This window comes from Arcobacter thermotolerans, from assembly GCF_983172305.1.
In genome coordinates, this window is sequence record NZ_CFAFZJ010000001.1 from 57,672 (window position 1) to 113,331 (window position 55,660).

The 55,660-nt window shown below is 27.3% G+C and carries 71 protein-coding genes (2 of these 71 only partly in view); 25 read left to right on the forward strand and 46 right to left on the reverse strand.

The window, feature by feature from the left end; translation table 11 throughout:
• The 6 genes from AC5LG6_RS00335 to AC5LG6_RS00360 form a co-directional block, all read left to right on the forward strand.
• Positions 1-315 carry the 3' portion of a paraquat-inducible protein A gene (locus AC5LG6_RS00335; protein ID WP_066221872.1) on the forward strand. 279 nt of this gene lie to the left of the window's left edge, so only the last 315 of its 594 coding nucleotides appear in the window; the start codon falls outside the window, past its left edge; its stop codon occupies positions 313-315.
• Complete coding sequence (locus AC5LG6_RS00340) at positions 316-906, forward strand: paraquat-inducible protein A (protein WP_066221870.1); 591 nt, start codon at positions 316-318, stop codon at positions 904-906. It begins immediately after the preceding gene.
• Positions 890-3,541: an MlaD family protein gene (locus tag AC5LG6_RS00345; protein WP_498585407.1), complete on the forward strand. Its 2,652-nt coding sequence runs from the start codon at positions 890-892 to the stop codon at positions 3,539-3,541. The genes AC5LG6_RS00340 and AC5LG6_RS00345 overlap by 17 nt, the downstream gene beginning before the upstream one ends.
• Before the next feature lie 83 nt (positions 3,542-3,624).
• A complete protein-coding gene (locus AC5LG6_RS00350) occupies positions 3,625-5,052 on the forward strand; it encodes a catalase (RefSeq protein WP_498585408.1) in 1,428 nt (475 codons plus the stop codon).
• A gap of 9 nt (positions 5,053-5,061) precedes the next feature.
• The gene (locus AC5LG6_RS00355) at positions 5,062-5,544 is read left to right on the forward strand and encodes an ankyrin repeat domain-containing protein (protein ID WP_498585409.1); all 483 of its coding nucleotides are present in this window, start codon (positions 5,062-5,064) and stop codon (positions 5,542-5,544) included.
• An 88-nt stretch (positions 5,545-5,632) separates the two neighbouring features.
• Entirely contained in the window at positions 5,633-6,073 is a 441-nt protein-coding gene (locus tag AC5LG6_RS00360; RefSeq protein WP_066157591.1) for a DoxX family protein, read from the forward strand.
• A 55-nt stretch (positions 6,074-6,128) separates the two neighbouring features.
• Here the strand turns inward: AC5LG6_RS00360 and AC5LG6_RS00365 are convergent, their stop codons facing one another.
• The 5 genes from AC5LG6_RS00365 to AC5LG6_RS00385 form a co-directional block, all read right to left on the reverse strand.
• Positions 6,129-6,695: a superoxide dismutase gene (locus AC5LG6_RS00365; RefSeq protein WP_066404626.1), complete on the reverse strand. Its 567-nt coding sequence runs from the start codon at positions 6,693-6,695 to the stop codon at positions 6,129-6,131.
• A gap of 92 nt (positions 6,696-6,787) precedes the next feature.
• Positions 6,788-8,092: a 2-isopropylmalate synthase gene (locus AC5LG6_RS00370; RefSeq protein ID WP_498585410.1), complete on the reverse strand. Its 1,305-nt coding sequence runs from the start codon at positions 8,090-8,092 to the stop codon at positions 6,788-6,790.
• 180 nt (positions 8,093-8,272) lie between these two features.
• Positions 8,273-9,058: a helix-turn-helix domain-containing protein gene (locus AC5LG6_RS00375; protein ID WP_498585411.1), complete on the reverse strand. Its 786-nt coding sequence runs from the start codon at positions 9,056-9,058 to the stop codon at positions 8,273-8,275.
• 47 nt (positions 9,059-9,105) lie between these two features.
• Positions 9,106-10,311 (reverse strand): mechanosensitive ion channel family protein, encoded by a 1,206-nt coding sequence (locus tag AC5LG6_RS00380; protein ID WP_187471591.1) that lies wholly within the window; start codon positions 10,309-10,311, stop codon positions 9,106-9,108.
• Between the two features lie 49 nt (positions 10,312-10,360).
• Positions 10,361-11,281 carry a manganese-dependent inorganic pyrophosphatase gene (locus AC5LG6_RS00385; protein WP_498585412.1) on the reverse strand — a complete coding sequence of 307 codons (921 nt, stop codon included), beginning with the start codon at positions 11,279-11,281 and terminating at the stop codon, positions 10,361-10,363.
• Positions 11,282-11,427: 146 nt separating this feature from the next.
• Here AC5LG6_RS00385 and AC5LG6_RS00390 point away from each other — a divergent pair, with 146 nt between their 5' ends.
• Positions 11,428-11,847, forward strand: coding sequence for a YchJ family protein (locus tag AC5LG6_RS00390; protein WP_498585413.1), 420 nt, complete (start codon positions 11,428-11,430; stop codon positions 11,845-11,847).
• A gap of 23 nt (positions 11,848-11,870) precedes the next feature.
• Here AC5LG6_RS00390 and AC5LG6_RS00395 read toward each other — a convergent pair whose 3' ends face one another.
• From AC5LG6_RS00395 to AC5LG6_RS00495, 21 genes are all read right to left on the reverse strand, one after another.
• Positions 11,871-12,371, reverse strand: coding sequence for an asparaginase domain-containing protein (locus tag AC5LG6_RS00395; RefSeq protein ID WP_498585414.1), 501 nt, complete (start codon positions 12,369-12,371; stop codon positions 11,871-11,873).
• The gene (gene aspA / locus AC5LG6_RS00400; RefSeq protein ID WP_066221843.1) at positions 12,358-13,764 is read right to left on the reverse strand and encodes an aspartate ammonia-lyase; all 1,407 of its coding nucleotides are present in this window, start codon (positions 13,762-13,764) and stop codon (positions 12,358-12,360) included. Before aspA ends, AC5LG6_RS00395 begins: the two co-directional genes overlap by 14 nt.
• 61 nt (positions 13,765-13,825) lie before the next feature.
• The gene (locus tag AC5LG6_RS00405; RefSeq protein WP_066221840.1) at positions 13,826-14,524 is read right to left on the reverse strand and encodes a 5'-methylthioadenosine/adenosylhomocysteine nucleosidase; all 699 of its coding nucleotides are present in this window, start codon (positions 14,522-14,524) and stop codon (positions 13,826-13,828) included.
• A complete protein-coding gene (gene fabD, locus AC5LG6_RS00410; protein ID WP_498585415.1) occupies positions 14,517-15,446 on the reverse strand; it encodes an ACP S-malonyltransferase in 930 nt (309 codons plus the stop codon). The genes AC5LG6_RS00405 and fabD overlap by 8 nt, the downstream gene beginning before the upstream one ends.
• 85 nt (positions 15,447-15,531) lie before the next feature.
• Positions 15,532-16,125 (reverse strand): FKBP-type peptidyl-prolyl cis-trans isomerase, encoded by a 594-nt coding sequence (locus AC5LG6_RS00415; RefSeq protein WP_141053569.1) that lies wholly within the window; start codon positions 16,123-16,125, stop codon positions 15,532-15,534.
• Positions 16,126-16,136: 11 nt separating this feature from the next.
• Entirely contained in the window at positions 16,137-17,075 is a 939-nt protein-coding gene (locus AC5LG6_RS00420; protein ID WP_498585416.1) for a tetratricopeptide repeat protein, read from the reverse strand.
• 5 nt (positions 17,076-17,080) lie between these two features.
• Entirely contained in the window at positions 17,081-17,602 is a 522-nt protein-coding gene (locus tag AC5LG6_RS00425) for an OmpA family protein (RefSeq protein ID WP_066157633.1), read from the reverse strand.
• A gap of 179 nt (positions 17,603-17,781) precedes the next feature.
• Positions 17,782-19,047 carry a Tol-Pal system protein TolB gene (gene tolB / locus AC5LG6_RS00430; RefSeq protein ID WP_066404656.1) on the reverse strand — a complete coding sequence of 422 codons (1,266 nt, stop codon included), beginning with the start codon at positions 19,045-19,047 and terminating at the stop codon, positions 17,782-17,784.
• Between the two features lie 3 nt (positions 19,048-19,050).
• The gene (locus tag AC5LG6_RS00435) at positions 19,051-19,704 is read right to left on the reverse strand and encodes an energy transducer TonB (protein WP_181404067.1); all 654 of its coding nucleotides are present in this window, start codon (positions 19,702-19,704) and stop codon (positions 19,051-19,053) included.
• A gap of 77 nt (positions 19,705-19,781) precedes the next feature.
• Positions 19,782-20,171, reverse strand: coding sequence for a biopolymer transporter ExbD (locus tag AC5LG6_RS00440; RefSeq protein WP_066167713.1), 390 nt, complete (start codon positions 20,169-20,171; stop codon positions 19,782-19,784).
• 3 nt (positions 20,172-20,174) lie between these two features.
• The gene (locus AC5LG6_RS00445) at positions 20,175-20,735 is read right to left on the reverse strand and encodes a MotA/TolQ/ExbB proton channel family protein (protein ID WP_066167717.1); all 561 of its coding nucleotides are present in this window, start codon (positions 20,733-20,735) and stop codon (positions 20,175-20,177) included.
• 6 nt (positions 20,736-20,741) lie between these two features.
• Positions 20,742-21,119: an ATP synthase F1 subunit epsilon gene (gene atpC / locus AC5LG6_RS00450; RefSeq protein WP_434252576.1), complete on the reverse strand. Its 378-nt coding sequence runs from the start codon at positions 21,117-21,119 to the stop codon at positions 20,742-20,744.
• 18 nt (positions 21,120-21,137) lie between these two features.
• Positions 21,138-22,532, reverse strand: a complete 1,395-nt coding sequence (atpD, locus tag AC5LG6_RS00455) for a F0F1 ATP synthase subunit beta (RefSeq protein WP_066167720.1) — start codon at positions 22,530-22,532, stop codon at positions 21,138-21,140.
• A 21-nt stretch (positions 22,533-22,553) separates the two neighbouring features.
• Positions 22,554-23,438 carry an ATP synthase F1 subunit gamma gene (gene atpG, locus AC5LG6_RS00460; RefSeq protein WP_066167723.1) on the reverse strand — a complete coding sequence of 295 codons (885 nt, stop codon included), beginning with the start codon at positions 23,436-23,438 and terminating at the stop codon, positions 22,554-22,556.
• Between the two features lie 10 nt (positions 23,439-23,448).
• Positions 23,449-24,966 (reverse strand): F0F1 ATP synthase subunit alpha, encoded by a 1,518-nt coding sequence (atpA, locus tag AC5LG6_RS00465; RefSeq protein ID WP_498585417.1) that lies wholly within the window; start codon positions 24,964-24,966, stop codon positions 23,449-23,451.
• Positions 24,967-24,987: 21 nt separating this feature from the next.
• Positions 24,988-25,518, reverse strand: coding sequence for a F0F1 ATP synthase subunit delta (locus AC5LG6_RS00470; RefSeq protein ID WP_498585418.1), 531 nt, complete (start codon positions 25,516-25,518; stop codon positions 24,988-24,990).
• Complete coding sequence (locus tag AC5LG6_RS00475; RefSeq protein WP_434253970.1) at positions 25,518-26,036, reverse strand: F0F1 ATP synthase subunit B; 519 nt, start codon at positions 26,034-26,036, stop codon at positions 25,518-25,520. The genes AC5LG6_RS00470 and AC5LG6_RS00475 overlap by 1 nt, the downstream gene beginning before the upstream one ends.
• Before the next feature lie 9 nt (positions 26,037-26,045).
• On the reverse strand, positions 26,046-26,468 hold the full coding sequence (locus AC5LG6_RS00480) for a F0F1 ATP synthase subunit B family protein (RefSeq protein ID WP_066157666.1): 423 nt from the start codon (positions 26,466-26,468) through the stop codon (positions 26,046-26,048).
• Positions 26,469-26,574: 106 nt separating this feature from the next.
• Positions 26,575-27,429 (reverse strand): ParB/RepB/Spo0J family partition protein, encoded by an 855-nt coding sequence (locus tag AC5LG6_RS00485; protein WP_066221822.1) that lies wholly within the window; start codon positions 27,427-27,429, stop codon positions 26,575-26,577.
• Between the two features lie 22 nt (positions 27,430-27,451).
• Positions 27,452-28,228, reverse strand: coding sequence for a ParA family protein (locus tag AC5LG6_RS00490; RefSeq protein ID WP_066167734.1), 777 nt, complete (start codon positions 28,226-28,228; stop codon positions 27,452-27,454).
• Positions 28,225-28,860 carry a biotin--[acetyl-CoA-carboxylase] ligase gene (locus AC5LG6_RS00495; RefSeq protein ID WP_081560321.1) on the reverse strand — a complete coding sequence of 212 codons (636 nt, stop codon included), beginning with the start codon at positions 28,858-28,860 and terminating at the stop codon, positions 28,225-28,227. Before AC5LG6_RS00495 ends, AC5LG6_RS00490 begins: the two co-directional genes overlap by 4 nt.
• Before the next feature lie 74 nt (positions 28,861-28,934).
• On the opposite strand from AC5LG6_RS00495, the gene AC5LG6_RS00500 reads away from it, so the two are divergent.
• Entirely contained in the window at positions 28,935-29,828 is an 894-nt protein-coding gene (locus AC5LG6_RS00500) for an AEC family transporter (protein WP_498585419.1), read from the forward strand.
• A 17-nt stretch (positions 29,829-29,845) separates the two neighbouring features.
• Here AC5LG6_RS00500 and AC5LG6_RS00505 read toward each other — a convergent pair whose 3' ends face one another.
• From AC5LG6_RS00505 to rplU, 6 genes are all read right to left on the reverse strand, one after another.
• Positions 29,846-30,247 (reverse strand): PAS domain-containing protein, encoded by a 402-nt coding sequence (locus AC5LG6_RS00505; RefSeq protein WP_066221813.1) that lies wholly within the window; start codon positions 30,245-30,247, stop codon positions 29,846-29,848.
• Between the two features lie 131 nt (positions 30,248-30,378).
• Positions 30,379-31,281 (reverse strand): methionyl-tRNA formyltransferase, encoded by a 903-nt coding sequence (gene fmt, locus AC5LG6_RS00510; protein WP_498585521.1) that lies wholly within the window; start codon positions 31,279-31,281, stop codon positions 30,379-30,381.
• Positions 31,282-31,312: 31 nt separating this feature from the next.
• Positions 31,313-32,074 (reverse strand): glutamate 5-kinase, encoded by a 762-nt coding sequence (gene proB, locus AC5LG6_RS00515; RefSeq protein ID WP_066157685.1) that lies wholly within the window; start codon positions 32,072-32,074, stop codon positions 31,313-31,315.
• The gene (gene obgE, locus AC5LG6_RS00520) at positions 32,075-33,160 is read right to left on the reverse strand and encodes a GTPase ObgE (RefSeq protein WP_498585420.1); all 1,086 of its coding nucleotides are present in this window, start codon (positions 33,158-33,160) and stop codon (positions 32,075-32,077) included.
• A gap of 74 nt (positions 33,161-33,234) precedes the next feature.
• The gene (gene rpmA, locus AC5LG6_RS00525; RefSeq protein ID WP_066157690.1) at positions 33,235-33,489 is read right to left on the reverse strand and encodes a 50S ribosomal protein L27; all 255 of its coding nucleotides are present in this window, start codon (positions 33,487-33,489) and stop codon (positions 33,235-33,237) included.
• Positions 33,490-33,517: 28 nt separating this feature from the next.
• Positions 33,518-33,835: a 50S ribosomal protein L21 gene (rplU, locus tag AC5LG6_RS00530; RefSeq protein WP_066158066.1), complete on the reverse strand. Its 318-nt coding sequence runs from the start codon at positions 33,833-33,835 to the stop codon at positions 33,518-33,520.
• 311 nt (positions 33,836-34,146) lie between these two features.
• Here rplU and AC5LG6_RS00535 point away from each other — a divergent pair, with 311 nt between their 5' ends.
• The 4 genes from AC5LG6_RS00535 (at position 34,147) to AC5LG6_RS00550 (ending at position 37,640) form a co-directional block, all read left to right on the forward strand.
• Positions 34,147-34,686 (forward strand): hypothetical protein, encoded by a 540-nt coding sequence (locus tag AC5LG6_RS00535; protein WP_498585421.1) that lies wholly within the window; start codon positions 34,147-34,149, stop codon positions 34,684-34,686.
• A gap of 9 nt (positions 34,687-34,695) precedes the next feature.
• Positions 34,696-34,995 (forward strand): hypothetical protein, encoded by a 300-nt coding sequence (locus AC5LG6_RS00540; protein ID WP_260946420.1) that lies wholly within the window; start codon positions 34,696-34,698, stop codon positions 34,993-34,995.
• 61 nt (positions 34,996-35,056) lie between these two features.
• Positions 35,057-36,256 carry a MobP1 family relaxase gene (gene mobP1 / locus AC5LG6_RS00545; protein ID WP_498585422.1) on the forward strand — a complete coding sequence of 400 codons (1,200 nt, stop codon included), beginning with the start codon at positions 35,057-35,059 and terminating at the stop codon, positions 36,254-36,256.
• Positions 36,257-36,509: 253 nt separating this feature from the next.
• Entirely contained in the window at positions 36,510-37,640 is a 1,131-nt protein-coding gene (locus AC5LG6_RS00550; protein WP_498585423.1) for a DNA cytosine methyltransferase, read from the forward strand.
• Here AC5LG6_RS00550 and AC5LG6_RS00555 read toward each other — a convergent pair.
• Genes AC5LG6_RS00555 through AC5LG6_RS00565 form a run of 3 tightly spaced genes read right to left on the reverse strand, consistent with a single transcriptional unit; the run spans position 37,637 to position 38,894 of the window.
• The gene (locus AC5LG6_RS00555; RefSeq protein ID WP_498585424.1) at positions 37,637-37,846 is read right to left on the reverse strand and encodes a hypothetical protein; all 210 of its coding nucleotides are present in this window, start codon (positions 37,844-37,846) and stop codon (positions 37,637-37,639) included. The genes AC5LG6_RS00550 and AC5LG6_RS00555 overlap by 4 nt on opposite strands.
• A gap of 9 nt (positions 37,847-37,855) precedes the next feature.
• On the reverse strand, positions 37,856-38,671 hold the full coding sequence (locus AC5LG6_RS00560; RefSeq protein WP_498585425.1) for a hypothetical protein: 816 nt from the start codon (positions 38,669-38,671) through the stop codon (positions 37,856-37,858).
• Position 38,672: 1 nt separating this feature from the next.
• Positions 38,673-38,894, reverse strand: coding sequence for a helix-turn-helix domain-containing protein (locus AC5LG6_RS00565; protein ID WP_498585426.1), 222 nt, complete (start codon positions 38,892-38,894; stop codon positions 38,673-38,675).
• A gap of 364 nt (positions 38,895-39,258) precedes the next feature.
• On the opposite strand from AC5LG6_RS00565, the gene AC5LG6_RS00570 reads away from it, so the two are divergent.
• On the forward strand, positions 39,259-39,579 hold the full coding sequence (locus tag AC5LG6_RS00570) for a hypothetical protein (RefSeq protein ID WP_498585427.1): 321 nt from the start codon (positions 39,259-39,261) through the stop codon (positions 39,577-39,579).
• Positions 39,572-39,901, forward strand: coding sequence for a hypothetical protein (locus AC5LG6_RS00575; RefSeq protein WP_498585428.1), 330 nt, complete (start codon positions 39,572-39,574; stop codon positions 39,899-39,901). Before AC5LG6_RS00570 ends, AC5LG6_RS00575 begins: the two co-directional genes overlap by 8 nt.
• A gap of 16 nt (positions 39,902-39,917) precedes the next feature.
• Here AC5LG6_RS00575 and AC5LG6_RS00580 read toward each other — a convergent pair whose 3' ends face one another.
• The gene (locus AC5LG6_RS00580; protein ID WP_014469095.1) at positions 39,918-40,046 is read right to left on the reverse strand and encodes a hypothetical protein; all 129 of its coding nucleotides are present in this window, start codon (positions 40,044-40,046) and stop codon (positions 39,918-39,920) included.
• A 1-nt stretch (position 40,047) separates the two neighbouring features.
• Positions 40,048-40,197 carry a hypothetical protein gene (locus AC5LG6_RS00585; protein WP_260959703.1) on the reverse strand — a complete coding sequence of 50 codons (150 nt, stop codon included), beginning with the start codon at positions 40,195-40,197 and terminating at the stop codon, positions 40,048-40,050.
• Between the two features lie 79 nt (positions 40,198-40,276).
• Between AC5LG6_RS00585 and AC5LG6_RS00590 the strand changes: the two genes are divergently transcribed.
• The gene (locus AC5LG6_RS00590) at positions 40,277-40,627 is read left to right on the forward strand and encodes a hypothetical protein (protein ID WP_260959702.1); all 351 of its coding nucleotides are present in this window, start codon (positions 40,277-40,279) and stop codon (positions 40,625-40,627) included.
• Here AC5LG6_RS00590 and AC5LG6_RS00595 read toward each other — a convergent pair whose 3' ends face one another.
• From AC5LG6_RS00595 to AC5LG6_RS00605, 3 genes are all read right to left on the reverse strand, one after another.
• Entirely contained in the window at positions 40,628-40,768 is a 141-nt protein-coding gene (locus tag AC5LG6_RS00595) for a hypothetical protein (RefSeq protein ID WP_313956599.1), read from the reverse strand. It abuts the gene before it with no gap.
• Between the two features lie 333 nt (positions 40,769-41,101).
• A complete protein-coding gene (locus AC5LG6_RS00600; protein WP_498585429.1) occupies positions 41,102-42,697 on the reverse strand; it encodes a hypothetical protein in 1,596 nt (531 codons plus the stop codon).
• 1 nt (position 42,698) lies between these two features.
• Positions 42,699-43,265, reverse strand: coding sequence for a helix-turn-helix domain-containing protein (locus tag AC5LG6_RS00605; protein ID WP_498585430.1), 567 nt, complete (start codon positions 43,263-43,265; stop codon positions 42,699-42,701).
• Between the two features lie 170 nt (positions 43,266-43,435).
• Between AC5LG6_RS00605 and AC5LG6_RS00610 the strand changes: the two genes are divergently transcribed.
• From AC5LG6_RS00610 to AC5LG6_RS00625, 4 genes are all read left to right on the forward strand, one after another.
• The gene (locus AC5LG6_RS00610) at positions 43,436-43,603 is read left to right on the forward strand and encodes a hypothetical protein (protein WP_498585431.1); all 168 of its coding nucleotides are present in this window, start codon (positions 43,436-43,438) and stop codon (positions 43,601-43,603) included.
• 35 nt (positions 43,604-43,638) lie between these two features.
• Positions 43,639-44,322 carry a phage replisome organizer N-terminal domain-containing protein gene (locus AC5LG6_RS00615; RefSeq protein ID WP_498585432.1) on the forward strand — a complete coding sequence of 228 codons (684 nt, stop codon included), beginning with the start codon at positions 43,639-43,641 and terminating at the stop codon, positions 44,320-44,322.
• Positions 44,323-44,611: 289 nt separating this feature from the next.
• Positions 44,612-44,923, forward strand: a complete 312-nt coding sequence (locus tag AC5LG6_RS00620) for a hypothetical protein (RefSeq protein WP_498585433.1) — start codon at positions 44,612-44,614, stop codon at positions 44,921-44,923.
• Entirely contained in the window at positions 44,920-45,969 is a 1,050-nt protein-coding gene (locus AC5LG6_RS00625) for a tyrosine-type recombinase/integrase (RefSeq protein ID WP_498585434.1), read from the forward strand. Before AC5LG6_RS00620 ends, AC5LG6_RS00625 begins: the two co-directional genes overlap by 4 nt.
• 44 nt (positions 45,970-46,013) lie before the next feature.
• On the opposite strand, the gene dnaG is transcribed toward AC5LG6_RS00625, so the two are convergent.
• Positions 46,014-47,648: a DNA primase gene (gene dnaG, locus AC5LG6_RS00630; protein ID WP_498585435.1), complete on the reverse strand. Its 1,635-nt coding sequence runs from the start codon at positions 47,646-47,648 to the stop codon at positions 46,014-46,016.
• An 80-nt stretch (positions 47,649-47,728) separates the two neighbouring features.
• Here dnaG and AC5LG6_RS00635 point away from each other — a divergent pair, with 80 nt between their 5' ends.
• From AC5LG6_RS00635 to AC5LG6_RS00650, 4 genes are read left to right on the forward strand one after another with little or no spacing between them, the layout of a single operon-like run.
• The gene (locus tag AC5LG6_RS00635) at positions 47,729-48,778 is read left to right on the forward strand and encodes a tetratricopeptide repeat protein (RefSeq protein WP_498585436.1); all 1,050 of its coding nucleotides are present in this window, start codon (positions 47,729-47,731) and stop codon (positions 48,776-48,778) included.
• Between the two features lie 51 nt (positions 48,779-48,829).
• The gene (gene rnc / locus AC5LG6_RS00640) at positions 48,830-49,510 is read left to right on the forward strand and encodes a ribonuclease III (protein ID WP_066157698.1); all 681 of its coding nucleotides are present in this window, start codon (positions 48,830-48,832) and stop codon (positions 49,508-49,510) included.
• Positions 49,507-50,583, forward strand: a complete 1,077-nt coding sequence (gene aroC, locus AC5LG6_RS00645; protein ID WP_498585437.1) for a chorismate synthase — start codon at positions 49,507-49,509, stop codon at positions 50,581-50,583. The genes rnc and aroC overlap by 4 nt, the downstream gene beginning before the upstream one ends.
• On the forward strand, positions 50,573-51,325 hold the full coding sequence (locus AC5LG6_RS00650; RefSeq protein WP_434280028.1) for a M15 family metallopeptidase: 753 nt from the start codon (positions 50,573-50,575) through the stop codon (positions 51,323-51,325). Before aroC ends, AC5LG6_RS00650 begins: the two co-directional genes overlap by 11 nt.
• On the opposite strand, the gene ppk2 is transcribed toward AC5LG6_RS00650, so the two are convergent.
• Positions 51,317-52,222, reverse strand: coding sequence for a polyphosphate kinase 2 (gene ppk2, locus AC5LG6_RS00655; RefSeq protein ID WP_498585438.1), 906 nt, complete (start codon positions 52,220-52,222; stop codon positions 51,317-51,319). The genes AC5LG6_RS00650 and ppk2 overlap by 9 nt on opposite strands.
• Before the next feature lie 38 nt (positions 52,223-52,260).
• Positions 52,261-52,575 (reverse strand): MTH1187 family thiamine-binding protein, encoded by a 315-nt coding sequence (locus AC5LG6_RS00660; protein ID WP_498585439.1) that lies wholly within the window; start codon positions 52,573-52,575, stop codon positions 52,261-52,263.
• Positions 52,576-52,647: 72 nt separating this feature from the next.
• Here AC5LG6_RS00660 and AC5LG6_RS00665 point away from each other — a divergent pair, with 72 nt between their 5' ends.
• Positions 52,648-52,989: a hypothetical protein gene (locus tag AC5LG6_RS00665; RefSeq protein WP_066157710.1), complete on the forward strand. Its 342-nt coding sequence runs from the start codon at positions 52,648-52,650 to the stop codon at positions 52,987-52,989.
• Positions 52,990-53,038: 49 nt separating this feature from the next.
• On the opposite strand, the gene AC5LG6_RS00670 is transcribed toward AC5LG6_RS00665, so the two are convergent.
• Positions 53,039-53,884 (reverse strand): bifunctional methionine sulfoxide reductase B/A protein, encoded by an 846-nt coding sequence (locus AC5LG6_RS00670; RefSeq protein ID WP_498585440.1) that lies wholly within the window; start codon positions 53,882-53,884, stop codon positions 53,039-53,041.
• Positions 53,885-53,946: 62 nt separating this feature from the next.
• Between AC5LG6_RS00670 and AC5LG6_RS00675 the strand changes: the two genes are divergently transcribed.
• Positions 53,947-54,285 carry a DsrE family protein gene (locus AC5LG6_RS00675; protein WP_066157717.1) on the forward strand — a complete coding sequence of 113 codons (339 nt, stop codon included), beginning with the start codon at positions 53,947-53,949 and terminating at the stop codon, positions 54,283-54,285.
• Here AC5LG6_RS00675 and bioA read toward each other — a convergent pair.
• Both bioA and AC5LG6_RS00685 read right to left on the reverse strand, forming a co-directional pair.
• Positions 54,282-55,553 (reverse strand): adenosylmethionine--8-amino-7-oxononanoate transaminase, encoded by a 1,272-nt coding sequence (gene bioA / locus AC5LG6_RS00680; protein WP_498585441.1) that lies wholly within the window; start codon positions 55,551-55,553, stop codon positions 54,282-54,284. The genes AC5LG6_RS00675 and bioA overlap by 4 nt on opposite strands.
• Positions 55,550-55,660 carry the 3' portion of an ABC transporter substrate-binding protein gene (locus AC5LG6_RS00685; protein WP_498585442.1) on the reverse strand. Its footprint extends 1,830 nt past the window's final position, so the window shows 111 of its 1,941 coding nt (coding positions 1,831-1,941); the start codon falls outside the window, past its right edge; the stop codon is at positions 55,550-55,552. Before AC5LG6_RS00685 ends, bioA begins: the two co-directional genes overlap by 4 nt.

A 55,660-nucleotide genomic window follows, 5' to 3' on the forward strand; every position in this document is an offset into this window, starting at 1 on the left:
GTCTCTTTTTTAGTTCTATTTACAATTATTTTAGCTCCCGTTTTAAACTCAATTATAATAATTTTAGTATTTTTTCAAGTAAAATTTAAAAAAGAGATTTTTAAAAAATCACTTCTATATGACTCTTACTATTTTTTTAAAAATTGGGGGTTTATGGAAGTTTTTATTGTAAGCCTAATTGTTACTTATATAAAACTTATTGGAATGGTTAGCAATACAAAATTTGATATAGGTTTTTATGTTTTACTTGGGTATATTTTTTGTTTTATTATGTCTCATTTAAGATTTGATGCATCTGTTATTTTGGATGATTAAATGGTTTTGATTTCTTGCAAAAACTGTAAAAAAGTATATAAAAAAGAGAATTATGACTCTTTTTTATGTAATAGATGCAACCATATGGTAAAAAAAAGAGTTGAAAACTCTTTACAAATATCACTAGCTTTGACAATCTGTGCAATGCTTTTGTATATTCCAGCAATGGTTTATCCAATGATGGTAGTAACACAATTTGGTGTAAATTTAGAAAGTACAATTATTGAAGGAATTATTAGCTTTTTAGAGCATGGAAGTTATTTTATAGCATTTGTAATATTTATAGCAAGTGTTGCTATTCCAATAGTAAAACTATTTGCCCTATTTTTTATATTTTTATCTTTAAAAATAAATGTAAAAATGACAAATAAAACAAAGATTCTGATATATAAATACATTGAAGCAATTGGAAAATGGTCGATGATAGATATTTATGTAGTGGCTTTAATGGCTTCAATAGTTCAATTAGATGAGTTATTTAATATAAAAGGTGGAGTTGCTGCAACATCTTTTTCTTTAATGGTAATAATTACAATATTTGCAGCACATAGATTTGATACAAGGATAATTTGGGATGAAAAAAGAGATTAGTGAAAATATAAATGAGCCAGTTGTGTATTTAGCAAAAGAGAAAAAAAGTAATAGAATATCTCCTGTTTGGATACTTCCACTTATAATTTTGGGAATTCTTGCATTTATTGCTTATGATACATACTCTAAAAAAGGGACAAATATTGTTGTATATTTCAAAAGTGCTGAAGGTTTAAAAGAGAATGTTACAACTTTGGAGTACAAAGGTTTAGCCTTAGGAAAAGTTACAAAAATATCTATGCATGATGATTTAAAAAATGTTGCTGTTAATATTTTAGTAAATAGCGATGTTGCAGAGTATGTTGCAAATGAAGGTTCAAAATTTTGGATAAAAAAACCAACTGTATCTTTGACAAAAATTTCAGGACTTAGTACTCTAATAAGCGGTTATAAAATAGAGTTATCTCCAAATTTTAAAATAGAAAATGCAAAACCACAATGGTATTTTACAGGTCTTGATTCTGCTCCAGATGATGAATTTGAAGAGAATGGTTATTATATATCTTTATTAATGAATGACAAAGATAATGTAGATGTTGGGACTCCAATTTTTTATAATAAATACCAAATAGGTGAAATTGTTTCAAAAGAGTTTAAAAATGAACAACTTTATGCAAGTGCATATATTTATGATAAGTATAATTACTTAGTAAATAAAAGTTCAAAATTTATAATGAATGAGGCATTAAAAGTAAATTATGGTGCTAGTGGTTTAAATATTGAAGTTAGCTCACTATATTCAGCCTTAGTTGGTGGAATTACAGTTGTAACAAGTATAAAAGATGATTCGAAAATTGAAAAAAATGAGATTTATACTCTTTTTTCTTCAAAAGATGATTTAAGAAAAAAAGTTCATTTTACTATTGATTTTAATGAAGGAAAAATAGATGAAAATACTTCAATACTATACAAAGGTATTGAAATAGGTAAAGTATCAAATGTAAAAATAGAAGATGATATATTAGCTACAAAAGCTTATATTTATGAAGAGTATAAATATCTTCTTACAAAAAATAGTCGTTTTGTTATTGAAGAACCAACTATATCATTTGATGGTATAAAAAATTTAGGAAATATAATAAAAGGAAATTACCTATCTTTAGATTATCAAGAAGGAGAATTTTCTGATAAATTTTTTGGTATTTCTAAAAAAGATTTAAAAAAGAGTTTAAATGCTATAAAAATTGATTTAATTTCAGATAATTTAAACTCTATAAATGAAAGATCAAAAATATATTACAAAAATATAGAAATAGGAAGAGTTGAATCTTATAGATTAAGTGATGATTATAAAAATGTAAAAATTTCTATATTAATAGATGATAAATATAAAGATTTAATAAATAATAGTAGTAAATTTTATGATATGAGTTCAAAAATTTTAGAGATAAAAAATTTTGATATGAATATAAATTATAGTGGCATAGAGAAAACTTTAAATGGAGGAATAGCTCTTGTATCAAATTTAGACAATACAAAACTTACAAAAAAAGAGTTTGAACTATTTTCTAGTTATAAAGATATTCAAAAAGAAAAAAGAGATAAAAGTAATGGTTTTATAGTTTATTCGCAGTTTGATAATAGTTTTGTTTTAAAAGAAGATATGGCAATAGTTTATAAAAACCAAGAGATAGGGTTTGTGAAAAATATAAAATTTAATGATAAGGTTTCAAAAGTTGAACTTTTTGTTTATGAAGATTTTAGAAAATTTATCACAAATACAAGTAGATTTTATAAAAAACCAAAGCTTGAATTAAATGCTAGTTTAAGTGGCATAATTTTTGAATTAGATAGTTTTTCATCACTAATAGAAGGTTCAATAGAACTTGATAATAGCTCGAACACTCCACTTGGAAATAGAGTTTTATATTCAAGCTTTGAGGAGATGCAACTAGCAACAAATATGGTAACTATTATTTTTGATGATGTTGAGGGACTTCAAGAGAATTTTTCAAAAATTGTTTACAAAGGTGCAAATATTGGAAAAGTTAAAAAAATATCTCTTAACAAAAATCAAAAAGTTGAAGTAGAAGCAATAATTGAAAAAGATTTTAAAGAGTTTGCAAAAGAGGGAACAATTTTTTATCTAAAAAAACCAAGAATATCTTTTCAAGAGATTGCAAATGCAGGTTCAACTATTATGGCTGTAAATATTGGTGTAATTAAAAGTGATAGTATTAAAAATGGTTTACCACAAACTGGTTTTAATGGTTTAGATAAAGAACCATCAGTTAATTCACATTTTGGAGCAATAATAAGAGTAGAGGATAAAACAGCATCTAGTGTAAATGTTGATTCGCCTGTTTATTATAAAAATGTGCAAATAGGAAAAGTTTTAAAAGTTGATTTAAGTAGTGATGCTTCAAGAGTTATAATTGATTGTTTAATATATGATAAATATAAAAAATTTATAAGAAAGAACTCTCAATTTTATGATATTAGTGGTTTTGAAATGGAATTTTCTCTTTTTACTGGTTCAAAAGTTGAATCAAATACATTTACAAGTATTATAAAAGGTGGTTTAGTAGTTGTTACCCCTTATGTCTATAATGAAGTTGCAAGTTCAAATGATATTTTTACTTTACATAAAACATTAAGAGAAGATTGGAAAACAATAAGTCCTACTATTAAGTAAGATTTAAAGATGGTTTAAGTTATAAAAAAATAGAATACCTGACCAAAGGAAAAAAATTTTCCTTTAATCTAAGGAGGCTATACATGAAAAAAACAATGACAACAACAGGCGGAAATCCAATAGCTGATAACCAAAACTCTTTAACAGCAGGTGAAAGAGGTCCTGTTTTATTACAAGATTATCAATTAATTCAAAAATTAGCACATCAAAATAGAGAACGAATTCCAGAAAGAGTAGTTCACGCAAAAGGAAGTGGAGCTTTTGGAGTTCTTGAAATAACAGAAGATATTTCAAAATATACAAAAGCAAAAGTTTTACAAAAAGGTGAGAAAACAAAACTACTTTTAAGATTTTCAACAGTTGCAGGTGAGAGAGGTGCTGCGGATGCTGAAAGAGATGTAAGAGGTTTTGCACTTAAATTTTATACAAAAGAGGGTAACTGGGATTTAGTTGGGAATAATACTCCAGTATTTTTCGTACGAGATGCTTATAAATTCCCTGATTTTATTCATACTCAAAAAAGAGATCCTCAAACAAATCTAAGAAGTAATACTGCAATGTGGGATTTTTGGAGTTTAAGCCCAGAGAGTTTACACCAAGTTACAATTCTAATGTCAGATAGAGGATTGCCTAAATCATATAGAAATGTAAATGGTTATGGTTCTCATACATATAGTTTAATAAACTCAAAAAATGAGAGATTTTGGGTTAAATTTCACTTCAAAACTCTTCAAGGAATAGAGACTTTAACAAATAAAGAGGCAGAAGCAATAGTTGGAAAAGATAGAGAATCAAATCAAAGAGATTTGTTTGAAAATATTGAAAAAGGAAACTTCCCAAAATGGAGTTTTGAGATCCAAATTATGAGTGAAGAAGAAGCAAAAAAATGTTCATTTAATCCGTTTGATTTAACTAAAGTTTGGCCTCATGGTGATTATCCAATGATTAAAGTTGGTACTATGACTTTAAATGAAAATCCAAAAAATTACTTCCAACAAGTTGAACAAGCTTCATTTAGCCCATCAAATATAGTTCCTGGAATCTCTTATTCTCCTGATAAGATGCTACAAGCAAGAATTTTCTCATATCCAGATGCTCAAAGATATAGAGTTGGAACACACTATGAGATGTTACCTGTAAATAGACCAATAGTTGAGGTAAATACATATAATCTTGATGGAAGTATGAATTTTGATATAAAAGAGCCTACAAAGGCATTTTATGAGCCAAATAGCTTTGATGGACCAGTTGAAGATAAAAGTTATTTAGAGCCAGATTTAGTTGTTGGAGATATTGCAAAAAGATATGACCATAGAGTTGGAAATGATGATTTTTCTCAACCAAGAGCACTATTTTTACTTATGAATAGTAGTCAAAAAGAGCAACTATTTTCAAATATAAAAGATGCAATGGCTGGTGTACCAAGAGATATTGTTGATAGACAAATTGCACTTTTTGAAAAAGTACATCCTGATTATGCAGCTGGTGTTAAAAAAGCTTTAGGAATATAAGGTTTTTATATGGAAGTTTCACAAGAAGAGTTAAAGCGATATGAAGAGCTACAAATTTTAGCACTTGATTTTGCAAGAGTTGGTAAAACGCAAGATTTAAAAGCTATGCTTGAGGCTGGAATGAGTGTTAATCTAACAGATCACAAAGGCAATACTCTTTTGATGTTAGCTTCATATAATGGAAATTTTGAAACTACTAAAATGCTATTAGAATATAAAGCAGAAGTAGATAAAAAGAATGATAGAGGACAAACACCACTTGCTGGTGTTTGTTTCAAAGGCTATTTTGATATTGTAAAAATTTTAGTTGAAGCTGGTGCAAATATTAATGAAAATAGTGGAATGGGTACAACCGCTATAACATTTGCTTCAATGTTTGGACATACAAAAATTGTTGAATATCTAAACAAACAAGATAAAAATAGAAGTTTTAAATCAAAAATATATCTACTTTTATCAAAATTTATATCTCTATTTAAAAAGGATAAATAATATCCGTTTTATAAATTTTATTACTAATTAGTAATTAGCTTAAGAATAAACTAGCTACAATTCTAAAAATTTTTTTAAAGGATTAATTATGAAGAGTTGTGAAAATAAACTATCTTGTATGCTAAATGAAGATATAGGAAAACTAATTTTAAGAGTAAGTATAGCAGGACTTATGCTATTTCATGGATTTTTTAAGTTATTTAATGGAATAGATGGGATTAAATACTTGGTTACTCAAGCTGGATTACCAGAGTTTTTTGCTTATGGTGTATATTTAGGAGAAATTCTATTTCCTATTTTAATAATCATTGGATTATTTACTAGAATTTCATCTTTATTTTTTGCTTTAACAATGGTTTTTGCTATATTCTTAGCTCATAGCAATGATATTTTTGCTTTGGGAAAAACTGGTGGACCTGTTATAGAGTTAGCTTTAATTTATCTTTTGACTTCTATTTCTATTATGTTTATTGGAGCTGGTAAATTTAGTCTTGATGCTAAATGTTCAAAAAAGTGTAGTAAAGAATAACTTAAAATAATATTTTAATTTTATATAAAAAAGTATGGAAAAATCCATACTTTTTTTATGCTAAATGTTTAGCTACAACATCCCAGTTTACAAGTTTCCAGAAATTTTCTAAGAATTTTGGTCTTGCATTTCTTGTATCAATATAATATGCATGTTCCCATACATCACATGTTAAAACAGGTTTTAAACCATCAGTGATAGGACATCCAGCATTTGAAGTTGTAACAATTTTTAAATCACCTTTATCAAGAACTAGCCAAGCCCATCCTGAACCAAATTGTCCAATAGCTTTAGCTGTAAACTCCTCTTTAAATTTATCAACACTTCCAAAAGCTTTTGTTAAAGCTGATTCAACAGATGCTGGAATTGCACCTTGAGTTGGAGTTAGACCATTAAAAAAGAAATCATGGTTGAATACTTGAGCAGCATTATTAAACAATCCACCTTCAGAATTTTTTACAATATCCTCAAGACTCATTTCTTCAAATTTTGTACCAGCAATTAAGTTATTTAAATTTGTAACATAAGTGTTATGGTGCTTTCCGTGATGATACTCCAACGTCTCATCTGACATAAGTGGAGCTAAACTTGCATATGGTAATTTCATTAATTCGTGTTTCATATAATATCCTTTATTTAAATTTTAAAACGTTATAGCATACAATTTTTTTAATTTGCTTTGACTTAAAAATATTAGTTACAAAAAGCTTCATTTTATTTACTTAGATAATTTTTATAAATCTCTATTATCTCATCTTTTTTCAACTCTCTTTTTAATCTATCAGATTCTTCTTTTATCACTAAACCAAATTTTATAGCTTCATCTTTGTTCATATTTACACCTAAAAATTCACTTATTATAAAACTTGCTCCTCCTTTTCCTGATTGAGAGTTTACACGTATTACTTTTTCATACCCTCTTTTTATATCTTTTGGGTCAATTGGTAAATATGGTACATTCCAACTTTGGCTATTTGTTTGTCTATAAAAATCTATTCCTTTTTTTATAGCATCTTGATGTCCACCACTAAAAGCAGTAAATATCATATCACCTACATATGGATGTCTTGGATGCACCAAAATTTGTGTTTTTTCTTCATACATAGCTTTTACCTCATCAATTATTGATAAATCAAGTTTTGGGTCAATTCCTTGTGAATAGATATTAAAAGCAAAATTTATTATGTCTAAGTTCCCTGCTCTTTCACCATTTCCAAACAATGTTCCCTCGATCTTGTCTGCTCCTGCAAGTACAGCTAACTCAGCACTTGCTACTGAAGTTCCTCTATCATTGTGAGGATGAACACTGATTATCAAAGCTTCTCGATTGTGTAAATTCTTACACATCCACTCTATTCTATCTGCATAAACATTTGCTGTACAAGCTTCAAGAGTATTTGGTAAGTTTATTATCATCTTATTTTCAACTGTAGGTTTTACCACATTTATAACTTCATTACAAATCTTTACAGCAAACTCTAAAGTAGTTTGAGAAAAGCTTTCTGGTGAATATTGATAAGTTACTTTTCCTTTAAAATCTTTTGTTAGTTCAACTAAATATTGCATAGCTTCAATAGCCATTTGAATTATCTCATCATCACTTTTTTGAAAAACAACTCTTCTTTGAAACTCATTTGTTGGATTGTATAAATGAAAAATCCCATTTTTTACTTCACTCATAGCTTCTACACTTTTTTTAATCCACTCTCTTTTTGCAGGAATTAAAATCTGAATAGCCACATCATCTGGCACTAAATCCTCTTCGATTAATTTTCTAGTAAAGTTAAAATCTGTTTGACTAGCACTTGGATAACTAACCTCTATTTGTTTAAAGCCCATTTTTACCAAAGCTTTAAAATACTCCAATTTTTGCTCAACCGTTAAAGGATTTATCAAAGCTTGATTTCCATCTCTTAAATCTACACTACAATAAATTGGTGCGTGTGTTATAGTTTTATCTGCCCACTCTCTTTTAAAATTTTGTACATTTGGATATTGTTGATATTTTTTGAAACTCATGGTTTACTCCGTTATAATTTTTATTTTTTGATTTGTTTTTTATATTTTTAAGTATCAGAAAGTTTTGAGGCAGAGGAGAGAAAAAGAGATAATTTGTTTTATAATATTTACATCCATGATAAACTCCTTTTTAAATTTTGCAAATTATAACTTTTACAAAAAATAAAATCTTGTACAAAATTAACATTTTGAAAAAATATTTTTTTGATACTCTTTTGGTGTAATTTGAAATATTCTTTTAAAACTTCTATTTAAGTGGCTTTGGTCAAAAAAACCACTATTTTGTGCTATTTGAGAAATAGAAATATTTGAAGTCAATAACTCTTTTGCAAGATGAACTTTTTTATTTAAAATATACGAATGAATTGGAAGTCCAAACTCTTTTTTAAATACTCGTATTAGATGAACAACTGTTAAATCAAACTTCAAAGCTAACTCATCTAAAATAAACTCTTCAAGATAATTTTCATCTAAATATTTTTTTATATTCATTGCTAAAGTCGATTCTTCTTTATAGTTTTGTTCTGTTTGTTCAAAAGAGAAAAATGCAAGACAAAATAGATAAAGGTTTTCTTCTTTTTCTATCAAAGATATTTTACTATCAAGTAAACAATCACATAATTTTATAAAACTTTTATAGATATTTTTATTTTTGATTAACTCAAAAGCTGATGAGAAATTAAAATCTAAATTCTTTAGATAATCTTTTTTCAAGTATAAAACATATCCATCTTTTGATTTTTCATTTGTTGTTGCACTATGTGGAACTTGACTATTTATGATGGCTATTTTATTTGGTTTTAGTTCAATAAAAGTATCATTAAAAATAAGATTTAATGAACCTTTTTTTATTGCAGTGATTGTAAGTTCTTCGTGTAAATGCATCTTTACACAATCTTTTATATCTTCTACATATCGTAACTCTATAAAGTCTAGTTTTGGGTTTTTAAATATGTAACTTTTCATTTTTTAAACTTTAATATATAATTGAAAATATTTTCAATTATATATTTTTATCCATATTGATATGGTTTTATATCAAATTCTTGTAAAACAGAATAGATATGATCAAAAATATCTGATTGTATATTTTCATAATCAGCCCAAACTGTTGTAGAAGTAAAGCAATATATCTCAAGTGGAATTCCATATTCATCAGGTGCTAATTGTCTAACCATTATTGTCATATCTTTATTTATATTTGGATGATTTTTTAAATATGTCAAAATATACGCTCTTAATGTTCCAATATTTGTAAGTCTTCGTCCATTCATTGCAACACTTAAATCAAATTTATTTGATTCGTTATAATTTTTTATCTCATTTTTTTTCTCTTGTAAATAAGGCGCTAAAAGATTCGCTTTTTCAAGCCTTTTTATATCTTCTTCACTTAAGAATTTAATACTATGTATATCAATTTTTATAGCTCTTTTTATTCTTCTTCCACCTGATTCTCGCATACCTCTATAATTTTTAAAACTATCTGAAACCAAAGCATAAGTTGGAATAGTTGTAATTGTTTTATCAAAGTTTCGCACCTTTACAACATTTAATCCAATATCAATAACATCTCCATCTGCCCCATATTTTGGCATCTCTATCCAATCTCCAATTTGTACCATCTTATTTGTACTTAGTTGAAGACCTGCTGTAAATCCCAAGATTGTATCTTTGAAAACCAACATAAGAACTGCTGACATAGCTCCCAAACCACTAAGTATGGCAACTGGTGATTTATCAGCCAAAATAGCTATTATATAAATAAGTGCAATTATTCCAAAAATAAGTTTTATACTTTGAATAATCGTTCTCATAGCAAAAAATTGAACTTCTGTTGCAGCATGAAGAGTTTTAAATGTTTTATCTATCAAAGAGTATATTGCCAAAAGTCCAAAAATTGTTATCCAAACCAAAGAGATGGTTAAAAGTGTCTCATAAATCGCACCTTTTTCAACCCAAATAGTTGCTTGCCAATATACAACCAATCCTTGAAAAACAAGAGCTAATCTTTGAAATAAATTCTCTTCAAGCAAAGATGTAGTAATAATATTTCTCTTTTTCAAATCAAGTTTTTTGATAGCTTTTAAGATAATTTTATGTAAAACTAGGTGGATTACTATAGAAGTAATTGCAATAATAAGTAAAATAGAGATACTCATTGCAATTAAATTTGGCTCTATTCCTATATCTTTTAAAAATTCTATTAAATATTTTTTCATTTTTTTCTCCTAAGGAATTAAGATATAAAAGCCAAAAGGCTTTTATATCTTAAGCAAACGCAGGCTCTAAGAAAGGAATGATCTGTTTTTTTCTACTTAAACAACCATCTAACCAAACTTTTCCATTTTCAAGTTTACAGTTAAATGCTTTTTCAAAAATTGATGTATCATTTGATACAACCAATACTTCACTTCCCTCTTTCATAATATCAGTTAATAAAAGTGCAACTGTATGAAGATTTTGTTCATCTTTAACTTTTTTTATATCTTCCAATAAATCATCTTTGATTTTATCAAATACAGAACCATCTACAACTTCAAGTTGCCCTACTCCTACTTTAAATCCATGCATATCAAAGTTTTTGTAATCTCTCATAACTAAATCTCTAACTGGTGTACCTTCAACTTCAGATTTAACTTTAAACATCTCCATACCAAGTGCACCAAAATCTTCAATTCCACAAATTTTTGATAACTCTTTAACAACTTGAATATCAAGAGCAGTACAAGTTGGTGATTTAAAAATTACTGTATCACTTAAAATTGCACACATCATAATAGCAGCAATATTTGCAGGAATTTCAACTTTATGATAATCATACATCTCTTTTACAATAGTATTTGTACAACCAACTGGTCTAATCCAACACTCTAGTGGAGCTGAAGTTGTAATATCACCTAGTTTGTGATGATCAACAATTCCAACAACTGTTGTTTTATCTAAATCTTGTGGAGCTTGAGCGATATCTGAATAATCTGTAATAAAAAGCTCATCACCTGCAAATGAAGTTTTTAAAACTGGCGCTTCAAATCCAAACTTATCTAAAATAAATTTTGTCTCTGGATTTAACTCACCTTGTCGTGCAGGTATTGCAGCTCTTCCAATTTTATTTAATAGATATGCTAAAGAGATAGCCGAACAAACTGAATCAGAATCTGGAATAATATGTCCACATGTATATAATGCCATAGGTTGTATCCTTTTTTTTATATTTTTTAATTTTAAGGCTAGATTTTATCTAAAAAGAGGTAAATTTCTTTTAAAATTAGATTCTTAATAAATTTAAACAGCTTTGTTTAAATATTACTCTTATATAAAGATTAAAAAGGATTATTTTGAAACTTAGTGTAAACTCTATTTGTCCTTGCGGAAGTTTAAAAAAATATAAAAAATGTTGTAAAATTTTTCATGATAATATAAAAAAACCTTCAAACGCTTTAGAGCTTATGAAATCAAGATTTAGTGCTTTTGCTTTTTGTAAAAGTGATTATATTATAAAAACAACTCATCAAAAAAACTGCGATTTTTCTTTAAATACCTCATCTTGGAAAGAAGATATTGAACTATTTTGCAAAAATACTAGTTTTGAAAATCTAGAGATTTTAGATTTTATAGATAGTGAAATTGAAAGCTTTGTAACATTTAAAGCTACTTTGTTTCAAAATAAAAAAGATATCTCTTTTATAGAAAAAAGTAGATTTTTAAAAGAGAGTAATATTTGGCTTTATGTAGATGGAGAGTTTTTAAATAGCTAAAATTAGAGAAATTTTTAATATATTTATTTCTCTAAAAATTTTCCTAGCTCTCTATTTTTTATAAGTTTTTTATAGTTTTTTACACTTCCATGCATTGATATATAAATACCATTTTCACAATTTGAGTTAAGAAAACCAATTGCTTGTGAAAAATTTAGAGTTGCTTCTACTTTATTTATAGAGATTGGAAGCATAGCTCCTGTTAAAACTATATTTCTGTTTTTTATTCTTTCATCTAAATATTTTGCCGTTAAATCTATTGTATCAGTTCCATGAACTATAATAATATTTTGATTTTTACAATTTTTTATAGTTCTTACTATAAGTTCTCTATCAACATCACTCATCTCTAAACTATCTTTAGAGATGATATTTAAAACATCAAAATCTATGTTATAGCAGTAACTTATAATCTCATCTAAGGCTAAACTATCTTTTGGAACCTCAAGCTCTCCAGTTATAGGATTGTACCTTTTATTAAAGGTACCTCCTGTATTTATAACTGTGATTTTAGATTTTATCATAGTTATGAACCATATTTTTTGGTTGAAGAAGTTCTTCTAACTCCTCTTTTGTAAATAGTTTTTGCTCCAACAAAATATCATAAACTCTTTTTCCAGTTCTTAAAGCCTCTTTTGCAACAGCAGAGCTTTTTTCATATCCCAAAATCGGATTTAAAGAAGTTACCAAAGTTGCAGAGTTTAAAACATTATTCATACAAACTTCAGGATTTGCTGTAATTCCTTTGATACACTTTTCAGCTAAACTTTCAAATGCTCTTCTCATCATATTTATAGAGATAAATAGTTTATATGCAATTATTGGCTCAAACACATTTAGTTGAAGTTGTCCATGCTCACTTGCCATTGATATTGTAACATCAGCTCCAATTACGTCAAAAGCAACTTGATTTACAACTTCAGGCATAACTGGATTTACTTTTCCAGGCATTATTGAACTTCCAGGTTGCATTGGAGGAAGATTTATCTCATTTAAACCTGCACGTGGACCACTACTTAAAAGTCTTAAATCATTACAAATTTTTGATACTTTTATAGCAATTGATTTAAATCTTCCAGAGATATGTACAAAAGTACTTGTATCTTGAGTTGCTTCAATCATATCTCTTGCCATATAATAATCTGTTTTTGTAACATCTTGTAAATGTTTAATTACAAGTTTTTGATACTCTGGTTTTGTATTTATTCCAGTTCCAATAGCTGTTGCCCCAAGATTTACCTCTTTTAGAAGTTCTTGAGCTTTTGAAAGCCTATTTATATCATCATCAATCATTGTTGCATAAGTTTTAAACTCTTGCCCCAAAGTCATTGGAACTGCATCTTGAAGTTGAGTTCTTCCCATTTTTAAAATATCTTTAAATTCAACAGCTTTTCCATAAAAAGCATCTCGTAATATTTTTAGACTATCTTGTAATTTAAAAATTAGTTCATAAAGTGTAATTTTAATTGCAGTTGGGTATGCATCATTTGTAGATTGACTCATATTTACATGGTTATTTGGATGAATAATATTGTATGAACCTTTTTGTTCTCCTAAAATTTCCAAAGCTATATTTGCGATAACTTCATTTGCATTCATATTTGTAGATGTACCAGCTCCTCCTTGAATTGGGTCAACTATAAATTGATCATGAAATTCACCTGCGATAATTTTATCACAAGCTTTAACAATTGCATCTTTTTGGATTTGTGTTAAATCTCCCAACTCAAAGTTTGTTAAAGCACAAGCTTTTTTAACTTTCGCAAGAGAGATAATAAAATTTGGAAAAAGGTTTATTCCAATTGTAGTAATATTAAAATTTTCTTTTGCTCTTAGAGTTTGGATTCCATAATATTTATCAAACTCTATCTCTTTTTCACCTAAAAAATCTTTCTCAATTCTGTGTAGTTTTTCCATATAAAATCCTTTAAAAATTTTAAAAGAAGTATAGAATAATCCTACACAAAATAGTATTAAACTATTTTTTAATCAACTCATCTACGATTTTTACTAAATAGTTACTTGATATTTTTGCACTGCTATTTAAAAACTCATCAAAATCAAAATTTGCTTCACCATTAGCACTATCACTAATAGCTCTTAAAATAAAAAAAGGAACATTTAATGAATCACAAACAACAGCAACACTAGCACCTTCCATCTCTAAAGCATCAGCATTAAAAGTTTTTTCAATAAACTCTTTTCTCTCATTTGAATGAACAAATTGATCACCAGTTGCAATAACTCCCTCAATAACTTTTAAGTTCTCAGTAACTGCTACTTTTTTTGCTATTTCCAAAAGTTCTTTAGAACTATCAACAAAAACTTTTCCACCTGGAACAAAACCATTAGGATGTCCAAAAGCTGTTATATCCAAATCATGTTGGCAAAGTTTTGTAGCAACTATCATATCACCAATATTTAGTTTTGGATTTATTGCTCCTGCAACACCTGAGAAAAGTAGAGTATCACAAGAGAATTTTTGAATTAAAGTGCTTGCTGTTAAACTTGCAAATACTTTTCCAATTTTAGAGTGTGCAATTACAATATCAAAACCTTTATAATTTACCTCATAATACTTATTATCTGCATACTCAATAGTTTTATAATCTTTAAAGAACTCTAAAAGAGGATCAATTTCTTCTTGCATAGCTCCCATAATTGCTAATTTAGTCATTTAAAACCTCTATTGTTTCATTTAAAGTTTTCATATCAGATACATTTAAAGTTGGTTTTTCAGAGCTTTTTTTATTTAAACCTTTTAAAACAGCACCATTTCCAAATTCAATATATAAATCAACTTTACTATCATGCGCTTTGATTGATTGTTTATATTTCACAGGACTAATTAGTTGAGAAGATAATAGTTCAATTGCCTCATCTTTAGTATTATAAACTTCAGCACTTACATTTGAAATAACATCTAAAAATTCATCATTTAGGTACTCAAGTAAATAAGGTTTTAGATTTTCAACAGCACTTTGAAGTAGTTCACAATGACTTGCAACACTCATATCTAAAACTAATGCTCTTTTTGCACCAGCAGCTTTAAAAGTATCAACTAAAGACTCTAAATCAGCCTTTAAACCTGCAAGTACAAGTTGCCCATCCATATTGTAGTTAGCTGGCCAAACTTTTTTTCCAGCTTCTCTTTGCTCTTTACACATAGCTTCAACTTTTTCGTCATCTAAACCTAATAGTGCCATCATTCCAGCACCACCACCACTGCAAGCTTCCGTCATAAAAGTACCTCTTTTATTTACAAGCTCAATTGCATCTAAATAATGAATTGCACCAGCAGCAACTAAAGCTGAGAATTCTCCTAATGAGTGGCCTAAAACAAACTCTGGTTCTATATTACATTTTTCTTTAAAAACTGCAAGAGCAATTGAACTAACTAGTAAAATAGCAGGTTGAGTGAACTCAGTTTTTCCTAGATTTTCGTTCTCTTCAAATAGAAGTTTTTCAAAATCTATATTTAATCTTTCACTTGCTTTTTTTATCATCTCTTTTGCAGTATCACTATTTTCAAAAAAATCTCTTCCCATACCAATCGTTTGACTTCCTTGTCCAGGGAATATAAAAGCAACTTTTTTCATTTTAACCTCTTGTTTTAAAATTAAATTGCCCAAATGTATCACTACACTTGGGCAATTTTATAGTTTATTTATTTATAAAAATAAATTAGTGGCAACCACATCCACCGTGTCCACCACCAGTTCCACAACCACCACCATGGCTATGTCCGTGATCGTGATCATCATGGTCATGTCCAGTTCCACAACCACCTCCTCCACAGCATCCACCACCCATAGCAGCAAATCCACCAACAACACCTGATTGAATCTCTTCTTCTGTTGCATCTCTTAAGCTTAATATTGCAACTGAAAACATTAAAGTTCTTCCAGCCATTGGATGATTATAATCAATTGTTACACTTGTATCATCAAAAGATTTTACAACTACTTGAATAGTCTCTCCATGCTCACCTTGACCATAAAGACTCATTCCTTCACTTAACTCAATTCCAGCAAATTGCTCTTTTGGTAAAGTTTGAACTGCTTCCTCATTATACTCACCATAACCATCTTTAGGCTCAACTAAAACATCAGCCTCTTCATTTGCAGACATATTTACAAGTTTATCTTCTAAACCTTTTATTATTTGACCTTTTCCTGAAACAAACTCTAACGGCGCTTGTCCAACATTTGTATCTAGTTGTTCACCAGTTTTTGCATCTTTTAGTGTATATTCTATTCCAATTACTTTATTTGACATTTTAATTCCTTTTATAATTTATTTAAATTTGTTTTAGCGGTTTTAGCTTCTTGACTATTTGGATAAAGTTCTATTAAAGTACTATAAAAGTTTTTAGCATTTTCTTTATCTTTAGTATTTTCAAATGAAATAGCACTATTTAGCAATAATGTTGGCATATAAGAAGCTTTATCATTAAGCATTGCAGACTTTTTAAAGTAAACGATAGCTTGATCATATTTTTTTCTTTTAAATAACATATCACCTAAATAGTAGTTATTTTCAGAAGGCTTATAGTTTATTTCAATTAGTTTTTCAAACTTTGGAATAGCACTATTGTAAATTTTTGCATCATAATCTTTTTTGGCATCTGCCATAAATTTTATTTTATCATCTGCAGTCTTAAGCTCAACAGAACTAATATTTGAAGTAGTTGCATCAACTAATTTTTCTTTTGATTCAACTGTTGTTTTAGCAGTACCTTGTGGAGTTTTAATTCCCATAGCTTTTTTAACTGCTTCAAACTCTTCTCTAGTAATAAATTGTTGCATATTTTTTTCTAATTCTGTCGATGAAACATATTCTGCATTTATTTTATTAACCATAGTTGTTAATTTTGTAAGAGCTGCTTTTAAACTATTTAAATCTGATTGATTTACATTTGACGCTTGCTCGTTAGAAGCTAAATCTGAAGATTGATTTAATTTTAAAGATAAATCATTTAATTTTTTTGAATCACCTTCATATGTAGACTCTAAGCCCTCTAATCTACCATTAATAGATTTTACTAAACTATTAATTTCTTCAAGTTTAGAAGATAAATTACTTATATTTGATTGATTTTTTAGTATATGTTTTTCAGTTGCAGATAATCCATATGAGCTATCTTGGTTAGATGCTCCATAAACCGAAACCTCTTCGGCTACGGTTAATGAAGTTATTACGAATAATAAAGGTATAATTTTTTTCATAAAAATTATTTTTCTAATTCGTGCTCAACTCTTCTGTTTTCTGCCCAACACTCTTTAGTTTTTTCAGTACAAACTGGATTACTCTCACCTAAAGATACCATTGTAACATTAGTTTTTACACCATTTGCTACTAAAACATCTTTAACAGAATTTGCTCTTTTTAAACCTAAAGCATAATTGTACTCATCGCTTCCCCATTCGTCAGTGTTTCCGAATACTTTAATTGTAGTATCAGAAGAAACTTGTGAAAGTTTAGAAGCATTGCTTACAGCCTTGTCTTTATTAGCAGGTGTTAAATTGTATTTATCAAAATCAAAATAAACATGCTCAATTAAAACTCTTTGACCATTAATCATATAATAGTTTCCATTACCAGCTCTTTCTAAAAGAGTACCATCTTGGATTGGTGCCTCAACAGATGAGCTATCTGGTGCTACAACATCATTTACATCAGCATTTTTTTCGCTACAACCTGTAGTAAATAGTAAAGCCGAAACTAAAACTGAATAAAGACCTAACTTTTTCATTATTTTTCCTTAAAATAAAATTTTCAAGAAATAGTACTAAAGTGAAACTTAATTATTGTTTATATTTTTTGTCTTTTTTATAATATTTTATATGATTTGAATCTTTTTTTAATAAAAAAAGTAAATTTAAAAGAGATTTGATATTTTAGGGCATATAGCCCTAAAATGTTTTTGAAATTTTACCAGTCAATTGACTGAATTCTTTTTCCTGCCAATGGGAATAAAAACGATTTATTGTGCTCTAATCTAATGATACCAACAGAACTAGTTCCATCAGTTTTTATAAATAAAACACTTTGTCCATCACTAGAAAATTTCGGAAACTGATTTACACCACTTGAAGTTAATCTTTTTAAACTGTCTGATTTTGTTGAGATAAGATATAGATTAAAACTTTTACCTAACTCATTACTTGCATCTTTACTACTAAAAATTACATTATTTCCACTTGAAGTAACTGATGAGTTGTTGTTGCTATGAAAAACTAATCTTTCAACACCACTTGATCCAATAGTTTGAGCAAAAATATTTGGATTTCCTAATCTATCTGATACAAAAACTATTTTACTATCATTTTCAACAAATTGTCCACCAACATCAATTCCACTATAAGTTGTTATCTGTTTTTTTGCTCTTGTTCTTGTATCATACAAAAATACATCTGGTTGACCTGTTGGAGAAGCTGTTACTAAAAGTTTCGTTCCATCCGCATTTACATCTGAACAAGCCAACATTCCATCAGAATCCATAATTACATCTTTACTTCTATTATATATATTTAACTTAACCAAAGTTGGTTTTTTGTAGTTATAAGATGTATAGTAAATAGTTTTTTGCTCTTTATCTGCCCATTTTGGAAATATATTAAGACCACCGCTTACAACTCTTTTTTTATAAGTTAAAGTATAATCACCTATCATAATATCAGCTTTTCCTGGACCTTCATAAACTGAAAACACTACAAATCTATCCATCCAAGATATACTAGGAGCTTTAAAATGGTCATTTATAGAAATAGCTGCTTTATGTGCTAAAAAAACAAATCTCTCCTCAAGTGAAGTTGTATAATTTTTTTCCAAAACCAAAGCTCTTGAATTTATATCATACAACTTTGTCATTAAAGTATAGTTACCATTTCCATCTTTTTTTGCTGAAAGATTTACAAATAAATTTACACCTTGATTTGATAAACCTAAAATATCTGGTAAACTATCATAAGTTGATACAGATGAAACATTTGCAACTTCAAAGTGTCCACTTACATTGAAATCATCTATAAGTGCCTTTTTTATCTTGCTTAAAGTCTCTTTTTCTAAACTATCACTAGCAATTGAAACACCAACTTTTGGTAAAACCATACCTTTTTTAACAATATCTAAGTGACCATCAACTTCTGCAAAAACAGAGCTAATAAATATAGCTATTAATAAAAATATTTTTTTCATTTTTTATCCTTCAAATTTAAAATCAACTGAGTATCTAACACCTTTTCCATTTGGTGGAATTGGATATGGAACTCCTCTTTGCGTATCTAAATATGATTTTAGAGCCTCATTATAACCCTCATCACTAGATGCTTTTTGTATTTTATAATCAAATTTTCCATTTTCATCAACCATTATTATTACTTTTGCTAAAACTTTTGTATCTTGAGATATTGGAGCACCAGCTTGTAAAATTTCATAAATTTTACTTGCATAATCATCACTTTTATCTCCTTTTGCAGAGCTTTTAAGCTTTGAATCTGTTGCTGTTTTTTCATCTTCTAATAATTTATCAATTTTTATGTTTGATGATTTTTTCTCTTTTTCAAATTTAGACTTAAATCTTTTAGGATCAATAGATTTTTCAACATTATTAACCTCTTCTTTTACAACTTTATTAGATGTCTCTTTAACATTTGCAAATAAAGATTTTAAGTCTGGTTTTTTTTCATTTGAAGCTGAAGTAGATTTTTCAACAACTTCTTCTTTTACAATCTTTTCTGTTTTTCTTTCAACCATTTTTTTCTCTGCTATCTCTTCTATCATATCAAGTTCTATGGTAGTTGAGCTTGGAGTTATGTTAATACTCTCCTTGATTGGAGAAAATATATAGTACATAACTAAAAAACATATTGAAAAATATATAAAAAATGCAATAATACCGGAAATAATAAATGAAGAATTATTTTGCATTTTTATCCATCTGTTACTAAAGCAACTTTGAAGAAACCAGCTTCTTTAACTGATTTTAGAACATATACAATATCATCATATTTCAAGCTTTTGTCTGCTCTTATATGTATTGGAGTATTTTGATCTTTACCTTTTGAAAAGAGCAAAAAGTTATCTGCAAAATTTGATATTTCAACCTTATTTTTATTTAAAGTAACAATTCTATCTTTTGTAATAATAATATCAATTTTAGCAACATCTTGAGATTGTTGAGATTTACTTCCTGTTGGAAGATTTATAGGTTCTTCAAACTCAATAACAGGTGCTGTAACCATTAAAATTGCAAGAAGTACAAGCATAATATCAACCAACGGTGTAATATTTAAATCTGGTTTTTGATTAAAATCAAACAATTTTTACCCTTTAGCTACTATTATTTCAGATTGAGCTTTTAAATAGATATTTAATTCATATATTTTTCTTGAAATAATTTGGTGGAATGTATAAGCAAATATTGCAACAAAAATACCTGCAGCAGTTGCTACTAATGCTTCACTAATAGCTGGAGCTATAATTGAAAACGCAACTTTTGATTGATTTGCAAATTTTGCAAATGACTCTAATATTCCAACAACTGTTCCAAAAAGACCTATAAATGGAGAAGTTGATGAGATAATAGCTAACCAAGATACACCATTACTTGCATCTTTTATAATATTTATCTCACAAGCATGTAAAATTTCTTTTGAAGCAGTTCCATTTGAACACTGTGTTAAAAGTGAAAGTGGAGAAAATTTTGATTGGCTTGTTGTTAAAATTTCTAAAGATCTTTTTTCATTTGCTATTAATCGGTTTAATGCATTATTTCTATAAAAGAAAATCCAAAAAACAACTATCGTATAAACTGACAATAGCGCTAAAACTATATAAGTTATAGCGCTACTATTTGCCAAATAATTTAGTAATGTAGAAATCATATATTTTTATGCAAATGAATTAATTTTTGCTTCAACTGCAGCCATAGATACTTTAGAATCTTTAACTGAGTTTACCAACTCTTTTGCAGCTTCAAGATTTTTTGAAATTTCTGAATCTTTTCCGCCTGTTAATGCAATAGCTCCATCAACTAATACATCAACTGATTTTTCATCTACCTTAACATGTCCCCAGTTAATAGCAACAGCTTCAGTAGAATCTATTTTTTCAATAACAATTACACCAACACTAAGAGTTGATAATAATGATGAGTGTCCAGGTAAAACACCAAACTCTCCCTCTTTTCCAGGGAGAGTTACAGTTTTAACATCACCATTAAATATGCTACCAGTTGGAGTAACTATTGATAATTTAATTGTATCCATACTATAACCCTTTATGGTTTATTTCATTTTCTCAGCTTTTGCTAAAACCTCATCAATTCCACCAACCATATAGAATGCCATTTCAGGGATATGGTCATATTTACCATCTAAAATTCCTTGGAATCCTGCTATTGTATCTTTCAACTCAACATATTTTCCAGGACTTCCTGTAAATACTTCAGCAACGAAGAATGGTTGTGATAAGAATCTTTCAATTTTTCTTGCACGTGCAACTACAAGTTTATCAGCTTCTGATAATTCGTCCATACCAAGAATTGCAATAATATCTTGTAAATCTTTATATTTTTGAAGAACCGATTGAACACCTCTTGCAGTGTTATAGTGTTCTTGTCCAATAATATCTGCACTTAAGATTCTTGATGTTGAATCTAGTGGATCAACTGCTGGATAAATACCTTTTTCTGCAATTTTTCTATTTAAAACTGTAGTTGCATCTAAGTGAGCAAAAACAGAAGCTGGTGCTGGATCGGTTAAGTCATCCGCTGGAACGTAAACAGCTTGAACTGAAGTAATAGAACCTTTAGAAGTTGAAGTAATTCTCTCTTGTAATTTACCCATTTCGCTTGCAAGTGTTGGTTGGTATCCAACAGCTGAAGGAATTCTTCCTAAAAGTGCTGACATTTCAGAACCTGATTGTGCAAATCTAAAGATATTATCAACGAACATAAGAACATCTAGTCCTTTTTCATCTCTAAAATATTCAGCCATTGTAAGACCTGTAAGTGCAATTCTATTTCTAGCACCTGGTGGTTCACTCATTTGACCATAGCACAGTGCAACTTTATCAAGAACGTTTGAATCTTTCATCTCATGATAAAGGTCATTTCCTTCTCTTGTTCTTTCACCAACTCCAGCAAATACAGAGTATCCAGAGTGTTTAAATGCAACGTTATGGATTAATTCCATAATAATAACTGTTTTTCCAACTCCAGCACCACCAAATAGTCCAACTTTTCCACCTTTTGAATATGGTGCTAAAAGGTCAACAACTTTGATACCTGTTTCAAACATCTCTGTTTTTGTTGATTGCTCTTCAAAAGCAGGAGCAGATCTATGAATAGACCATCTTTCAACATCTGCAGGAATAGGAGCACCTTCATCAACTGGATCACCAATAACGTTAAAAATTCTTCCTAAAACCGCTTCACCAACTGGAACTTTAATAGGTCCACCAGTAGCTATACACTCCTGACCTCTTATTAATCCGTCTGTCATATCCATAGCGATAGCTCTAACTCTTCCATCACCAATATGCGCTGCTACTTCTAATACTAATCTATCTTTACCTGATGCAATACCAGATACATCAATAGCTTCGTTAATTTCTGGTAAGTATCCATCGAACTCTACGTCAACGACTGGACCCATTACCTGAATAATTTTACCTTTCATATAGGGCTTCTCCTTATTAAATTATTTTAATGCTTCAACACCACTAATAATCTCTATTAGCTCTGTTGTAATTGCTGCTTGTCTAGCTTTATTGTATTCAACTGTTAAACTATTTACTTTCTCTTTTGCATTTTTACTTGCAGCTTCCATAGCCTGCATTCTAGCACTGTGTTCAGCTGCTAATGAGTCTATAAGTGCATAATACATATTGAAATCAATATATTTATCAGTTAACTCTTTTAAAACTTCATCATCATCATCCGGTTCTATATTTAGCATAGAAGTAGTTTCACTTATTTCAACTTTTTCTAAACTAACTGGCAATATCTCTTTTACTCTAATTTCTTGAGTTAGCATATTTAAAAAACCATTATAAACAATTATTACTTTATCAGTAAGCTCATTTTTAAAATCTTCAACAGCAAGTTTTATGTAATTAGATGCTTTTTCATAAGTTGGAGCTGATGATAACTCAACAGCTTTTTGCTCAAGAGTAGCACCTTGAAATGAGAAGAATTCAACTCCTTTTTTTCCAGCAGCTCTTAATCTTACTTTTGCACCTTTTGCTTCGTATTCATTTATTAACTTACTAACAGTTTTAATTGTTGCCACATTAAAACCACCACAAAGTCCTTTATCGGCAGTTACAAAAACAATATCAACTGTTTTTGGAGTTGAGTTTTGAATAAATGCTCTACCAATATTTCCATCATCTTGAACTTTGCTAACTCGTGTTGCAATATCAGAAAGTACTTCATTTATCTTATTTGCATAACTTCTTGATTGCTCAGACAATTGTCTAGTTCTCGTAAGTTTTGCAGAAGATACAAGCTTCATAGCTTTTGTAGTTTTCTGAGTATTTTTAACACTATTTATTTTTATTTTTATCTCTTTTAAGTTAGCCATAGACTAGTCCTTAGTTTGCATTAAATACAGTTTTAAACTCTTCTAATGCAGCTTTTAATTGTGCCTCTGTATTATCATCAATTTTTTGACTTGACTTAATTGCATCTAAAATATTTGAATATTTTTGCTCAATAAATGCATGTAATTCATTTTCAAATCTTACAACATCTTTAACCGCAACATCATTTAAGTACCCTTTAGTACCTGCATAAATAATTACAACTTGTTTTTCAATAACAAGTGGTTTATTAACACCTTGTTTTAAAACTTCAACCATTCTTTGTCCAAGCTCTAACTCTCTTCTTGTTGCTTCATCTAGATCTGATGCGAATTGTGCAAACGCCTCAAGTTCTCTATATTGTGCAAGAGATAGTTTTAATGTACCAGCAACTTGTTTTGTAGCTTTAATTTGAGCAGCTCCTCCAACTCTTGAAACTGATAAACCAACGTTAATTGCAGGTCTAATACCTGAGTTAAATAGGTTTGTTTCTAAGAATATTTGTCCATCAGTAATAGAAATTACGTTTGTTGGAATATATGCAGCAACGTCTCCAGCTTGAGTTTCAATAATTGGTAACGCAGTCATAGAACCAGCACCTTTTTCATCACTCATTTTTGCAGCTCTCTCAAGTAATCTTGAGTGTAGGTAGAATACGTCTCCTGGGTATGCTTCTCTTCCTGGAGGTCTTCTTAAAATTAATGACATCTCTCTATATGCAACTGCATGTTTTGATAAATCATCATAAATAATTAGTGCATGTTTACCATTATCTCTGAAAAATTCACCCATAGTAACACCTGTATATGGTGCAAGGAATTGTAATGTTGATGAATCAGAAGCTGATGCATTTACAACAATTGTATAATCCATAGCTCCAGCTTCTTCAAGTGTTCTTACAACTGAAGCAACAGAAGATGATTTTTGTCCAATTGCAACATAAATACAAATAACATTTTCACCTTTTTGGTTAAGAATTGTATCAATAGCAACAGTTGTCTTACCAGTTTGTCTATCACCAATAATAAGCTCTCTTTGCCCTCTTCCAATTGGAACTAATGCATCAATAGCTTTAATACCAGTTTGTAATGGCTCATGAACAGATTTTCTTGACATAATTCCAGGAGCTTTTTCTTCAACATATCTTGTTTCAGTTGAATTAATTGCACCTTTACCATCAATTGGCTCACCAAGAGCATTAACAACTCTACCAATTAGTGCTTCACCAACTGGAACCTCAAGAAGTTCTCCCAATCTTTTACAAGAAGTTCCTTCTCTAAGACCAGTACCTTTTCCAAGAACAACGATACCAACTGAAGACTCTTCTAAGTTTGCAGCCATACCTTTTTCACCGTTCTCAAACTCAACCATCTCACCAGCCATAACATTCTTAAGACCGTAAACTTGAGCAATACCATCTGCATAAGATATAATCTTACCAGTTTCGTTTACATCTACATTTAATTCAAAGTTATCAATTCTCTCTTTAATAATCGAACTGATTTCATCTGCTTGAATTTTTGCACCCATTCAAATTCTCCTTTATAAGTTCTAAACTGCTTTTAAAATATGATTAATTAGCTGAGTTCTTAATCTATCTTTAGAAAAAGATATTTCAACACCTAGCCCATCTATATCAACTTTAATACCATCATAATCGCACACATTTTGCGATAATGAAAGTTTTACATTAAATTTTTTACTAAATTGTTCTTCTATAGAAGATATATAACTATTCGATAACTCTTTATTTGTATAAACAGTTCCAACATAACTACTATTCATCTTTGCAATTTGAGTTTTTAACTCAAAAGCTATTTCAGGAATAATATTTAATCTTCTTTTTTCACCAAGTAATTTAATAAAGTTTTCCAAACTTTTATCTGCTTTATCAATAATAGATAAAATAAATTTAGTTTTTTCAACTTCATTTATATCAGAAGATGACAATATAGAGTTAAATTTATCACTTTTGAAAGCTTTTGAAACTTCGTTTAATTTCTCAGAAATCAAAGCAACACTATTTAAATCTCTTCCATCAACCAAAGCTTTCACATATCGTTTTGCTACTAAATCTTTCATTATGCTACCCTTTTAAGAACAATATTTACTAACTCATCTTGAGATAGTTTAATATTTTCTGAATTCAACAGCTCATCAAGTATTTCAGCAACAACTTGTTTCTTAGCTTTAGAAATTTCAACTTTTATCATCTCATCTAAATTTTTACTTAAATTTGCGATATCTGCATCTACAGATGCTGAAATTTTTTGTTTAATATTTTCAATATCAGACTTTGCACTTTCGATTATTTCAGCAGAAATCTTTTTTGCATCATCTAATTTTTTTTGAGCTTCAGCAACTCTATCTTTAGAAGCTTTTAAACTATCTTGAACTTTATCTAGTTCAGATTGAATTCCTAAAGTTCTATTAGCAAAAAATGCTTTAATTTTGTCAGCAAGTAAATACCATAAAATCGCAGCAAATATAATAAAATTAACGGTTCTTTGAACTATATCGTAGTTCGTTTCCGCACCTTCGCTTGCAAATAATGCAACTGGAACCATAGCCATAGCTAATAGTAATAGTACTCTTTTCATTATCACTTCCTATATTGAACTAAGCTTAGATTTTAAGCTTTCGTTAAATTGTGGCATTGATGACAATAAAGAGGCTTTTAATGCTTTCGTCTCATCTTGTAAACTTTTAGCAAATTCAGCAGATTTTGCTTCTAAATTTAATTTAGCACTTGCAAGTTTAACATCAGCACTATCTTTTGCTTCCTTATAAGCTTGCTCTCTAATTGCAGCTGCTTCTCTTTTAGCTTTTGAAAGCAAATCATTTGCTTCTGCTAAAAAACCATCTACATCAGCACTATTTGATTTTGAATCTTCCAAATCTTTTTTGATTTGAGCAGATCTTTCATCCATATGTTGAAGTATAGGTTTGAAAAGACAACTGTTTAGCCTAGCAACCACTAAAAGAAAGATGATACCAGAACTAAGCAATAGTACAGGACTTATGTCTAACATTCATTCCTCCATATTTTTACAGTTTAGTTTAACTAAAACGTTTTTATTTTATCAAATTTATCTATAAATTTATATTAAAATAGTTAAGAATATGGATTTTTTTATTTTATTGTATCTTAAAGTAACTACTTATCTTATCTATATCTTCTTGAGAGTTGAATTCAATTTTTATTGAATTTTTATCTATTTTAGCTTTGATTTTATCATTTTTTAAAAACTCAGCAAATGATTTCAAATTACTAATGTTGTAACTATTTGTAACTTTTTCTTTTTTTGGTTTTGGAGTATCTTTCTCTTTTAAATCTTTTATTAATTTTTCTGTCTCTCTTACAGAAAGTTTTTGCCCAATAATAGTATCACAAATCTTTTTTTGATCTTCAGTTGTTAATCCTATCATCATTTTTGCATGACCTGCACTAATTTTATCTGTAGCCAAAAATTGTTGAACATATGAGCTTAATTGTAGTAATCTTAAAGTATTTGTAATAGAAGTTCGACTTTTAAAAACTTTTTTTGATAGCTCTTCATGAGTGATATTGTGTTCATTTAGTAGTTGCGCATAACAAAAAGCTAACTCTATAATATTTAAATCATCTCTTTGAATATTTTCTATTAAAGCCAACTCTCTTAGCTTAAACTCATCTTTATCTACTATAATTGCTTTTATCTCTTCAATATTTGCAAGCTTATGAGCTCTTAATCTTCTCTCTCCAGCAATTAAAGTATAAGTTCCATCTTCATCTTCAACAACAACAATTGGTTGCAAAAGACCATGCTCTTTTATAGAAGCGCTTAGCTCTTGAAGCTTCTCTTCATCAAAGATTTTTCTTGGCTGATTTGGATTTGGTTTAATCAAAGATACTTCAATTTTATTAACTCCACTATTTGAGTTTCCACTAGATTTACCATAAGCTGTCTCAACTTCACCTAAAAGTTCTCCTAATCCTCTTCCTAATGCCATCTTATTTTCCTCTTAAAAAAATTTAACCAATAATTGCTTTTGCTAAGTTTGTATATGCTTTTGTACCAATAGATGTAGTATCATAAAGCATAATTGGTTTACCAAAACTAGGACTCTCCGCTAATTTAATATTTCTTGGAATTACAACATACGAGTCATCATCTACTTTAAATAGCTTGTTTTCAAAATGTTGTGCTAAATCTGCAAAAACTTGTTTTGATAAGTTATTTTGAGCAGAATACATAGTTGGTAAAAAACCTTTTATTTGAAGATTTTTATTTATCGTTTGCTTTACAAGTTTTATTGTATTTAAAAGCTGTGCTAAACCTTCTAAAGCAAAAAATTCACACTGAATTGGTATTAAAACAGAGGTTGAAGCACCCAAAGTATTTATTGTAATTGGTCCTAAAGCTGGAGGTGAATCAATTATTATGTAATCATAATCGGCTTTAACTGTATCGATTTTCCTTTTTAATACAAGTTCACGCTCTTTAGTGTTTTTGTAAAACTCTTTTTCTATTCCTACAAGACCTATATTTGAAGGTGCAACTTTCAAATTTTCTATTTCAGAGTCCAAAATAATCTCTGAAAGCTCTTTTGTTCCAAGCATTACATGATAAATATTATATTCATATGTATCTCTATGAAAACCTAAAGAAGTTGTAGCATTTGCTTGTGGATCAGCATCTATTAAAAGAACTTTTTTCCCATCTAGAGCAAGGGCTGCACTAAGATTTACAGCAGTTGTAGTTTTTCCTACTCCGCCTTTTTGATTTGCTATTGAAATAATTTCTGTCATCTTAAACTAAATACCTTTTTGTTTTCAATTTGTATAGAACCATCGCTATTTAAAATAGCATTTTCAAGTGAAACTTTAACACCATCAACAGTTGCTTGAAAATTTTTAGAATGCATAAATTCTATCTTAAAAAGACTAAAAATTTGCTTCCACGGAATTTTTTTTTCTATCTCTATAAAATATAAATTTAAAATTTCATCAATATCTATGCTTATATCAAGTTTTCCAAAACTATCATCTACTTCAATAAGATTTAAACCTATACCACAAAATAGTAACTCTTTATTTGTAGAAGTTATTGCTCCACCAATTTTTCTATTTTTTATATAAAAATCATTTGGCCATTTTAAAAATAGTTTTGAACCACTCTTTTGTAAAATATCTTTTAAAATATATGTAAAATATATACTAGCACTTTGAAGTGGTAAATCTTTGGGTAAATTATCTTTACTTACAACAAAAGAGAAAAAAAGATTTCCCTCTTTTCCAATCCAAGAGTTTCCCCTGCTTCCAACTCCTGCAGTTTGTATTTTTGAAGTTACACATAATGGATTGTTATAACCATTTTTTTGTATATACTCTTTTAAATAGCTTTGTGTTGAATTAACTTCATTTAATCTTATAATTTTCATTTGAAGATTATATATAATTAAAGTAGAAGATTATATTAATTATAATGAAATCCTTATTTTCATAAAGGCAGAAGATGTTAGACCCAGTTTTACCAATAGCTATATACCTACTTTTTGGTTATTTATTTAAAATTATTTTTCAAGATAATTCAAAACAATTAGTAGATTTTATTATATATTTCTCTCTTCCAGCAATAGTTTTTTCAAAAATTTATCCACTACAGCTAGATACAAAAATTTTATGGCTTATTCTTATGTTTATGGCAATAATATTTTTTAATCTATTTTTATCATACTGTGTTGGAAAAATTATGAGACTAAACAGAGTTACTCTAGCCACTTTTATGATTATGGCAACTTTTGGAAATACCTCTTTTATAGGTTTTTCTTATATAGATGCTTTTTATGGTCAAGATTATATTGTATATGGTGTTATTTATGATATTTTTGGTTCTTTCTTACTTTTAGTATCAGTTGGAATGATTATAATAACTTGGGGAAGTGGAAGAAAAAACTCTATTTTGAATATTTCAAAATCAATATTTCTATTCCCACCAATGATTATATTTTTTATTACAATATTTGCAAAAAACTTTGAAGTTCCAAAATTTATAATATACACCTCACAAAATCTTGGCTCAACTTTAGTTCCTATTGCAATGATTGCTATTGGGATGAAACTTGAATTAAAATATATATTTTCAAGGTTACATATTGTAACGGTTGCTGTTGTTTTAAAAATGCTAATTATACCAATTATAATTTTATTTACATTTAAATATTTTTATGGAGTAGATGAAACATGGGTAAAAGTAACATTAATAGAAGTTGCAATGCCACCAATGACTATGGCTGCTGTTTTAGCTATAAAAGGTGGATTAGATGAAAAAATTGCTATAAATTCTCTAGTTTTAGGTGTTATTGTAAGTCTATTTACGATAACTTTGTTTACTTCATATTTAGCTTAAGATTTATTATTTAAATCTTAAGCTGCTTTTTCGTTCATTTTTAATTGTTTATATAAATTCTCATGAGTTTTTATCTCTTCAATGCTAGCTTTTCTTCTACAAGATAAATATCCCTTTGTTCCTTCACTTGTAATTGTTGGATAAACTGTTGCAAATACCCAATAGTAATCTCCATCTTTAGTTGCATTTTTAACGTATCCTGTCCAGATATTACCTTTTTTTACAGTTTCCCACAAATCTTTAAATGCAGCTTTTGGCATATCTGGATGTCTTACAGTATTGTGAGGTTTACCTATTAACTCATCAATTCCATATCCTGCGATTTTACAAAAATCATCATTTGCAAAAATAATTATTCCTTTTTCATCTGTTTCACTTACTAAAAAAGCATAATCATCCAAAACTATCTCTTTTGACATAATATTTTTCCTTTAATTATTTTAATAAAATTTAATCTTTTAATTGATTTACTCTAAATTTAAGAATATATGTTTATAAAATTTTTAAGAATTGTATAACAAAACCTTTTAAACTGAAATAAACAATAAAATTAATTTAAAATATCTCCTATAGTTAATCTTTTTCCTTTTATATATTCAACACTATTTATAGAGTTTTTTGATGGAGCTTGCAAAGTTCGTATTTTTAATCTACCTTGATTGCAACCAACTACAATATAATCTTTTGCTATTTCTAAAATCTCTCCAGCAATATTTTGTGAACTATTTTCAACAAACTCAATATCTTTTAATTTAAGCTCAGATTTTAGAAAAATACCTGGCCAAAAAGAGTAAGCTTTATATTTAGAAAAAAGCTTTTTTGCACAATTAAAATCTACTTCACCATCTTCTTTTTTTATTTTTTTGCAAAAACTAGCCAATGCATCATTTTGTTTTATCGGCTTTAATTTATCAAAATTATCTAAAGTTGTAATTGTAAGCTTAGTTGCTAAATCTGAAAGTTTAGTAAAAGCCTCACTTACTAACATATTTCTCTCATTTTTAAGATATGAATATCCCAAAATATCACCACAATCAAGCCCTTCTTCCATAAGCATAGAAGTAACTCCCAAATATTCATTATCGTTTAAAATACCTTCTTGTATAGGACTAGCTCCTCTATAATTTGGTAAGATAGAAGCATGAAGATTGATACAAGGAGCTAGATTTAAAATCTCTTTTGGTAAAATTTGTCCATACGCAGCAACAACTATAAAATCTGGTTCTAACTCTTTTATAGAAATATAAGCCACAAGATTATCTTTTAGTTTTTTTGGTTGTAAAATAGGAATATTAATATTATTTTCAAGACAATACTGTTTTATATGTGGTGGAGTTAAAACTTGTTTTCTACCAACAGGTTTATCTTCTTGAGTAAAAATTCCTATAACTTCATAATTTTTATTATTTAAAAGCTCTTTTAAAATCTCTGTAGCATAAGATGGTGTTCCCATAAATAAAACTTTTTTACTCAAAACATTCTCCTTATTTTTTAAAAATTGTTCCACTTTTATGATTATTCTCAACTAAAAAATCATAAGCATTTGTCAAATCAAAACCACTAGTTAAATACATTGGAATATTTTTTTGCATTAAAAAATCAGCAGCTTTTAGTTTGGTAACAATTCCACCTGTTGCAAATTTTGAGTTTGCACTAGGTTTTTTATCAAGCTCATCTTGTGATATTTCATTTATTATTTTTTGAATTTTTGCATCACTAAACTCTCTTGGATTTTTATCATAATATCCATCTATATCTGTCAAAATAACTAACATATCAGCTTTAAAATAGTGTGTTATATAAGCTGCTAACTGGTCGTTATCTCCAATTAGCTCTTCAGTTGCAATAACATCATTTTCATTTATTATAGGAATTACTTTATTTTGAAGCAATATCTCCATAACATTTTTTGCATTTTTTGACCTTTTTCTTGAATCAAAATCATCCGCAATAAAAAGCATTTGAGCAACAGTAATACCAAATTCTTGAAACATCTCTTGATAAGTTTTCATTAATTTTGGTTGACCAATAGCAGCTAAAGTTTGTTTATTTGCTAGAACTGTTTTATCAAGTTTTAGCTCTGTATATCCTGCTCCAACTGCTCCTGAGCTTACTAGTATTACCTCTAAATTCTTATCATTTTTTAGTGTCGAAATTAGATTAACTAGATTTTTCATTCTTTGCAAAGCTAACTCTTCACCTTGAGTTAAAACAGCAGTTCCAACCTTTATAACTAATCGTTTCATCTATTTTCCTAGCATTGTATATAAAGCATATTTTAATGGATTAATATTTGTTTTATCTAAAGATGATATTGGTAAAACAAAATATGGTTTACTACTATCTTTTTTTGTAAAAATTAAATCTTGAACATAGTATGGTAAATTTGTATCAAATTTATACTCATTTGATTTAGAAGTTTCAAGATTTAAAGCTTTTAAAAATTCTTCTATATCATTTTGTAAATCTTCACCATAATAAGCATCTATTTTACTTAAAACTATTGCAAAATCTCTTTGTGAAAGCTCTTGTGAAAACTTAAAAAGTTCTTCTTTTAATACATTATATTGATCAATCATCGTTCTATGATTTGCAACATCTATTGTAAATAAAAGAGTTTTTGTTCTTTCAATATGTTTTAAAAACTCTAATCCAAGCCCTTTTCCTTCACTTGCACCATCAATAATTCCAGGAATATCAGCCATTACAAATGAGCTATAATCTCCAACGTTTACAACTCCTAATTTTGGAGTTAATGTTGTAAACTCATAGTTTGCTATTTCTGGAGTTGCATTTGATGTTACAGATATTAAAGTAGATTTTCCAACATTTGGATAACCAACAAGCCCAACATCTGCAATTAATTTAAGCTCTAATCTTATATTTTTTGTAATTCCTGGCAATCCTGGTTGAAAATATGTAGGTCTTTGATTTCTTGAGTTTTTAAAATGAACATTTCCAAGTCCACCTTTTCCACCTTCAATAAATAAAAATTTCTCACCATCTTCAAGTAAATCATATAAAACTTCATTTGTATCATCATCTATTATTTGTGTTCCAGGAGCTACTGTTAAAATAAGATGTTCTCCAGACTTACCTGTTTTTTGTCTTCCCATTCCTGGTTGACCTTTATCAGCTTTAAAAACTCTTTTTCCTTTATAAAAAGATAAAGTATCAGTATTGCTATCTACCACAAAGTAAACATCACCACCTTTTCCTCCATCTCCACCATCAGGACCACCTTGAACAACAAATTTTTCCCTTCTAAAAGATGCACAACCTTGCCCACCTTTTCCACTACTTACACTAAATCTTGCACTATCTATAAACATAGTTTTCCTTTATAAATAAAAAAAGGGTGTATGGTAAAACATACACCCTTTTTTAAAAAAACTAAATCCCTTGCTTACGAAGCGTAAACAGAAACTTTTTTTCTTTTTTTATCTTTAATTTCAAATTTAACAACACCGTCAATTAAAGAGTATATTGTATGATCTTTTCCCATACCTACATTATTTCCTAAGTGAACTTTAGTTCCTCTTTGTCTAATAATGATATTTCCAGCACTTACTACTTCACCACCATATTTTTTAACACCAAGTCTTCTACCAGCTGAATCTCTATTATTCTGAGTACTACCCTGACCTTTTTTGTGAGCCATTTTATTTCTCCTTAAATTTTTTTAATGCTTAAGCAGCAATTTTTGTAATTCTAATTTTTGTGAAGCTTTTTCTAAAACCTCTTTTTAATTTAGAATCTTTTCTTCTTCTTTTTTTGTAAATAACAACTTTTTTATCTCTATTTACACCTGTTCCATCTAAAACAACAACTGCTTCAACTTTAGCTTTTTCTACAGCTGAACCTGTTTTTAGCTCACCGTTGTTAACTGCAAGTACATCAGTAATTTCTAAAGTCTCTTTAGCAGCTTTACCAGTGTAATCAATATCTATAATATCACCTTCTGATACTTTATATTGCTTTCCACCACATTTGATAATTGCGTACATCTTTTCATCCTCTTCTTGTTTATAAGCATAACTAGGGTTGTTTTTTATACTAATTTGCATTTTTCGAACGGGAATAATATCTAAGATTTTATTAAACTTTCTTTAAAGGGATATTGGAGTTTTGTATATAAAACAAATTTAATTAAGTCTATCTTCCATCTTCTACAACTTTGGCAGATGATTTTATATGCAGAATTATACATTTTATATATCAAAAATTAGCACAAAATCAGCACACTAAATTTAATTTGATTTAGTTCTAAATTATAAAAATCTAGGATTAAACAAAGTTAAACAAGGAGATATAAAAAATGTCTAGGAAACACAAAGCAACTATAAGAATTGCTTATCCTAATGTTGAAAGATTAGAACAGTTACAAAAACATGTTCATATGACTTTTACATCAATTGCTAATTCTTGTATTTATGAAATGTTAGAGGATAAATTAAATCTATTAAAAGAGTTTAATTTATCAACTTTAAATACAAATGATGAAGAAACAGAAATAAGGTTAATTTTATATCAAAGTGAAAAAAACTATTTATTAGAAGCTTCCAATATTACTGGAACTAACTCTTTAACGGCAGAAATAAAATTAAGACTTTTAAACTCAATTTATAAAAGAAGATTTTTAGCTCCAAATGAACTAGAAGCTTTTAATAATATGAAGTTTGAGATGAATGTAATAGGTAGAAATTTACATCAAATTTTAAAAAAAATTCATTTCAATGAAGAGTTTAAAACAGATGATTTAAAAGTAATTCTTGAACAGTTAAGTTCAAAAATAGATGACACAAAAAAAGAGATAGATAATCTCTTTAAATACACAAGCAAAAGATTTAAAAAATAAGGATAAAAAATGAGTGAAATTATAGAAAACGAAGAGATAGAATTTCCACTAAATGAAGAAATTATTATCGAGATATTAGATTTAAGATATGGTAAAAAAAGTTTAATTGTAGAAGCTTTGTATGAAGATTTAGTATTCACATTTAATGTGTTTTGGACAAATAAGTTTTCAAGTGCAGATAATAAATTCTCTTTCAAAATACTTGATGAAGATAAACAACTTGTAGCACCTGATTATGAACTTATAGCAAAGTTTGATTTAACAAAATCAGGTTATTTAAAATGCTTAAGTGCAAGAATCAAAGAATAGGTAAAGGGTAGTATAAAAATTTTATACCACCCTACTTTTAAATACTACACAAGGCTTATAAATGACAAAAAGAATTAATCTAAATGAAGATGAGTTAAGAGCAAAAAGAGTTTATACAAAGCTTGAAAGAGCTTCAAAAAGCCCTTATAACTATACTAAGAAAATAAACAAAGGTATAAAAAGACCAATTGTTAAAAATACTCCAAGAGGTAAAGAGGTAGTTATTAAAATAACTGGTAATTCAAAGAACTTTCAAAAGTGGAAAGCTCACTTTAATTATGTAACTAGGAAAGGGGAACTTGAAGTTGTTGAAAGCGAGTTATATAAATATCAAGGCAAAGAAGAGTTAAAACAGTTTAGAGAGTTTTTTAATGATTCAGGAGAGAATATTCCAAATGAATCTCAAAATGTAAAAGAGAGAAGAGAAGTTTTACACTTTGTTTTTTCTATGAAAGAGCATGAAGCTACTCCAAGTGATAAACTACTAAATGCAGTTTTAAAAACTATGAAAGAGAAATATCCAAATAATGCAAGTTATGCAGTATTTCATGGAGATACAGATAATCCACATATTCATTGTGATTTAAAGATTAGTGGTATTGATGGAAATAGAATTGATGTAAGAAAAAAAGATTTAGAACAGTTAAGAAAAAACTTTGCAAAAAATCTTAATGATTTAGGGATAGAAGCCTATGCAACTAGAAAATATGAGAAATATAATTTAGATAAAAATGTAAATTATAACAAGCAAGATAATATAAAAAATCATCATTACGAAGTAACACAATTTGGAAAAGCTAAATATAAATTTGACAATAGAAATAATGAAAGCTATTTTGTAAGTTACAAAAATAAGAATGGGGATATTACAACTATTTGGAGTAAAGAACTAGAAAAAGTAATAAATGAAAATGATGTAAAAGTTGGTGAATTTGTTAAATTCCAAAAAGTAGATAAAGTACCAATTGAAAGAACAATTAGAAAAAAAGCTGTAAATGGTAAAAGAGAAGTATTTACTAAAACAAGCTTTAAAGATGTTTGGGATTGTTCTATTCAAGGAAGAAATGAAAAGAATCTACAAGTAAATAAAACAAAAAATCAAACTACATATAAATCTGAAATAGTTGAACTTACAGACCTAGAAAAGAAAAATGCAGAGTTCTTAAAAATGAAAAAACAAAGAGAAATTAAACAGGGATTAAGTGTGAAAACTAAAGGTAAGTTTGGGCATTTGAGGAAGAAAAATGGTTTTGAGAGATAGATTAATATAATCTAAATTATTTATCTTAATTAATTAATTTCCCATAAACCATTTAAAATATTTTAATATTTATATTAATAATTTTAGTAAATAGATGGAATGACCAATAAAAATTAAACAAACATTTATTAAGTTAATAAAATTTAGTAGTGTGCAATTTTAGTTATATGATTTACTTCTGCTAATTGATATATATAATTTGATATAATGGAACAAAAAAATAAATATAAAAGTTTATAATGGAAGATGTTAAGTGACAAATAGAGCTAAAGTTAATTTAATAAAATCAGATAATGTAAAAGATAGTTGCTATAAAATAATTTCAACTTTTACAGGTGCAGGTGGGCTTGATATTGGATTTCATGGGGATTTTAATTATTTAGGCAATAAGTTTAACAAGTTAAGATTTGATACAAAATATGCTCTTGATATAAATAGTGATGCCTGTAAAACTTTAGAAAACGATAATAAATATTTTAAAAATACAAAAGTCTTGAATAAAAATATTATTGAATTTGATTATAAAGAAATTCCTAATGAAAACTTTGATGTTTTACTTGGAGGTTTTCCATGTGTTACTTTCTCAGTTGTTGGAAAACAAACAGGGGTAAAAGATGATATTAATGGTAAGTTATATGAAAGATATGCAAGTTATGTTGAATATTTTAAACCAAAAGTTTTTTTAGCTGAAAATGTAAAAGGTATATTATCTGCAAATAAAGGTGAAGCAGTAAAAATCATTAAAAAAAGATTTGAAGATACAGGATATAAACTAAAAATATTTTTGGTTAATTTTGCAGATTTTGGAGTTCCTCAATTAAGAGAAAGGGTTTTATTTATTGGAATAAGAAAAGATATAGAAACAGATTTTATACCACCAGAATTTACTCATAAAAATAAACATTTAACTTCACTAGATGCTTTCAAAAATATTAACAATAATTGTATTAACAATAATTTGATGAATATTAATGATTCAACTAGAGAAAAAATTGCAGCCATTCCAGAAGGAGGAAATTTTAAAGATTTACCACCTCATTTGGCAGTAAAAGGATTAATGTCAAATATTTATAGAAGATTAGATAGAAATAAACCTGCATATACATTAATCGCAAGTGGTGGCGGTGGAACATGGCATTATCACTATAATGAGCCTAGACCTTTAACAAATAGAGAAAGAGCTAGATTACAAAGTTTTCCTGATGATTTAATTTTTATGGGAACTAACACCGAAGTAAGAAGACAAATAGGTAATGCAGTTCCTGCTGTTGGGATTTATCCATTTGCTGAAAGAATCCAAAATGTTTTAGATGGAATTACTCCAACTAAAACAACTAATTGTATTAAAGAATATGATGTTGAAACTAGGAAATTTAAAGATTAGTAATTAATTGTTGACAGATCAATATACTCATTTCCAAACTCATCATTAAAATATTCATCTGCTTCAACTACACTATCTTGACTTCTTTCAGCTTCCAAATAAGGTCTTGGAACATTAACACTTGATATTTCAATATCATTGCTGTATATTATTAATTTCCCACCCTCAAGTGCTACAATCCCAATATTTTCTTCAATACAAGCCATAATAAATCTTCATTGTTTAATTATTGGGATTAAAATTGAATCAATATATTCACTTAACTTATCATTCTCAATTTTTTCTCTAATATTTGCGCTTATTTGCTCAAAATTTGTATTAAATGTAATAACTCTATTGTTATCAACCCAATATTTTGGTTTTAATCTTAGTTCTAATCTTTTTTTAGCTTTATAAATTTTTACGTGTCCGAAATTATTATGAAGAAAATTATCAATCCATATACTATCATTTGTTGAACGAACTTCATTTAAATTTGTATTCTCTAATTCTTCCAAATTTACTTTCATTCCACATAAATGGAACTGATTATCTGCTCTTAAAACTATAAAATAATAGATATTCTCTATGTTATGGTCTGTGATTACTCTTTGATATTTGTTTACTATTATCTCTTTCCATCTATCCCAAATAAAACTATATTGTCTTGATGCAAATAAAGCATCTAATGTATTACCGTCACCAAAATTACCATCACCAAATTTTTGAGCCAATGATGTTTCTCCACTATCTGCATTTGTTAAATTGCCATTGTTATCTACTTTACAAGATAACATTTTTACATCTGCACCCCATGTATCAGAAATAATATCTACGGGATACGAACCTGCCCCGATTGGTCTAACTCCTAAAGCTTGAACAATCCATTGTTCTATATGTTCTTTTGGTATTTGAATTGGTAAATCATTTTGTCCTTCAATCTTTTCAGGTTGTGAAATGATTGATTTTTTTAAGAAGAAATGTATAACTTCAATTGCAGTTTCATCAAAAAAAGTTGTTAATTCTTGTTGGGTTAAAGGTGTAAGTACCATATCAATTTCCTATCAATTCTTTAATATCAATCTCTAAACCATCACACAATTTAACTAAACTAAGATAACTTGGATTTCTTTTACTTCTTTCTACTAAGCTTATATATGTTCTATCTAAGCCACATTTATTGGCTAATGCTTCTTGAGATAAATTTAATTGTAATCTTCTTGATTTTATTTTTTCTGCGAGTTGTTTTAATAATTGTAGTTCTTTGTCATTCATAGGAGTATATTATTTAATTATCGACTATTTATCAACGGACAATAGTCTACAATTAACAAGATTATTAGTATTTAAAGATATACTAACAATGCATATAGGAATTTAAGTTTTAACTTTTTAATTAAGGTATCTCATCAATTTATAATATTAATTTTTTTGTTTTATCATTTTAATTACAAATATTTAAAATAACTTTTATATAATAAAGTTTTACTTTTAATAAAACATTTTTGAAGATTTTAGAAAGGTTAAGAGGAGATTTAATTTGATAGTAAAACGTAGTATCTTGTGGAAAATATATTTGTTGTTATTGGGTATCTTGTTGTTTACTTTTTTAGTATCTTTTTACAAGGGAGAACAATTCTTGTTTTTAGAGAGTAATATTTTTAGTAATATGTATATAGGATTAATTTATTTAATATATTTTATATCAGTACTTGGAATATGGGGCTTTGTATATCAAAAAAAAGTTTTTTATCAAGAATTTTGGATTTATATATTTTTTATAATAATAGTTGATTTTATAGGTTCTTTAATAGAACCTACAATTGAAACTTCAACACAAGAAATAGATTTTTTATCTACAATTTTAGGACTATTATTTTTAGTATTAGGATTCTTTTATTTTTATGCTTTGTATCAATATGCTTTTAAAATGAAATATTTATGGAGTGAAGATGACTAATAAACAAAAAGTTGTATCAATATTAATGGCATTAACTTTAGGTGGAGTTGCTGGACATCATATTGATGATATTGTTGAGAAATATGATTTACAAGTAAATAGATATCCAATAGAAATTGAATATGAAATTATTAACAATTGTATATCAAATTATGAAAAACCATTAGCAAGAAAAATTTATTTATATAAAAAAGAAATTTGTACTTGTGCATTAGGAAAAACAGAGTTAGACTACTCTTATTCTTCATATCAAAAAGATTATAATACTTTTTTAGAGATATTTGAAGTAAAAGCAAATGAGTGCATGTCAACTATGAGATAAATCTCATAGTCATTTTTTAGTCAAGATAATCGTCGTTGTTAGGATTATGAGCATCTGCCCAGTCATCCATATCAGCGTCATTATTTGGATTATTAATATCAGACCAAAGATCTAATTCCTCTTGAGTCATATTTGATGTATCCATTTTATTTATTTCCTTTTGAAGATTTTGAATCAACTATACTTTGAGTTTTTGAACTAAAAGTACCTTTTGGAGTTTGACCTCCATTTTGTCTAGCCGTTGCAGACTGGATTCTTTGTGATGCAGCTTTTGTCATTGGAGTTTTTTGTGCCATAATAGGCTCCTTTAAATATATTTCCTAAAATTAGGATAATGAAATTATAAAATAGTAGTAAAGGACAACAAGGGACAAAATGAGTAATAATATAAAAGAAAAACAAAAAGATTTAAAAGAGTGGATTACAAAAATTGGAATGACTCAAAAATATTTTATTGAACAATATTGTATTGAAAATTTTTATAATTATACAGAAGAAGAAATTGAACAATATTATGAAAAATTTAAAAAAGAGATAACTAGAACAACTACTAAAATAGAAGTTTTAGATAAATATTTTGAGTTTTTATATAGTTTAGATGAGTTCAAAAAAGTTGGTTATGTAAAACCATTTTATATAGATGATGGTACATTTGATAAAGATTTCAATGAAAGAATGAAGAAGATATCGGAAATGATAACAGATTATATTGAAGAAAATGAATAATTACATATTTTCAAAAAAATCTTTAATATTAACATCTAAAACATCAGCAATTTTAACTAATTGCTCGATATTAAAATGTTTATTTTGCAGGCATATTTCACAATTGGAAATAACTCCAACCGATTTATGACCTATAGCCATTTGCTAAATTTAACTGACTTATACCTTTTGCTTCTCTGATTTTTTTCACATTTTGACCTATAGTTTTATAAATAATTTGAATATAATCTTTCAATTAGTTATGACGATTTAGAAAACTATTTTGATTTGAATAAAATTAATTCAAGTGATAAAAGATTTAAGAAAACTTTTATAAAACAAGATAAATGATATCATGATTTAATTGTTTAAATTATGTGGTTTTATTTTATTACAGAGATAGGGAGTAACTCCCATAAAAGCTTACACTTTAATTTTCTCTGTTCTACGAAGTCCTTTTGCTAAAACTTTTTTTCAAAAAAATTTTAGGTCTTTTTATTTAGAATTAAACATATCTTTAAATGTTTGCTTTATATGTTCATCTATTATTGATGTATCAATATACTTTGAATAATTATCTATAATATACATACCAAATGAATTTTCATTTGTTATTTCACTTGGAGCTAATTTAATAAAGTTATCCAAAATATCATCTAGTGAAATACCTTTAATCATAAAAAGAAGTTCTATTGATTTTATATCTGTAATAATAATTCTTTGACTATCTAATTTTTTATCCAAATTAAATTCTGCGATATTTAGCATAAAAGGATTATCAAAAAAATATGATACAAATTTATAAACTTTTTTATTAGAAAAAGAATTAACATTTTCAAAATATCTTTTAATATTAAGTTCTGATTTTATCTTATCTTCTCTAATTCTTTTAAATTCTGTTTCACCAAAATTTTTTAAAGAATTTAGTAAATCAAAAGGTTTTGATTTACACTCAATTATTATCACAAAATTATCAAATTCAACAATTACATCTGGGGCATCACATTCATTCTTTGATTTTTTACCATTATTTTGTATAGGATAATACTTTTCATCACCATATATTTTTACTTTTTTATCATAAATGTTTGTTTGTATAAATGTTTTAATATAGTCATTTATTGCATGTCCGTGTATTTTTGATTTGAAATCTTTTATATTATCATTATGATAAATATCTAAATATATTCGTTCAAATTTAAAGAATATTTTAAGAGAAGTATATGATAGAAGAAGTAATTTATCTTGTTCTTCATCCAAAAGTAATGGGTATAAGTATGATACCTTTGGTAAATATTTATCTATTTTTTGTAACTCATTATAAGGCATTAAATCTTTTTTATTACTATCTTCACGAATAACAAAATATTTTTTTTTAAATTCTTCTTCATTAATTGATATATAATTAATGTATTTTAATATCATATCTTTTGAAATTATTGTATCATAGTTTGCATATTTAATAAATTCATCTATTGAAAATTTAATTTTTATTTTACCATTTTGATTTATGTATTTAAAAAGAATTAAAGATAATATTGAAAATTCTTTTAAATTTATACCTATTTTTAAAATTAAAAAATCTTCTACTTCTGAATATGTTTTATAAAGATTAAATAATCTGAATAGTTCTACATAAAAATATTCTCTTTTTTGAAATTGATATTGTTCATAAAAAGTTAAAAATAATAGTTTTTTAACATAAAAAGTTGTATCTTCGATATTATGATCAATATTACCTGCATTGTTAAATGAGTTATATAAAATATTAAATAATTCTATATCTTTTATATTAATATTAATTTGTTTTTTAGTTTTACAGTTAGAAAAACAAATAAATTTTTCAATAGCGTAAGGAACAAAAAGCTTTATCAAAATATCTAATGTAAATTTATCAACTTTTAACCATTCTCTACTATATAATTTACCACCATCTATTTCAGGATAAGCAAAAAAATCATGTAACAATAATTTTTTATGTAATTCTGGACTATAATGAATATTGTTTAGCAATCTATGTAATTGTTTTAATGTTTTAAAATTACTTAAATCACTTCTTGATATTGAATTTATAAATTTATGAATAAGCATTTTACACTTTAGATTTATCTTCAAAATTTTTAATTTGTTCTTCTAAAAAACTATAAAATAAATTTCTTGTTTGTTCATCTTCTGCTAGTCGTGGGTCATATTTTAGCATTAGCTTTTTTATATCTTCTTCTAATTCTTCTACTTTATTTATTCTTTCTACATCTTTAAAAAGATACTCAAATAAATATAATATCCTTAAATTTTTTATTTCTGTAATTTGAATATTAAATTTTTTACAATGACTTTCTAAAACTTGTTTTTTTTCAATAAAATTAAGTTCTTCTCCAATGTCTTTAAATAAATTTATATCTTTTTCTAAAAAAATATCTCTTTCTTCAATTAAATCATTAATTGAATTAAGTTCTTTATTCATAATTCTAATCAATTCATCTAATGATATAGATACTTTTTGAGAAATTTCATAAAGTCTTTTTTGTGGTATTTTATCATTGTTCTTCCAAGTATCTAAAGTTGAATAACTTATATCTAGTAATTTACAAAGTTCTTTATCTGTTTTTGTATTTGTAACATATCTTAATTTATTTAATAAAAAATCAATATTTTTCATATTTTATACTCCAATTTACTTGACTTTAATTTTATAACTCATTATAATTGCTTTAAATACTTTAAAATACTTGATTTTACTTTAAAATATAAAGTTTTATGGAGTAATTTAGCATAAATAAACTTACATTTATTTACATAAAAAGTATTAAATCTAAAAAAGGGGTTCAAATGGAAAAAAATAAAAAAAATAAAGATTGGAAAACTTCAACTACTTTAAATATGGAACTAAAGCAAAAAGCTGAAAAGAAATTTAAATATTATGGAGTTAGTTTTTCAAGTGGTCTAGCTATTTTATTAACTGCTTTCATTGATGAAAGAATACAAATATTTAAATAAAGCTTCGACTTTATCAATCTATTATATTTTTTATCATGAAAAAAAATGAAAATAATAAACAAAGACTTAAAAAGTCTATAAATAAACGATTTTATTGGTTAAAAATTGGAGCTACATTCTTTGATGATTTAAAAATCCAAAAGCTTAGAAAAATTGCTGGTGGAGATACTTTTACTTGCATATATTTAAAATTAATGATACTAAGTTTAAAAAATGATGGAACTATATTTTTTGAAAGTATTTTTGAAAATATTGAAGATGAATTAACTATAAAAATAAATGAAGATGTTGAAAATATTAAAGCTACTTTAGTATTTTGTGAAAATATGAAAATGATAGAAATTTATGAGGATAAATCTATATTTTTTAAACAAATAAAAGATATTACTGGAAGCGAAAGTTCAAGTGCAGAAAGAGTCCGAAATCATAGAGCTTCTAATAAAAAAAATAAACCTGAATTGTTACATTGTAACGGAAATGTAACGGCAGAGCAAGAGTTAGAGCAAGAGTTAGAGCAAGAGTTAGAGCAAGAGTTGGATAATAAAAACTTAACACAAAAAAGTAATTTTGATTTAACTAATTTTCAGTTTTACGAAAATACAAATGATGGTGAATTTTGGGATGATTGGAATGCAAAACAAATCAAAAAAGCAATGAGTAATTCTAAACTTGAAGAATTAAATCAAGCCAATAGAGAAAATATGATAATAGGATTTTAAATTGAACTATTCAATAACAACTGGAAATAAATTAAAAGTGCACAAAACAAATCTACCAGTTGTTTGCTCATTTTTATTAACGGTTTTTAAAAACCTAAAAAATCGAGCCATTATCTTTCTTTTTAAAGGCATAAAAAATAAAAAGAACATTAGATAGATTATAATTAAACAAAAAACTATCTAAAACAAACAAAAAAGAATTAAAGATACTTTTTTTGATTTATATAATAAATCTCTTCTAGGTACTTTAAAATAAATTTAAATTACAAATATAAAAAGGAGAAATAAAATGAATAATGCAAATACAACAGTTGATTTCAGTGTTTTAAAATTACTACCTACCATCTACAAGCAAATAGAAACAATGCAAAATAAAATATTTAATTTAGAGCAACACCTAAAACCTAAATATGATTTAACTAAAAGAGCTGGAGTAAAAGCATTCTTAAATATTTCGGATGGAACATTAAATAATATGATTAAAGATGGAAGATTTAAAAAAAATTTTCATTATAGAAAAGAGATTAAGGGGAAAACAATTAAAATAACCTTTGTAGAAGATGGAATTTTAGCCTATAAAAAAGAAAAAGGATTAAAATGACGTTTTACAATAGAGAAGGTATACTATACGTTAGATATTCTGGAGGGAAAAGAATATCTACAAAGTTAGAATATTCAAAAGATAATATCAAGCTTTATAAAAGCTATGCAAAAAATGAAGAGTTCTTTAAAAAATTTGATGTTATAAAAACTTCACCAACAGTTGTTGAGCTTTGTGAAGAAGTACTTAAAGACAAAGAAAGAACATTAAAAGCGACTTCTTTTAAAAGCTATGAATCTTTACTAAAGAGTAGAATTATACCATTTTTTGATAATAAAAAAGTTGTAGATATAAAACCAATTCATATATCTGATTTTTATAAAACTTTTGAAGATAGAAATACTCTTTCTACTTGTGAATGTTTGTTAAAACCAGCATTTGAAAAAGCTATTTTAATGGAAATTATCAGCACAACACCATTTATAATTAAAAAACCGAAAATAAAGTCTAGTGGTTATGAAATAAATCCATTTAATATGGAAGAAGTACAAAAAATAATTGACTACAATGACCCAATAATAGGAAATTTTTTAGCTATTGCTTGTTTAACTGGATTAAGAACGGGTGAACTATGTGGCTTAAGATGGTCTGATGTAAATTTAAAAGATATGACAATCTCTGTAAATCAACAGTTTACACACGGTTTTTTACAGTCACCAAAAACAAAAAAATCTAAGGCAACAATAGATTTACCAATTGAAGCCTTACCATTTTTTGAAAAACAAAGATTAAAGACTGGATTAAGAGAGTATATATTTTATTCAGCTCAAGGTAAAGAGCCTTGGAAATATAGTAGCCATATTAGTCTTTTATTTAAAAAGATATTAAAAACACTAGATATTGAAGATAGAGGGATATATCAAACAAGGCATACCTTTGCTTCAATTCGTTTAACTATGGGCGAAAAGGTAGAATGGGTATCTTATATGTTACGACACGAGAATATTAATATTACATTGAGTAATTATTATAAATACATAAAAGAGCTTGACACAAAAAGAATCACTTTAAATTTTGATTTAACACATAATCAGCACACAAGCTAATTAGATACTTGTATATCGTGGTTAGAAATTAAACTTTCTTTAAGTCATAAATTATAACTTACAAGTTTTCCTTGTTTTAATTGATATAGATTATCTTTTACTTTTCTTATTTGATTAACTTTCTCTTTAAAATTCATGCTATTGTCATAGGATAATGTCAAAAGTTTATTTGAATAAAATTTATGTAAAAGAACCAATAACTCTCTATTTAATCTAGCCTCATCATAGCTTTCCAATTTATCATTTAATATGATTTTATTTAAAGAACTACTATTTATATCATTTAGTAACTCTTCAAACTCTTCTTGATGATGTTCAAACATTGATTTATCTATCTTGTCTAAAACTATATCCAATCTTCTAGGATCATCCAATATTGATTTTATGATACAAAGCTCTGCAATATCAACTTTTGAAAGTTCTACACTATTTTTTCTGTGTATAGTATTTGACGTTTTTATCAAACTCTCTTTTATATTTAATTTTTGAGCTAAAAATCTTTTATACTCTTCTTGATAAAGTTGGCTTAAACTACTTAAATATTCGTTTGCTTCACTTAATGCTTTTTGCTTCTCAACAGGATTGTTTATATTATAACTTGAAACAATGTAACTAATTGCAAAATTTGCAAAAGGAGTTGGATTTGAAAATAGCTCTTCTAACTCTTTTATTTTTCTATCCTTTACCATATCAGCTGGATCCGCTCCATTTTCAAAAATAACAACTCCTCCATCAAAACCATTTTGACTAAGCATAACAGAAGCCTTAAAAGCTGCATTTTGTCCAGCTTTATCTCCATCATAAGATAAAATAACTCTAGGTTCTCCTCTTCTTAAAAGTGGTAAATGATCTTTTGTAAGTGCTGTTCCCAAAGTTGCAACTGAATTATTAAACCCAGCTTGATGAAGCATTATAACATCTAAGTAACCTTCACAAACTATTATCTCTTTTGTTTTATATATCTTCTCTTTTGCTAAGTGATAACCATACAAAAGCTTGGATTTATTAAAAATTGAAGTTTGTGGTGAGTTTACATATTTTGCTCCATGATTTGTAAGAGTTCTTCCGCCAAAACCAACAAGTTTTCCATTTATTGAATAAATTGGAAATATCAATCTATCAATAAATCTTGCATATAATCCATTTTCTCCTTGGCTAATAACTCCTTGCTCTATTGCATCGTTCAGATTGTAATGATTTGACTTTAAAAAATCTATTGTGCTATTAGAACTACTTGCATAACCTATCTCAAATTTTTCTATTGAGAGTTGAAAAACTCCTCTATCTTTTACATAATTTTGTATATTCTCATCCAAAAAAAACTGCTTTTGATAAAAAGCATTTATATCTTCAAGAACTTTATTATCAGATTTTTTTACACTATTTGTATCATACTCCAAAGTGTAATTATACATTGAAGCTAATTTTTCGATAGTTTCAGGATATGAAAGTTTCTCATACTCCATCAAAAATTTTATACTATCTCCACCAACACCACAACCAAAACAGTGATATATCTGTTTTGAAGGACTAACAACAAAAGATGGAGTATCTTCTCCATGAAAAGGGCAACAAGCTTTGAAATTTGCACCAGATTTTTTTAATTCTAAAAATTGTGAAATAACATCAACAATATCAAGGTAATTTTTTAAACTCTCTATAGACTCTTTTCTTATCATTTTGAGATTATACACTTTTATTTTTTTATATGTACTTTTATGTTAAAGTATTACTTAATTATTTTAAAAAGGTTAGATAATTGGATAATTTAGTTTTAGAGTATAGAGACCCTATTATTGGAATAATTTTACTGGTTTTTATGATTTTTTTAATATCTTTTTTTACATACTCGTATGGCGTTTACAAAGAAAAATCTGCAAGAAAAGATTATAGAAAACTATCTCGTAGATTTGAATTAGGAAATCTAAAAGAGAATGACTATATAAACCTTTACAAAACTTATAATCTACCTTTTGACTCAATTTTACTTTTAGCATCTACTTTTTTACATAAGGGTGATAATAATAAAGCAATAAGTGTATATTTAGCACTTTTAGAACACGTAAAAGATAGAGTAAAAAAGGAAGAGCTTCTTGAACTTCTTGGAAATACATATTTTAAAGGTGGTTTTCTACAAAGATCAAATGATATATTTTTAAGAATTCTTAAATTCTCTCCTAGAAATAAAAATGCTCTTAAAAGTCTTTTACTAGTAAATGAAAAACTAAAAAATTTTAAAAAAGCAAAAGAGATTACACAAGCATTAGAAGAGCTAAATGTTGATGTAAATGTAGAAAAAGTATATTTTGATACTTTAATCATATTAAATGATTCAATTTTATCTTATGAAAAAAGAACTGAGCTTTTATTTGAAATTTTTAAAGAAAATAAAATTATTCAAAGAATTTTTGCGACATTTTTAATTCAATCAAATAGAGAATTCTTCTTCTCAAATATAGATATGTTTGATTGTGAAAAATTAATTGATATTTTATGGTATCAAAAAAAAGAAGATATTGATTTTGATAAAATTAAAAATAATAAATTCTTAAATGAACTTTATAGTGCAAAAAACTATATAAATAGTGTTTCAAATAGTAGTGATTTTGATTTGAATATTTTAATTTTAATTAACAACCATCAAAAAGATATAAAAACAAATCTTACATTTGAATTTATTTGTAAATCTTGTAAACACTCTAGCCCTTTTTATGATGCTAGATGTCCAAATTGTCACTCTATTTTAAGTTTAGAGGTAAAGCATCACCTAACAAAAGCTTATGAGCTTTCAAATCAATCACTGCAATAAAATAAAATATATTTGTGTTATACTTTTATAATTTTAAAAAAAGGATAAAAATTGAGCGATTATTCAAAACTTGAAAAGTGTTTGGATTATCAGTTTAAAAATAAAAACCTGATAATCGAAGCACTTACACATAAAAGTTTCAAAAAACCATACAACAATGAAAGATTAGAGTTTCTAGGTGATGCTGTTTTAAACTTAATTGTAGGAGAGTATTTATATACAAAATTTCCAAAATCAAATGAGGGTGAACTATCTAAAATAAGAGCTAGTTTAGTAAATGAAACTGGATTTACAAAGTTAGCAAATGAGATAAATTTAGGAGATTATATATTTATCTCAAACGCTGAAGAGAGAAACAAAGGAAGAACAAAATCTTCTATACTTTCAGATGCATTTGAAGCAATAATGGGAGCAATATATCTAGAGAGTGGTTTAGAAACACTAAAACCTATCATTTTAAATCTACTTGAAAATTGTTATGATAAAATCAATTTAGATGTTTTATTTAGCGACTATAAAACAGCTTTGCAAGAGATAACTCAAGCAAAATTTGCATCAATTCCTGAATATGTTGTTGAAGGTTCATATGGACCTGACCACAAAAAAGAGTTTGAAGTATCTATTTGGATAGATGGTAAAAATTTTGGAAAAGCTAGTGGAAAAAGTAAAAAATTAGCTCAACAAGCAGCTGCAAAAATTGCTATTGCTAAATTAAGTGAGGAAGAGAATTGAATAGTTTTGGACATAGATTTAGATTTACAACATTTGGTGAATCACATGGAAAAGCTCTAGGATGTATAGTTGATGGGGTTCCAGCTGGAATAAAAATTGACGAAGAGTTTATTCAAGCTGAAATGAATAGAAGAAAACCTGGACAAAATGAGTTTGCAACAAAGAGATCTGAAGGTGATGTAGTTGAAATTTTAAGTGGTGTTTTTGAAGGTTATTCAACAGGAACAAGCATTGCTATGATTATTTTTAATGAAAATCAAAAATCAAGTGACTACTCAAATATAAAAGATCTATTCAGACCAGGACATGCTGATTTTACATATTTTAATAAATATGGGATTAGAGATTATAGAGGTGGAGGAAGAAGCTCAGCTCGTGAAACAGCAGCTAGAGTTGCAGCTGGAGCTATTGCAAAACTTCTATTAAATGAATTAAATATTGATATAAAAAGTGGAATTTGTGAGATAGATGGTATAAAAGCAGATAATTTTAACTTTGAAAATGCTAGAAATTCAGAAATTTTTGCACTTGATTCAAATGTTGAAGATGCTCAAAAAAATGCTATTTTAAAAGCCAAAAACTCTCATAATAGTGTTGGTGGGGTTGCACTTATTAATGTAAAAAATTGTCCAGTTGGACTTGGTGAACCAATTTATCATAAATTAGATGCACAAATAGCAAATGCAATGATGAGTATAAATGCTGTAAAAGCTATTGAGATTGGTGATGGTATTTTAGCATCTAGAGTTTTGGGATTTGATAACAATGACCAAATAAGAAAATCTGGATTTAAAACAAACCATAGTGGTGGAATTTTGGGAGGAATCTCAAATGGTGATGATATAAATGTAAAGGTATACTTTAAAGCAACTCCATCTATTTTTATAGAGCAAGAGACAGTTGATATTTATGGAAATGAAGTAGAGTGTAAACTAAAAGGAAGACATGATCCTTGCGTTGCTATAAGAGGAAGTGTTGTTGCTGAATCCATGATGGCATTAGTTCTTGCTGATATGCTCTTATTAAATATGTCATCAAAAGTAGAAAATATCAAAAAAGTTTATGCGAAATAGAGTTTTATTTCTACTTTTACTATCTTTAAACCTTTTTGCAAATGAAAATCTTGCAAAAAGGTTAATTCTTGCTTATCCTCTTTTTTTAGAAAAATATGAAGATAATTTTATATATTTCAAAGATGGTTCAAAACTACAATTTTCTACAAATAATAAAGATTTAAGCTATGAAGAAATAATTCAAAATAGCTCTTTAGAAAATCAAATGAGTATGAAATATATAAAAATATATGAAAATAAAAACTATATCCCAGCAAAAAATGAAGATGCTGGAAGATTTAGAAATGAAGAGTTTTTCAAAAAGATATATGGTAAAAATAGACAAGAAATAGAAAAAAATCTTGTAAAAATAAAGTGGTTAGAAAAAAGTCAAAATAAAACTTTATGGGTCACAAAAATCAATGGTATAGATAAAAAATTAATAGAAATAAGTAAAGAGCTAGATAACCTACCAAAAGAGTTTAAAAAATATATAGTAAATCCAGATGGAGTTTATAATTTTAGAAAAATTAGTGGTACAAATAGGCTTAGCACCCATAGTTTTGCAATAGCTATTGATTTAAATAAAGAGTATTCAAACTATTGGCTTTGGGATAAAAAAGGAAAAAATATTGAGTATAAAAACAAAATTCCTCTTGAAATTGTAAAAATATTTGAGAAACATGGTTTTATTTGGGGAGGGCGATGGTATCATTATGATACCATGCACTTTGAGTATAGACCTGAGTTACTTTTAGATTAAACCTTGAGTGATTCCTGAATTTTTCTTATAATCCATAATTTCAAGCTCTTTTTCAGCAGTAATCACAATATCACTATCAACTGAGAAATCTAACCTTTCGTCTCTTCCTTCATAAGGAATTGAGTTTAAAATAACTTTTATAGAATTAAGTCTAGCCAAAAATTTACTATCACTTCTTATAATTGTCCAAGGTGATTTTGGAGTATTTGTGTACTTTAACATATCATATTTTTTTTGAGTGAACTCTTCCCATCGACTTTGCATTTGTAAATCAATCTCACTTAATTTCCACTGCTTTAGAGGATTCTCTTCTCTCTCTTCAAATCTTCTTGCTTGCTCCTCTTTTGAAACAGATAGATAAATTTTTAAAAAGTGAATACCATGGTCAATTAAATCCTCTTCAAATCTTTGAACACTATTCATAAATACTTCATACTCTTTTTGTGTACAAAATCCAAAAACAGGCTCAACCATTGCACGATTGTACCAACTTCTATCAAATATAACTAGCTCACCACCTTTTGGAAATTGCTCTACATATCTTTGAAAATACCATTGTGTTTTTTGAACATCTGAAGGCTTTCCAAGTGCAACCACTCTATAATGCTTTTCATTCATATATCTTGTAATTCTTCTAATAGCCCCACCTTTTCCAGAAGCATCTCTTCCTTCCATAAGTATAATCATCTTTTCATTATGCTTTTCAAGATGTGATTGAAGCTTTATAAGCTCTACTTGATAAGGTTTTAATATATCATCTTTTGTTCTATATATAAATTTTGAGTGCAAATCACTTATAAAACTACCATTTGCCTCTTTTAATTTTTCAATGAACTCATCTAAACTCATATTTGCATTTGCTCTACGACTTTTTTCATAAAACTTTTCGAAATTCATTTTGCCCCTTTTTTATTTATCAATATATTATACACAAACTATTTAGAAACTTTTCCTATATGCTTTTCAACTGATTTGATTTTTGTTTCTATTCTATCTTCACCACTTGTTCTTATATCAAAATTAGCAACTGCATATACTCTATTACATCCTAACTCTTCAAGTTTTAAATAACAAAGATTTAATAAATCCAATAGCTCTTTTAGATTTTTTGCTTCAACAATTGTATTCATAGATGTTAATTGATAATCTAATCCACTACTTTTTATAACTTCTAAAACTTGTGCTACTTCTTTACTTTTACTTCCTTTTGTATCTGTTGGAAACATTGCTAAACTCATTAAAACTGACATTTTTTATACCTTTTAAATCATATTTTCAAATTTGTTTTGCTAGTATATACAAATTTCATTAAAAGGATAAATATGAAACTAGATGTAACGGCTGAAGTTATACTATCACAACTTGGTTATTCAAACAACGAAGCTTCTTTAAAACAAGCTCAAAAAGCTATAGATGTAACAAAAGGTTATGAAAAATTTGCAAAACAGATAATTACTCTAAATGACCACCTAAAAAAAATGAATGCCTATGTTGGTTTATCAAATAAAACAGATTTTTTTAAAATAAAATGTGATGAAAATGATTCAAAAGAGATAATTGAAGAGTTTCATGATGCTGTTTGGAAATGGGCAGAAAAATATAATGTAGAACTTGAAAGACTTGATAAAAAACCAATTTATTATATTTTAGGAGTTTCAAACTAGATTTTCTAGTTTGAAATTTATAATAATTTTTTAAAAATTTAACTCTATTTTAAAAAACTTTTCTATAACTATGACAATATGGAGTTTTTCCACTCTTATTATAATAGTTTTGATGATAACTCTCTGCTTTATAAAATTTAACTTTTGGTCTTAAAGTTGTAGCAACTTTGTAAGATTTTTTATTTAATTGTTCAATTAACTCTTCTGCTATATTTTTTTGATTTTCATCACAATAAAAAATTGCACTTAAATATTGAGTTCCTATATCTGGACCTTGTCCATTTGTTTGAGTAAAATCATGAATTTCAAAAAAAAGTTTTGCCAAAGTTTCATAACTTACAATACTTTCATCAAAAATAACTTCTACAACTTCTAAATGTCCACTAAAACCACCACAAACTATCTCATATGTAGGATTTTCTATATCTCCACCCATATATCCTGAAACTACTTCTAAAACTCCTATTTGTTTTTGAAACAAAAATTCTACTCCCCAAAAACAACCAGCTGCGAAATATGCTTTTTTCAAATTTTCTTTTTTTGATTTAAAATTCAAAGATAGAGAGTTTACACAATGTCTTATATTTTTTGAAGTAAAACCCTCTCCTTCAAAAATATGTCCTAAATGTCCACCACATTTTTGACAAACAATCTCAACTCTTCTTCCATCAATATCTGGAACTTTTTTAATAGCACCAACTATCTCATCGTCAAAACTTGGCCATCCACAAGATGATTTGAACTTATCTTCACTTTTATACAAAGGTGCATTACATTTTTTACAAAGATAAACTCCCTCTTCATAAAAATCATTATAAATACCACTAAATGGATATTCTGTACCTTTTTGCTCTATTATATACTTCTCATCTTGCGTTAAATTATTATATTTCATAGATTTATTTCCTTTAAAATAGTATTATACAAGTTTAAAGATTATAAAAAAAGGGAATTTAAATGAAAGAAAATTTACTTATCGTTTGGACCAATGGAGATATTGAAGTTGCAAATAACTTTCCACTTCTATATTCAAGTGTAATTTTAGATAGACAATATTGGAAAACAGCACATTTAATGCTTTGGGGACCATCAATTTTACTCGTAAAAGAGACTTTTATTCAAGAAAAACTAAAACATATCTTAAGCACAGGTGTAACAATGAGTGCTTGTATAGTTTGTGTAGAAGATTATGGTGCAAGAGCTGAATTAGAAAAACTTGGTATTGAAATAACTCATACTGGTGAATTTTTAACAAACGCCTTAAAAGATGAAACTTTTTCTGTTTTAACTATTTAAGAGAGTTCTTCTAGATATTTTATTGCTTCTATCATGGTTTTTGTGATTTTTTTTAGCTCTTTTTTTGATATTGTATATGCAACGATAGAGTAAAAAAGTTTTCCAAAAGGACGAAGCCAAACTCCATTTTTTATACAATAATCTTGAAGTTGTGAAGCATAAATATCATCTTTTAGCTCTATTACTCCAATTGCTCCAATACTTCTTATATCTTTTACTAAAAAGCTATCTTTTACTTTTTCTAAATCTTTTTTAAAAATTTTCTCAATTTTTAAAATTTTTTTTCTCCAATCATAATTTAAAAGCTCATCAATAGCTGCATTTGCAACACTACATGCTAGTGGATTTGCCATAAATGTTGGTCCATGCATTAAAACTTTAATATCACTATTTGAAATAGCATCACTTATATCTTTAGATGTAATCATTGCGGCCATTGTCAAAGTTCCACCAGTAAGACCTTTTCCTATAGTTAAAATATCTGGTTTTATATTTGTATGTAAAAAAGCAAACATCTCTCCTGTATGTCCAAAACCAGTTGCAATCTCATCTAAAATCATCAAAATATCATATTTTGTACAAAGTTCTCTTACTTTTTCTAAATATTTGGGATTATATATCCTCATTCCACCTGCACCTTGCACAACTGGTTCAAGAATAAATCCTGCAATTTTTTCATGATTTATTTTTAAAGTTTTCTCTAAATCTTCCAAAGCTTTACTAAAATCTGCTTCAAATCCCAATTCTGGAGCCTCTACAAAAATATTAGAACTTAAATAGTCACCATATAAAGAGTGCATTGAATTTTCAGGATCACAAACACTCATAGCTCCTAATGTATCTCCGTGATAAGCATTTTTTAAAGCTAAAAATTTAAACTTCTCTTTGCCTTTTGCTTTTTGATACAAAATTGCTGTTTTTAATGCAACTTCTACTGAAACAGAGCCACTATCACATAAAAATACAGAGTTTAAACCAGTTATTTCTACAAGCTTTTTGGCTAGGTTTGAAGCTGGAGAATGAGTTAAACCTCCAAACATAATATGAGGCATAATTTTTGCTTGCTTTTTCAAAGATTTATATATCTTTTTATTGTTATAACCTAAAATTGCACTCCACCATGAGCTCATTCCATCAATTAAAATCTCGCCGTTTTCCAAAAAAATTTTGCAATCTTTTGTTTTTTTAACGCCCAAAATTGGACTTTTCGATGGTAAAGAGTTATAAGGATGCCAAAGATGGTTTTTATCTATTTCTAAATAATTCAATTTTTTATCTCTTCAAATATATTTTTAGTTAAAATAATTGTTGTAATAACACCTTTTTGTTCAATATTTTTATATTTAAAACTACAATTTTTCATAAAAATATCTCC

What these genes read in the sequence shown, in the direction of transcription:
- AC5LG6_RS00585 (WP_260959703.1), bottom strand. Translation starts at nt 40,197, where the DNA reads ATGGCACAAAAAACTCCAATGACAAAAGCTGCATCACAAAGAATCCAG.
- AC5LG6_RS00435 (WP_181404067.1), bottom strand. Translation starts at nt 19,704, where the DNA reads ATGTACTATATATTTTCTCCAATCAAGGAGAGTATTAACATAACTCCA.
- AC5LG6_RS00535 (WP_498585421.1), top strand. Translation starts at nt 34,147, where the DNA reads ATGTCTAGGAAACACAAAGCAACTATAAGAATTGCTTATCCTAATGTT.
- AC5LG6_RS00380 (WP_187471591.1), bottom strand. Translation starts at nt 10,311, where the DNA reads ATGAAAAAATATTTAATAGAATTTTTAAAAGATATAGGAATAGAGCCA.
- proB (WP_066157685.1), bottom strand. Translation starts at nt 32,074, where the DNA reads ATGAAACGATTAGTTATAAAGGTTGGAACTGCTGTTTTAACTCAAGGT.
- aspA (WP_066221843.1), bottom strand. Translation starts at nt 13,764, where the DNA reads ATGGAAAAACTACACAGAATTGAGAAAGATTTTTTAGGTGAAAAAGAG.
- AC5LG6_RS00580 (WP_014469095.1), bottom strand. Translation starts at nt 40,046, where the DNA reads ATGGATACATCAAATATGACTCAAGAGGAATTAGATCTTTGGTCTGAT.
- rplU (WP_066158066.1), bottom strand. Translation starts at nt 33,835, where the DNA reads ATGTACGCAATTATCAAATGTGGTGGAAAGCAATATAAAGTATCAGAA.
- AC5LG6_RS00675 (WP_066157717.1), top strand. Translation starts at nt 53,947, where the DNA reads ATGAAAGAAAATTTACTTATCGTTTGGACCAATGGAGATATTGAAGTT.
- AC5LG6_RS00565 (WP_498585426.1), bottom strand. Translation starts at nt 38,894, where the DNA reads ATGAATGACAAAGAACTACAATTATTAAAACAACTCGCAGAAAAAATA.
- AC5LG6_RS00485 (WP_066221822.1), bottom strand. Translation starts at nt 27,429, where the DNA reads ATGGCATTAGGAAGAGGATTAGGAGAACTTTTAGGTGAAGTTGAGACA.
- AC5LG6_RS00590 (WP_260959702.1), top strand. Translation starts at nt 40,277, where the DNA reads ATGAGTAATAATATAAAAGAAAAACAAAAAGATTTAAAAGAGTGGATT.
- AC5LG6_RS00665 (WP_066157710.1), top strand. Translation starts at nt 52,648, where the DNA reads ATGAAACTAGATGTAACGGCTGAAGTTATACTATCACAACTTGGTTAT.
- AC5LG6_RS00375 (WP_498585411.1), bottom strand. Translation starts at nt 9,058, where the DNA reads ATGAAAAGTTACATATTTAAAAACCCAAAACTAGACTTTATAGAGTTA.
- obgE (WP_498585420.1), bottom strand. Translation starts at nt 33,160, where the DNA reads ATGTTTATAGATAGTGCAAGATTTAGTGTAAGTAGTGGAAAAGGTGGG.
- AC5LG6_RS00490 (WP_066167734.1), bottom strand. Translation starts at nt 28,228, where the DNA reads ATGACAGAAATTATTTCAATAGCAAATCAAAAAGGCGGAGTAGGAAAA.
- AC5LG6_RS00350 (WP_498585408.1), top strand. Translation starts at nt 3,625, where the DNA reads ATGAAAAAAACAATGACAACAACAGGCGGAAATCCAATAGCTGATAAC.
- atpG (WP_066167723.1), bottom strand. Translation starts at nt 23,438, where the DNA reads ATGGCTAACTTAAAAGAGATAAAAATAAAAATAAATAGTGTTAAAAAT.
- AC5LG6_RS00445 (WP_066167717.1), bottom strand. Translation starts at nt 20,735, where the DNA reads ATGATTTCTACATTACTAAATTATTTGGCAAATAGTAGCGCTATAACT.
- AC5LG6_RS00650 (WP_434280028.1), top strand. Translation starts at nt 50,573, where the DNA reads ATGCGAAATAGAGTTTTATTTCTACTTTTACTATCTTTAAACCTTTTT.
- AC5LG6_RS00395 (WP_498585414.1), bottom strand. Translation starts at nt 12,371, where the DNA reads ATGATAAAATCTAAAATCACAGTTATAAATACAGGAGGTACCTTTAAT.
- AC5LG6_RS00575 (WP_498585428.1), top strand. Translation starts at nt 39,572, where the DNA reads ATGACTAATAAACAAAAAGTTGTATCAATATTAATGGCATTAACTTTA.
- dnaG (WP_498585435.1), bottom strand. Translation starts at nt 47,648, where the DNA reads ATGATAAGAAAAGAGTCTATAGAGAGTTTAAAAAATTACCTTGATATT.
- AC5LG6_RS00670 (WP_498585440.1), bottom strand. Translation starts at nt 53,884, where the DNA reads ATGAAATATAATAATTTAACGCAAGATGAGAAGTATATAATAGAGCAA.
- AC5LG6_RS00405 (WP_066221840.1), bottom strand. Translation starts at nt 14,524, where the DNA reads ATGACTAAATTAGCAATTATGGGAGCTATGCAAGAAGAAATTGATCCT.
- atpC (WP_434252576.1), bottom strand. Translation starts at nt 21,119, where the DNA reads ATGGATACAATTAAATTATCAATAGTTACTCCAACTGGTAGCATATTT.
- AC5LG6_RS00660 (WP_498585439.1), bottom strand. Translation starts at nt 52,575, where the DNA reads ATGTCAGTTTTAATGAGTTTAGCAATGTTTCCAACAGATACAAAAGGA.
- AC5LG6_RS00365 (WP_066404626.1), bottom strand. Translation starts at nt 6,695, where the DNA reads ATGAAACACGAATTAATGAAATTACCATATGCAAGTTTAGCTCCACTT.
- AC5LG6_RS00625 (WP_498585434.1), top strand. Translation starts at nt 44,920, where the DNA reads ATGACGTTTTACAATAGAGAAGGTATACTATACGTTAGATATTCTGGA.
- AC5LG6_RS00360 (WP_066157591.1), top strand. Translation starts at nt 5,633, where the DNA reads ATGAAGAGTTGTGAAAATAAACTATCTTGTATGCTAAATGAAGATATA.
- fabD (WP_498585415.1), bottom strand. Translation starts at nt 15,446, where the DNA reads ATGAAAAAAGTTGCTTTTATATTCCCTGGACAAGGAAGTCAAACGATT.
- AC5LG6_RS00420 (WP_498585416.1), bottom strand. Translation starts at nt 17,075, where the DNA reads ATGAAAAAAATTATACCTTTATTATTCGTAATAACTTCATTAACCGTA.
- fmt (WP_498585521.1), bottom strand. Translation starts at nt 31,281, where the DNA reads ATGGGAACACCATCTTATGCTACAGAGATTTTAAAAGAGCTTTTAAAT.
- AC5LG6_RS00615 (WP_498585432.1), top strand. Translation starts at nt 43,639, where the DNA reads ATGAAAAAAAATGAAAATAATAAACAAAGACTTAAAAAGTCTATAAAT.
- AC5LG6_RS00480 (WP_066157666.1), bottom strand. Translation starts at nt 26,468, where the DNA reads ATGTTAGACATAAGTCCTGTACTATTGCTTAGTTCTGGTATCATCTTT.
- AC5LG6_RS00620 (WP_498585433.1), top strand. Translation starts at nt 44,612, where the DNA reads ATGAATAATGCAAATACAACAGTTGATTTCAGTGTTTTAAAATTACTA.
- AC5LG6_RS00605 (WP_498585430.1), bottom strand. Translation starts at nt 43,265, where the DNA reads ATGAAAAATATTGATTTTTTATTAAATAAATTAAGATATGTTACAAAT.
- AC5LG6_RS00540 (WP_260946420.1), top strand. Translation starts at nt 34,696, where the DNA reads ATGAGTGAAATTATAGAAAACGAAGAGATAGAATTTCCACTAAATGAA.
- AC5LG6_RS00600 (WP_498585429.1), bottom strand. Translation starts at nt 42,697, where the DNA reads ATGCTTATTCATAAATTTATAAATTCAATATCAAGAAGTGATTTAAGT.
- AC5LG6_RS00385 (WP_498585412.1), bottom strand. Translation starts at nt 11,281, where the DNA reads ATGGCATTATATACATGTGGACATATTATTCCAGATTCTGATTCAGTT.
- AC5LG6_RS00555 (WP_498585424.1), bottom strand. Translation starts at nt 37,846, where the DNA reads ATGGCTTGTATTGAAGAAAATATTGGGATTGTAGCACTTGAGGGTGGG.
- AC5LG6_RS00495 (WP_081560321.1), bottom strand. Translation starts at nt 28,860, where the DNA reads ATGAAAATTATAAGATTAAATGAAGTTAATTCAACACAAAGCTATTTA.
- AC5LG6_RS00370 (WP_498585410.1), bottom strand. Translation starts at nt 8,092, where the DNA reads ATGAGTTTCAAAAAATATCAACAATATCCAAATGTACAAAATTTTAAA.
- rpmA (WP_066157690.1), bottom strand. Translation starts at nt 33,489, where the DNA reads ATGGCTCACAAAAAAGGTCAGGGTAGTACTCAGAATAATAGAGATTCA.
- atpD (WP_066167720.1), bottom strand. Translation starts at nt 22,532, where the DNA reads ATGAAAGGTAAAATTATTCAGGTAATGGGTCCAGTCGTTGACGTAGAG.
- AC5LG6_RS00560 (WP_498585425.1), bottom strand. Translation starts at nt 38,671, where the DNA reads ATGGTACTTACACCTTTAACCCAACAAGAATTAACAACTTTTTTTGAT.
- AC5LG6_RS00500 (WP_498585419.1), top strand. Translation starts at nt 28,935, where the DNA reads ATGTTAGACCCAGTTTTACCAATAGCTATATACCTACTTTTTGGTTAT.
- AC5LG6_RS00595 (WP_313956599.1), bottom strand. Translation starts at nt 40,768, where the DNA reads ATGGCTATAGGTCATAAATCGGTTGGAGTTATTTCCAATTGTGAAATA.
- AC5LG6_RS00475 (WP_434253970.1), bottom strand. Translation starts at nt 26,036, where the DNA reads ATGAAAAGAGTACTATTACTATTAGCTATGGCTATGGTTCCAGTTGCA.
- AC5LG6_RS00340 (WP_066221870.1), top strand. Translation starts at nt 316, where the DNA reads ATGGTTTTGATTTCTTGCAAAAACTGTAAAAAAGTATATAAAAAAGAG.
- atpA (WP_498585417.1), bottom strand. Translation starts at nt 24,966, where the DNA reads ATGGGTGCAAAAATTCAAGCAGATGAAATCAGTTCGATTATTAAAGAG.
- AC5LG6_RS00610 (WP_498585431.1), top strand. Translation starts at nt 43,436, where the DNA reads ATGGAAAAAAATAAAAAAAATAAAGATTGGAAAACTTCAACTACTTTA.
- ppk2 (WP_498585438.1), bottom strand. Translation starts at nt 52,222, where the DNA reads ATGAATTTCGAAAAGTTTTATGAAAAAAGTCGTAGAGCAAATGCAAAT.
- AC5LG6_RS00415 (WP_141053569.1), bottom strand. Translation starts at nt 16,125, where the DNA reads ATGTCAAATAAAGTAATTGGAATAGAATATACACTAAAAGATGCAAAA.
- mobP1 (WP_498585422.1), top strand. Translation starts at nt 35,057, where the DNA reads ATGACAAAAAGAATTAATCTAAATGAAGATGAGTTAAGAGCAAAAAGA.
- AC5LG6_RS00425 (WP_066157633.1), bottom strand. Translation starts at nt 17,602, where the DNA reads ATGAAAAAGTTAGGTCTTTATTCAGTTTTAGTTTCGGCTTTACTATTT.
- AC5LG6_RS00355 (WP_498585409.1), top strand. Translation starts at nt 5,062, where the DNA reads ATGGAAGTTTCACAAGAAGAGTTAAAGCGATATGAAGAGCTACAAATT.
- tolB (WP_066404656.1), bottom strand. Translation starts at nt 19,047, where the DNA reads ATGAAAAAAATATTTTTATTAATAGCTATATTTATTAGCTCTGTTTTT.
- AC5LG6_RS00470 (WP_498585418.1), bottom strand. Translation starts at nt 25,518, where the DNA reads ATGAAAGATTTAGTAGCAAAACGATATGTGAAAGCTTTGGTTGATGGA.
- AC5LG6_RS00345 (WP_498585407.1), top strand. Translation starts at nt 890, where the DNA reads ATGAAAAAAGAGATTAGTGAAAATATAAATGAGCCAGTTGTGTATTTA.
- AC5LG6_RS00505 (WP_066221813.1), bottom strand. Translation starts at nt 30,247, where the DNA reads ATGTCAAAAGAGATAGTTTTGGATGATTATGCTTTTTTAGTAAGTGAA.